At 61.6% G+C, this 54025-nt stretch carries 59 protein-coding genes (2 of these 59 only partly in view); 32 read left to right on the forward strand and 27 right to left on the reverse strand.

Going from position 1 to position 54025, the window contains the following annotated elements; translation table 11 throughout:
- Window positions 1-61, reverse strand: the 5' end (the start) of a protein-coding gene (locus tag V0U79_RS06195) for a M1 family aminopeptidase (protein ID WP_330198609.1). Its footprint begins 1178 nt before the window's first position; 61 of the gene's 1239 nt are visible here — the first part of the coding sequence; it begins with the start codon at window positions 59-61; the stop codon falls past the left edge of the window.
- A gap of 72 nt (window positions 62-133) precedes the next feature.
- The gene (locus tag V0U79_RS06200; RefSeq protein ID WP_330198610.1) at window positions 134-1897 is read right to left on the reverse strand and encodes an ABC transporter ATP-binding protein; all 1764 of its coding nucleotides are present in this window, start codon (window positions 1895-1897) and stop codon (window positions 134-136) included.
- A 309-nt stretch (window positions 1898-2206) separates the two neighbouring features.
- Between V0U79_RS06200 and thiD the strand changes: the two genes are divergently transcribed.
- Window positions 2207-3007 (forward strand): bifunctional hydroxymethylpyrimidine kinase/phosphomethylpyrimidine kinase, encoded by an 801-nt coding sequence (gene thiD, locus V0U79_RS06205; protein ID WP_330198611.1) that lies wholly within the window; start codon window positions 2207-2209, stop codon window positions 3005-3007.
- Here the strand turns inward: thiD and V0U79_RS06210 are convergent.
- On the reverse strand, window positions 2997-3884 hold the full coding sequence (locus V0U79_RS06210) for a DMT family transporter (RefSeq protein WP_330198612.1): 888 nt from the start codon (window positions 3882-3884) through the stop codon (window positions 2997-2999). The two genes, thiD and V0U79_RS06210, sit on opposite strands and share 11 nt — an antisense overlap.
- Window positions 3881-5020 carry an aminotransferase class V-fold PLP-dependent enzyme gene (locus V0U79_RS06215; protein WP_330198613.1) on the reverse strand — a complete coding sequence of 380 codons (1140 nt, stop codon included), beginning with the start codon at window positions 5018-5020 and terminating at the stop codon, window positions 3881-3883. Before V0U79_RS06215 ends, V0U79_RS06210 begins: the two co-directional genes overlap by 4 nt.
- A 125-nt stretch (window positions 5021-5145) precedes the next feature.
- Here V0U79_RS06215 and V0U79_RS06220 point away from each other — a divergent pair, with 125 nt between their 5' ends.
- Both V0U79_RS06220 and V0U79_RS06225 read left to right on the forward strand, forming a co-directional pair.
- A complete protein-coding gene (locus V0U79_RS06220) occupies window positions 5146-6315 on the forward strand; it encodes a phosphoserine transaminase (protein WP_330198614.1) in 1170 nt (389 codons plus the stop codon).
- A gap of 75 nt (window positions 6316-6390) precedes the next feature.
- Entirely contained in the window at window positions 6391-6969 is a 579-nt protein-coding gene (locus V0U79_RS06225) for a hypothetical protein (RefSeq protein WP_330198615.1), read from the forward strand.
- 103 nt (window positions 6970-7072) lie between these two features.
- Here the strand turns inward: V0U79_RS06225 and V0U79_RS06230 are convergent, their stop codons facing one another.
- Window positions 7073-7621 (reverse strand): hypothetical protein, encoded by a 549-nt coding sequence (locus V0U79_RS06230; protein WP_330198616.1) that lies wholly within the window; start codon window positions 7619-7621, stop codon window positions 7073-7075.
- A gap of 112 nt (window positions 7622-7733) precedes the next feature.
- On the opposite strand from V0U79_RS06230, the gene V0U79_RS06235 reads away from it, so the two are divergent.
- The 3 genes from V0U79_RS06235 to V0U79_RS06245 all read left to right on the forward strand — a co-directional run bounded on the left by V0U79_RS06235 (window position 7734) and on the right by V0U79_RS06245 (window position 11127).
- A complete protein-coding gene (locus tag V0U79_RS06235; protein WP_330198617.1) occupies window positions 7734-9023 on the forward strand; it encodes an adenylosuccinate synthase in 1290 nt (429 codons plus the stop codon).
- 68 nt (window positions 9024-9091) lie between these two features.
- Complete coding sequence (locus V0U79_RS06240) at window positions 9092-9706, forward strand: hypothetical protein (RefSeq protein ID WP_330198618.1); 615 nt, start codon at window positions 9092-9094, stop codon at window positions 9704-9706.
- Window positions 9707-9723: 17 nt separating this feature from the next.
- Window positions 9724-11127, forward strand: a complete 1404-nt coding sequence (locus V0U79_RS06245) for a radical SAM/SPASM domain-containing protein (protein WP_330198619.1) — start codon at window positions 9724-9726, stop codon at window positions 11125-11127.
- Here V0U79_RS06245 and V0U79_RS06250 read toward each other — a convergent pair.
- Window positions 11124-12539: a pyridoxal phosphate-dependent decarboxylase family protein gene (locus V0U79_RS06250; protein ID WP_330198620.1), complete on the reverse strand. Its 1416-nt coding sequence runs from the start codon at window positions 12537-12539 to the stop codon at window positions 11124-11126. The two genes, V0U79_RS06245 and V0U79_RS06250, sit on opposite strands and share 4 nt — an antisense overlap.
- A 276-nt stretch (window positions 12540-12815) precedes the next feature.
- On the opposite strand from V0U79_RS06250, the gene V0U79_RS06255 reads away from it, so the two are divergent.
- Window positions 12816-13196 (forward strand): MmcQ/YjbR family DNA-binding protein, encoded by a 381-nt coding sequence (locus tag V0U79_RS06255; protein ID WP_330198621.1) that lies wholly within the window; start codon window positions 12816-12818, stop codon window positions 13194-13196.
- The gene (gene thiC, locus V0U79_RS06260) at window positions 13193-15055 is read left to right on the forward strand and encodes a phosphomethylpyrimidine synthase ThiC (protein ID WP_330198622.1); all 1863 of its coding nucleotides are present in this window, start codon (window positions 13193-13195) and stop codon (window positions 15053-15055) included. The genes V0U79_RS06255 and thiC overlap by 4 nt, the downstream gene beginning before the upstream one ends.
- Before the next feature lie 184 nt (window positions 15056-15239).
- Here the strand turns inward: thiC and V0U79_RS06265 are convergent, their stop codons facing one another.
- A complete protein-coding gene (locus V0U79_RS06265; RefSeq protein WP_330198623.1) occupies window positions 15240-15566 on the reverse strand; it encodes a YkgJ family cysteine cluster protein in 327 nt (108 codons plus the stop codon).
- Between the two features lie 141 nt (window positions 15567-15707).
- Here V0U79_RS06265 and V0U79_RS06270 point away from each other — a divergent pair, with 141 nt between their 5' ends.
- Window positions 15708-16196 carry a GFA family protein gene (locus V0U79_RS06270; RefSeq protein WP_330198624.1) on the forward strand — a complete coding sequence of 163 codons (489 nt, stop codon included), beginning with the start codon at window positions 15708-15710 and terminating at the stop codon, window positions 16194-16196.
- Window positions 16197-16216: 20 nt separating this feature from the next.
- Here V0U79_RS06270 and V0U79_RS06275 read toward each other — a convergent pair whose 3' ends face one another.
- On the reverse strand, window positions 16217-16360 hold the full coding sequence (locus V0U79_RS06275; RefSeq protein ID WP_330198625.1) for a hypothetical protein: 144 nt from the start codon (window positions 16358-16360) through the stop codon (window positions 16217-16219).
- Between the two features lie 306 nt (window positions 16361-16666).
- Between V0U79_RS06275 and V0U79_RS06280 the strand changes: the two genes are divergently transcribed.
- Genes V0U79_RS06280 through V0U79_RS06295 form a run of 4 tightly spaced genes read left to right on the forward strand, consistent with a single transcriptional unit; the run spans window position 16667 to window position 19485 of the window.
- Window positions 16667-17548, forward strand: coding sequence for a thioredoxin family protein (locus V0U79_RS06280; protein ID WP_330198626.1), 882 nt, complete (start codon window positions 16667-16669; stop codon window positions 17546-17548).
- Window positions 17545-18150: a DUF1214 domain-containing protein gene (locus V0U79_RS06285; protein WP_330198627.1), complete on the forward strand. Its 606-nt coding sequence runs from the start codon at window positions 17545-17547 to the stop codon at window positions 18148-18150. Before V0U79_RS06280 ends, V0U79_RS06285 begins: the two co-directional genes overlap by 4 nt.
- The gene (locus tag V0U79_RS06290; RefSeq protein ID WP_330198628.1) at window positions 18147-18638 is read left to right on the forward strand and encodes a DUF1254 domain-containing protein; all 492 of its coding nucleotides are present in this window, start codon (window positions 18147-18149) and stop codon (window positions 18636-18638) included. Before V0U79_RS06285 ends, V0U79_RS06290 begins: the two co-directional genes overlap by 4 nt.
- A gap of 37 nt (window positions 18639-18675) precedes the next feature.
- On the forward strand, window positions 18676-19485 hold the full coding sequence (locus tag V0U79_RS06295) for a PhzF family phenazine biosynthesis protein (RefSeq protein ID WP_330198629.1): 810 nt from the start codon (window positions 18676-18678) through the stop codon (window positions 19483-19485).
- Here V0U79_RS06295 and V0U79_RS06300 read toward each other — a convergent pair.
- Window positions 19482-19937: a hypothetical protein gene (locus V0U79_RS06300; protein WP_330198630.1), complete on the reverse strand. Its 456-nt coding sequence runs from the start codon at window positions 19935-19937 to the stop codon at window positions 19482-19484. The genes V0U79_RS06295 and V0U79_RS06300 overlap by 4 nt on opposite strands.
- Window positions 19938-20133: 196 nt before the next feature.
- Between V0U79_RS06300 and V0U79_RS06305 the strand changes: the two genes are divergently transcribed.
- Entirely contained in the window at window positions 20134-21447 is a 1314-nt protein-coding gene (locus V0U79_RS06305) for a trypsin-like serine peptidase (protein WP_330198631.1), read from the forward strand.
- Entirely contained in the window at window positions 21447-22088 is a 642-nt protein-coding gene (locus V0U79_RS06310; protein ID WP_330198632.1) for a lysoplasmalogenase, read from the forward strand. The genes V0U79_RS06305 and V0U79_RS06310 overlap by 1 nt, the downstream gene beginning before the upstream one ends.
- Here the strand turns inward: V0U79_RS06310 and V0U79_RS06315 are convergent.
- Together V0U79_RS06315 and rpoH are read right to left on the reverse strand one after the other, a co-directional pair.
- Window positions 22085-23083 (reverse strand): DUF481 domain-containing protein, encoded by a 999-nt coding sequence (locus V0U79_RS06315; RefSeq protein ID WP_330198633.1) that lies wholly within the window; start codon window positions 23081-23083, stop codon window positions 22085-22087. The genes V0U79_RS06310 and V0U79_RS06315 overlap by 4 nt on opposite strands.
- 60 nt (window positions 23084-23143) lie before the next feature.
- Window positions 23144-24040, reverse strand: coding sequence for an RNA polymerase sigma factor RpoH (gene rpoH, locus V0U79_RS06320; RefSeq protein WP_330198634.1), 897 nt, complete (start codon window positions 24038-24040; stop codon window positions 23144-23146).
- Window positions 24041-24187: 147 nt separating this feature from the next.
- Between rpoH and V0U79_RS06325 the strand changes: the two genes are divergently transcribed.
- Together V0U79_RS06325 and V0U79_RS06330 are read left to right on the forward strand one after the other, a co-directional pair.
- On the forward strand, window positions 24188-24838 hold the full coding sequence (locus tag V0U79_RS06325) for a TetR/AcrR family transcriptional regulator (protein WP_330198635.1): 651 nt from the start codon (window positions 24188-24190) through the stop codon (window positions 24836-24838).
- Window positions 24839-24982: 144 nt separating this feature from the next.
- Window positions 24983-25744, forward strand: coding sequence for a cupin domain-containing protein (locus V0U79_RS06330; protein WP_330198636.1), 762 nt, complete (start codon window positions 24983-24985; stop codon window positions 25742-25744).
- Here V0U79_RS06330 and V0U79_RS06335 read toward each other — a convergent pair.
- Window positions 25741-26733 (reverse strand): RluA family pseudouridine synthase, encoded by a 993-nt coding sequence (locus V0U79_RS06335; protein ID WP_330198637.1) that lies wholly within the window; start codon window positions 26731-26733, stop codon window positions 25741-25743. The genes V0U79_RS06330 and V0U79_RS06335 overlap by 4 nt on opposite strands.
- 113 nt (window positions 26734-26846) lie before the next feature.
- Here V0U79_RS06335 and V0U79_RS06340 point away from each other — a divergent pair, with 113 nt between their 5' ends.
- Window positions 26847-27338 carry a hypothetical protein gene (locus tag V0U79_RS06340; protein ID WP_330198638.1) on the forward strand — a complete coding sequence of 164 codons (492 nt, stop codon included), beginning with the start codon at window positions 26847-26849 and terminating at the stop codon, window positions 27336-27338.
- A 39-nt stretch (window positions 27339-27377) separates the two neighbouring features.
- Here V0U79_RS06340 and folE read toward each other — a convergent pair whose 3' ends face one another.
- Window positions 27378-28004, reverse strand: coding sequence for a GTP cyclohydrolase I FolE (gene folE / locus V0U79_RS06345; RefSeq protein ID WP_330198639.1), 627 nt, complete (start codon window positions 28002-28004; stop codon window positions 27378-27380).
- Between the two features lie 212 nt (window positions 28005-28216).
- Here folE and cysS point away from each other — a divergent pair, with 212 nt between their 5' ends.
- The 6 genes from cysS to V0U79_RS06375 all read left to right on the forward strand — a co-directional run bounded on the left by cysS (window position 28217) and on the right by V0U79_RS06375 (window position 34674).
- A complete protein-coding gene (cysS, locus tag V0U79_RS06350; protein ID WP_330198640.1) occupies window positions 28217-29590 on the forward strand; it encodes a cysteine--tRNA ligase in 1374 nt (457 codons plus the stop codon).
- 169 nt (window positions 29591-29759) lie between these two features.
- Window positions 29760-30209 carry an iron-sulfur cluster assembly scaffold protein gene (locus V0U79_RS06355; RefSeq protein ID WP_330198641.1) on the forward strand — a complete coding sequence of 150 codons (450 nt, stop codon included), beginning with the start codon at window positions 29760-29762 and terminating at the stop codon, window positions 30207-30209.
- 113 nt (window positions 30210-30322) lie between these two features.
- Window positions 30323-30673 (forward strand): membrane protein insertion efficiency factor YidD, encoded by a 351-nt coding sequence (gene yidD, locus V0U79_RS06360; RefSeq protein WP_330198642.1) that lies wholly within the window; start codon window positions 30323-30325, stop codon window positions 30671-30673.
- Entirely contained in the window at window positions 30670-32601 is a 1932-nt protein-coding gene (gene thrS / locus V0U79_RS06365) for a threonine--tRNA ligase (protein ID WP_330198643.1), read from the forward strand. Before yidD ends, thrS begins: the two co-directional genes overlap by 4 nt.
- A gap of 7 nt (window positions 32602-32608) precedes the next feature.
- Window positions 32609-33832, forward strand: a complete 1224-nt coding sequence (locus V0U79_RS06370; RefSeq protein ID WP_330198644.1) for an O-antigen ligase family protein — start codon at window positions 32609-32611, stop codon at window positions 33830-33832.
- Entirely contained in the window at window positions 33829-34674 is an 846-nt protein-coding gene (locus V0U79_RS06375; RefSeq protein WP_330198645.1) for a glycosyltransferase, read from the forward strand. Before V0U79_RS06370 ends, V0U79_RS06375 begins: the two co-directional genes overlap by 4 nt.
- On the opposite strand, the gene V0U79_RS06380 is transcribed toward V0U79_RS06375, so the two are convergent.
- Both V0U79_RS06380 and V0U79_RS06385 read right to left on the reverse strand, forming a co-directional pair.
- The gene (locus V0U79_RS06380; RefSeq protein ID WP_330198646.1) at window positions 34671-35570 is read right to left on the reverse strand and encodes a hydroxymethylglutaryl-CoA lyase; all 900 of its coding nucleotides are present in this window, start codon (window positions 35568-35570) and stop codon (window positions 34671-34673) included. The genes V0U79_RS06375 and V0U79_RS06380 overlap by 4 nt on opposite strands.
- Window positions 35571-35577: 7 nt before the next feature.
- Window positions 35578-37227: an ArnT family glycosyltransferase gene (locus V0U79_RS06385; protein WP_330198647.1), complete on the reverse strand. Its 1650-nt coding sequence runs from the start codon at window positions 37225-37227 to the stop codon at window positions 35578-35580.
- Window positions 37228-37337: 110 nt separating this feature from the next.
- On the opposite strand from V0U79_RS06385, the gene V0U79_RS06390 reads away from it, so the two are divergent.
- Both V0U79_RS06390 and V0U79_RS06395 read left to right on the forward strand, forming a co-directional pair.
- Window positions 37338-38069 carry a glycosyltransferase family 2 protein gene (locus tag V0U79_RS06390; RefSeq protein WP_330198648.1) on the forward strand — a complete coding sequence of 244 codons (732 nt, stop codon included), beginning with the start codon at window positions 37338-37340 and terminating at the stop codon, window positions 38067-38069.
- 12 nt (window positions 38070-38081) lie between these two features.
- Window positions 38082-38585, forward strand: a complete 504-nt coding sequence (locus V0U79_RS06395) for a hypothetical protein (RefSeq protein WP_330198649.1) — start codon at window positions 38082-38084, stop codon at window positions 38583-38585.
- Window positions 38586-38664: 79 nt separating this feature from the next.
- On the opposite strand, the gene V0U79_RS06400 is transcribed toward V0U79_RS06395, so the two are convergent.
- Window positions 38665-38976, reverse strand: coding sequence for a hypothetical protein (locus tag V0U79_RS06400; protein WP_330198650.1), 312 nt, complete (start codon window positions 38974-38976; stop codon window positions 38665-38667).
- A 125-nt stretch (window positions 38977-39101) separates the two neighbouring features.
- A complete protein-coding gene (phaR, locus tag V0U79_RS06405) occupies window positions 39102-39689 on the reverse strand; it encodes a polyhydroxyalkanoate synthesis repressor PhaR (protein WP_330198651.1) in 588 nt (195 codons plus the stop codon).
- Between the two features lie 157 nt (window positions 39690-39846).
- Here phaR and phbB point away from each other — a divergent pair, with 157 nt between their 5' ends.
- Both phbB and V0U79_RS06415 read left to right on the forward strand, forming a co-directional pair.
- Window positions 39847-40575, forward strand: a complete 729-nt coding sequence (gene phbB, locus V0U79_RS06410) for an acetoacetyl-CoA reductase (RefSeq protein ID WP_330198652.1) — start codon at window positions 39847-39849, stop codon at window positions 40573-40575.
- Between the two features lie 46 nt (window positions 40576-40621).
- Window positions 40622-41362, forward strand: a complete 741-nt coding sequence (locus V0U79_RS06415; protein ID WP_330198653.1) for a DUF4908 domain-containing protein — start codon at window positions 40622-40624, stop codon at window positions 41360-41362.
- Here the strand turns inward: V0U79_RS06415 and V0U79_RS06420 are convergent.
- Together V0U79_RS06420 and gloB are read right to left on the reverse strand one after the other, a co-directional pair.
- Window positions 41344-41766 (reverse strand): cupin domain-containing protein, encoded by a 423-nt coding sequence (locus tag V0U79_RS06420; protein WP_330198654.1) that lies wholly within the window; start codon window positions 41764-41766, stop codon window positions 41344-41346. The two genes, V0U79_RS06415 and V0U79_RS06420, sit on opposite strands and share 19 nt — an antisense overlap.
- The gene (gene gloB, locus V0U79_RS06425) at window positions 41763-42533 is read right to left on the reverse strand and encodes a hydroxyacylglutathione hydrolase (protein WP_330198655.1); all 771 of its coding nucleotides are present in this window, start codon (window positions 42531-42533) and stop codon (window positions 41763-41765) included. Before gloB ends, V0U79_RS06420 begins: the two co-directional genes overlap by 4 nt.
- A gap of 82 nt (window positions 42534-42615) precedes the next feature.
- On the opposite strand from gloB, the gene V0U79_RS06430 reads away from it, so the two are divergent.
- Together V0U79_RS06430 and hisC are read left to right on the forward strand one after the other, a co-directional pair.
- Window positions 42616-43374 (forward strand): class I SAM-dependent methyltransferase, encoded by a 759-nt coding sequence (locus V0U79_RS06430; RefSeq protein ID WP_330198656.1) that lies wholly within the window; start codon window positions 42616-42618, stop codon window positions 43372-43374.
- Window position 43375: 1 nt separating this feature from the next.
- Window positions 43376-44461, forward strand: a complete 1086-nt coding sequence (gene hisC / locus V0U79_RS06435) for a histidinol-phosphate transaminase (protein WP_330198657.1) — start codon at window positions 43376-43378, stop codon at window positions 44459-44461.
- On the opposite strand, the gene V0U79_RS06440 is transcribed toward hisC, so the two are convergent.
- Genes V0U79_RS06440 through ftsE form a run of 5 tightly spaced genes read right to left on the reverse strand, consistent with a single transcriptional unit; the run spans window position 44458 to window position 48414 of the window.
- Window positions 44458-45459 (reverse strand): DUF2125 domain-containing protein, encoded by a 1002-nt coding sequence (locus tag V0U79_RS06440; protein ID WP_330198658.1) that lies wholly within the window; start codon window positions 45457-45459, stop codon window positions 44458-44460. The genes hisC and V0U79_RS06440 overlap by 4 nt on opposite strands.
- Before the next feature lie 24 nt (window positions 45460-45483).
- Window positions 45484-46215, reverse strand: a complete 732-nt coding sequence (locus tag V0U79_RS06445; RefSeq protein WP_330198659.1) for a lysophospholipid acyltransferase family protein — start codon at window positions 46213-46215, stop codon at window positions 45484-45486.
- A complete protein-coding gene (locus V0U79_RS06450; RefSeq protein ID WP_330198660.1) occupies window positions 46212-46814 on the reverse strand; it encodes a YdcF family protein in 603 nt (200 codons plus the stop codon). The genes V0U79_RS06445 and V0U79_RS06450 overlap by 4 nt, the downstream gene beginning before the upstream one ends.
- Window positions 46815-46834: 20 nt before the next feature.
- Window positions 46835-47749, reverse strand: a complete 915-nt coding sequence (locus V0U79_RS06455; RefSeq protein WP_330198661.1) for a cell division protein FtsX — start codon at window positions 47747-47749, stop codon at window positions 46835-46837.
- Window positions 47746-48414 (reverse strand): cell division ATP-binding protein FtsE, encoded by a 669-nt coding sequence (gene ftsE, locus V0U79_RS06460; RefSeq protein WP_373696451.1) that lies wholly within the window; start codon window positions 48412-48414, stop codon window positions 47746-47748. Before ftsE ends, V0U79_RS06455 begins: the two co-directional genes overlap by 4 nt.
- A 95-nt stretch (window positions 48415-48509) precedes the next feature.
- Here ftsE and V0U79_RS06465 point away from each other — a divergent pair, with 95 nt between their 5' ends.
- Window positions 48510-49271, forward strand: a complete 762-nt coding sequence (locus V0U79_RS06465) for an MJ0042-type zinc finger domain-containing protein (RefSeq protein WP_330198663.1) — start codon at window positions 48510-48512, stop codon at window positions 49269-49271.
- Between the two features lie 3 nt (window positions 49272-49274).
- On the opposite strand, the gene V0U79_RS06470 is transcribed toward V0U79_RS06465, so the two are convergent.
- From V0U79_RS06470 to argH, 3 genes are all read right to left on the reverse strand, one after another.
- A complete protein-coding gene (locus tag V0U79_RS06470) occupies window positions 49275-51815 on the reverse strand; it encodes a DUF4175 domain-containing protein (protein ID WP_330198664.1) in 2541 nt (846 codons plus the stop codon).
- Window positions 51816-51877: 62 nt separating this feature from the next.
- The gene (lptM, locus tag V0U79_RS06475; RefSeq protein WP_330198665.1) at window positions 51878-52006 is read right to left on the reverse strand and encodes an LPS translocon maturation chaperone LptM; all 129 of its coding nucleotides are present in this window, start codon (window positions 52004-52006) and stop codon (window positions 51878-51880) included.
- The gene (gene argH / locus V0U79_RS06480; RefSeq protein WP_330198666.1) at window positions 52003-53412 is read right to left on the reverse strand and encodes an argininosuccinate lyase; all 1410 of its coding nucleotides are present in this window, start codon (window positions 53410-53412) and stop codon (window positions 52003-52005) included. The genes lptM and argH overlap by 4 nt, the downstream gene beginning before the upstream one ends.
- Window positions 53413-53442: 30 nt before the next feature.
- On the opposite strand from argH, the gene V0U79_RS06485 reads away from it, so the two are divergent.
- Window positions 53443-54025, forward strand: the 5' portion of a protein-coding gene (locus V0U79_RS06485; RefSeq protein WP_330198667.1) for a TlpA family protein disulfide reductase. Its footprint extends 2 nt past the window's final position; only the first 583 of its 585 coding nucleotides appear in the window; the start codon lies at window positions 53443-53445; its stop codon straddles the right edge of the window (only 1 of its three bases is visible, at window position 54025).

The following is a 54025-nucleotide window of genomic DNA, read 5'->3' on the forward strand; positions in this document are numbered from 1 at the left end:
CGCTGGCAGTGGCGAGGGCGGAGCCCGCAATCCAGAGCAAGATTATTCCGGCAAAGCGCATGGTTTTCTCCCCTTGTTGGAAGAATGATGCGCGAGCCGCCGGGATCGGATGCGAATCCGGTCCCGGCGTTGATTACGCTGCGGCCAGAGCGGCCAGCCGCGCATACAGCCCGTCGCCTTGTGCGGCCAGCTCGTCATGCGTGCCCTGTTCGACGATCCTGCCCTGATCGAAGACCAGGATGCGGTCAGCATTCCGGATCGTCGACAGGCGGTGGGCGATGACGATGGTCGTCCGGCCTTTCGTCGCACTTTCCAGCGCTGCCTGGACGTCCCGCTCCGTCTCGTTGTCGAGGCTGGAAGTGGCTTCGTCAAAGATCAGGACCGGAGTGTCCGCCAGGATGGCCCGTGCAATGGCGACCCGCTGACGTTCACCGCCGGACAGCTTCACCCCGCGCTCGCCGACCAGCGTGTCATAGCCCTGCGGCAGACGCGCGATGAAATCATGCGCATTGGCCCGCCGGGCGGCCGCCTCGATGGCCTCGCGAGAGGCGCCGGGCTGACCATAGGCAATGTTCTCCGCAATCGAGCGGTGGAACAGGGCCGGGTCCTGCGGCACCAGGGCGATCGCCTGGCGCAGGCTGGCCTGTGCCACGTCGCGGACATCCTGCCCGTCGAGCCGCACCGCGCCGTCCTGTACGTCATAGAGACGCTGGACCAGCTTCACGAAGGTCGACTTGCCCGATCCGGTGGGGCCCACAAGGGCGACCTGCTCGCCCGGCGCGATGCGCAGCGAGAAATCGTCATAGAGGCGACCGGCCTGGTTTTCATAGGCAAACCCGACATGGTCGAAGACGATCTCGCCGTCACCCGGCCGGAAATCCGGCGCGCCATCGGCATCGGCGATTTGCGCCTCCAGCTCGTCATAGCCGGCAATGTCCTGGATCTCGTCGAGACCGCGCTGGACATTCTGCACCTCTTCACCGAAGCGGCGCATATAGCCGGCCATCATCAGGAAGGCCGTGATTGCAAAGACGACATCACCCGGACTGGCACGATCGGCCAGCCACATATTGACCAGCAGACCGGTCAGCCCGGCCTGCAGGCTCAATATGGCGATGATCTGGATCAGCCAGGTGTTGACGAAGCGCAGCCAGGTCTTCTTGGTCTCCGCCCGCCAGCGCCAGGCGAGCGAGGAAAACCGGTCATCTTCCCGCGTCTCGGCACCGAAGCTCTTCACCGTGGCGATGCCGCCAATCGTATCGGCGACGGCGCCGCCCAGCTCGGAATCCACCGCATTCGAGCGGATGTTCTGCGGGCGGATATAGCTGTTGGCGGCCCACACCGTTGCCGCAACAAACAACGTCGTGACCGTCAGCGAGAAGGCGCCGACCACCCACCACTGGGTCATCATGTAGATGCCGAGCCCGTACATGACGGCTATCGAGGGGATCAGGCCGAACCAGGTCGTCGCAGTGATGGTGTCATAGGCCCACATGCCGCGTGTCACCTTGCGCACGACCGAGCCGGCAAAGGTGTTGGCATGCCAGTCCAGCGAGAAGCGCTGGACCTTGGCAAAGGCGTCCGAGACCATCTCCGCCATGTTGGCCGAGGAAAAGCGGATCTCGAACCGCACTGCGATCTGGCGGAAAGTGTTCACCAGAACAGCCAGGCCGATAAACACTGCATAGGCCGGCCAGTGGCCGCCATTTCCGGTGTTCAGCGCGTCGATCAGACTGCCGGCCGCGATAGGGATGAACACGTCCGCAATCGTCGCCAGCAGGGTGAACCCCACCAACGCGGCGAAAAACAGCGGCCGCCGCCGCCACTGCCGGAACAGGAAGCGCACAACGGAAAGATTGGACAAAACGCTCGGAGCGTTGGAACGGGTCTGGGTCATCGGACTTACGGACAGTTTTCGTCCGCCTCATGGGGATTCACATTATAGAGGAAAATCGGGCCGGATCGCGGAGGTCGCCAGCGGGCCGCCTTGCGAGTCAAGGAGGCTGGGCCGGGATAAAGGCGATCGATCAGCCGCCTCTAAAGTCGAATCTTGTGCATGGGTCCGAAACGCGCTCCTATGAATTCAGGGAGCGGGCTGATACACGCGCAAACCGCACAGGGCCAGACAAATGTCGGGCCGGATATCGCCTTTAGGGCGAATGCGCGGCATCAATGTCACACACAGCGTGTGGTAACCGGGGGCAGAATGACCGAACAGAAGGGCCGCGTTCTGATCATCGCCGGGTCCGACAGCGGAGGCGGCGCCGGCATACAGGCCGACATCAAGACCGTGACCGCACTGGGCGGGTATGCGGCCACCGCGGTGACGGCCATTACGGTTCAGAACACGCTGGGCGTGACCGGCGTCCATCCGATCCCTGATGATACAGTGATCGCGCAGGCAAGGGCCGTACTCGACGATGTCGGGGCGGATGTCATCAAGACCGGCATGCTGGGCAGCGCCGCCCTGGTCGAGGCCGTTGCCGGCCTGTTGAACGAATATCCTGACATTCCCGTGGTCATCGATCCCGTCATGGTCGCCACCTCCGGCGATGCACTGGTGGCGGATGAGGCCGTGGAGGCGATCCGGTCCGAGCTTCTGCCCCTCGCGGCACTCGTTACGCCGAATGCGCCGGAAGCAGAAAAGCTGACAGGGCTGCCGGTCACCAATGCGCAGGAGCAGGCCGAGGCCGGCAAGGCGCTGGTTGCGGCGGGCGCCGCGGCAGCTCTGGTCAAGGGCGGGCATATCGGCTCAGACGTGATCAGCGATGTTCTGGTAACGGCCGACATGACCATGCTGTTCGAAAGCGAGCGGCAGGATACCACCAGCACGCATGGCACGGGTTGCACGCTGGCCTCAGGGATCGCTGCCGGTCTGGCACAGGGTCTGGCCTTGCCCGATGCCGTCGAGCGCGCGGGACGCTATCTCGCCGAAGCCATCCGCCGCGCGCCCGGTTTCGGCGGCGGCCATGGCCCGGTCGACCATGCCTGGGTGATCAGGCGCTAGTGCGCCGCGCCAGCGCGATCCCGGACAGGATCACGACCAGACCCAGATAGGCGTTCCAGCCGATCTGTTCGCCAAAGGCGAGGCCGGTGAACAGGGCCACGATGGGCACCAGATAATTCACAGTCGACATGAAGCCGGCACCCGCCCGCGCGATCAGCCCGACATAAAGCACGGTGGCCAGTGCGGTCGGGACCACGCTCAGCCAGATCATCGCGCCCCAGCCGCCGATTGTGGCCGGCAGATCATTGCTGGCCAGAAGCCAGAGACCGAAGGGCGCGCCAAGAATGGACGAGCAGATCAGCGCGCCCGAAGCCAGCACGACCGGGTCGGTCTTCGGCGTGCGCCGGGTGAGAATGACATTGATCGCGTAGGAAAACGCTGCGCCCAGAACGGCCAGCTGCGCCAGGAAGGTCGGTCCGCCGAGATCGGCCAGCGCGGCCGGGCCGACGAGAATGACCGCGCCGGCAAAACCGATAAGAAAGCCCCCGAGCTTCCAGCGCGTCATCTTTTCATGCGCAAAAAAGTGCGCCAGCGCGGCCGTCGACAGCGGCATCAGAGTCAGGAGGATGCCCGTCAGGGCAGACGAAAGCTGGGTCTGCGCCAGCGGGGTCAGGAAGAAGGGCAAGGCGTTTCCGAAAAAACCCAGCAGGCCGAAACTGATCCATCTTTTGTCCGACAGTGGCGGCAGGCGGTGACCGGTCGCATGGGCATAGGCCGTCACCAGTAACGCTGCGATCGTCAGCCGCGTGAAGGACAGTGCTGCAGGCGGCAGAATGGTCAGGCTCATCTCGATGAAGATGAAGGCCGTCCCCCAGATCGAGGCCAGGAACAGGAGAAGCGCCCAGTCGCGCCAGGTCGGGTGCTGGGCTTCGCTCATCCCAGCTCGGCCTTCATCGCGCGGGCAAAACGATCGATATCGGATTCGTTATTGTAGAGATGCGGCGTCACCCGCAGCCGGTCACCGCGTTGCGAGACGGAAACGCCATAATCGGCCAACCGGGCCGCCAGGTCTTTCGGCGCATGATCCGGCAGGGCGAGGCAGAGATAATGTCCCGCCCGGTCCGGCGTGTTGCAGAACGCTCCGATGGACCGGACCGATTCCTCGATCGCGGATGTCCGTTCGGCCAGCTGTCCGGCGAGTTCATCCATACCCAGCCCGTTCAGCCAGCGCAGCGATTCGGTCGCTGCCGGCACCAGCTGGAAACCCGAGCGCTCGCCCATGTCGAACCGCCGCGCACCGCCCGCATAGCCATCGGCATAATCCACCAGCCGGGCGAAATCCTCGGCACCCTCGCGCACGATCCAGCCTTCTTCCAGCGGCCGCCCGGACTGATGCTCTGGCGCAATGTAGAGATAGCCCATCGTGTAGGGGCCCAGCAGCCATTTGTATCCGGCGGCTACGGCGAAATCCGGACGGATTTCGTCCAGCGCGAAAGGCGAGGTGCCCAGTGATTGCGTCAGGTCCAGCACCAGCCGGCCGCCGGTCTTGTCGAGTTCTGCCCGGATCGCGGGCAGGTCGAGGCGCCCGCCATCGGCCCAGTGCACTTCCGGGATCGCGACAATCGCGGTCTGCGGTCCCAGCCCCTCCATCACGGCCTCGGTCCAGCTCTGATTGGCCGAGCGCGTGACGGTACGGACCTGGCCGCATTCTGCTTCGGCCTTTTCGCGCCAGACATAGACATTGGACGGAAACTGTTCGGCCAGCGTCAGGATTTCCTGTCCGGCCTCGAGCTTCAGATTGGCCGCCGCCGTAGCCAGCCCGTAGCTGGCCGCCGGCACCAGGGCGACATCACCAACCGACGCCGAAAACAGTTTTGCGGCTTGCGCGCGCAAAGCCTCCGGCTGATCGAAGAAATAATCCTGCACGCCCGGCTCCCAGGGCCGCTGGCGCTGGTCATAGGCGGACTTGCCGGCATCCGCCGCGCGCCTCGGCATCGGGCCCATATAGGCGCAGTTGAGATAGGTGATGCCGTCGGGAAAATCGAAAAGGATGCGGAAGTCGGTCTGGGTCATTCGCGTGATTTGGACCGGGGCAGGCTGGTCGTCAATTCACCTCTGCGGCATTGCTGAAACAGTTTGCGAATTGACCGCCGCGCACGGGCGGGGCTAGTCCGGAACAAACGCGCCGGAGCCTGTCCATGACCGAGATCGCCAAGCCACACCTTCGTCCCGCTGATCCGCGCTTTTCCTGCGGTCCGACCAAGAAACATCCCGGCTGGTCGCCGGAAAAGCTGGCCACCGCCCTCGTTGGCCGAAGCCACCGCACACCGGCCGCGGTCCAGCGCATGGTCGAGGCCTATGAACGCACAGCCGCCCTGCTGGAATGCCCGGCGGATTATAAAATCGCCATGGTGCCCGGATCGGATACCGGCGCGATGGAAGCCGCAATGTGGTCGCTGCTCGGGCCGCGCGGCGTGGATGTGTTTGCCTGGGACGCCTTTGGCGGCCGCTGGGCCAAGGATGCGGAAGGCCAGCTGAAGCTGGAGGATCTGCGCACCTTCATCGCCAGCGGCGGCGAGACGCCCGACTTCAGCCAGGCGAAACCGGATCGCGATCTGGTTTTCACCTGGAATGCCACGGCGGCGGGCGCGCGTATTCCGGATACCGACTGGATCAGCGACCAACGCGAAGGCCTGACCATTGTTGACGCCACCTCGGCAGCCTTTGCCATGGAACTCGACTGGTCAAAGATCGATGTCCTGACCTATTCCTGGCAGAAATCGCTGGGCGGCGAGGCCCAGCACGGCATGATCGTGCTCGGCCCGCGCGCCATCCAGCGCCTGGCCGAACACACACCGTCCTGGCCGGTGCCGCGCATTCTCCAGCTGCACAATGCCGACGGCACGGGCGTCATCGAGGAAATCTTCTCCGGCAAGACGCTGAACACGCCCTCGCTTCTGTGCTTCGAGGATTATCTGCTGTCGCTGAAATGGGCAGCGAAGGAGGGCGGACTGCCGGCGCTTCTGGCGCGTGTCGACCGCAATTTCGCGGCGCTGTCGGAATGGGTCGGCAAGACCGGCTGGATCGATTTCCTGTGCACGGACGCGGCCAGGCGCTCGCCGGTCTCGGTGACGCTGAAATTCGTCGAGCCGGAAATCGCCGGACTCGATCAGGACCGGCAATGGCAGCTGACGCGCAAGATGTGCGCCCTTCTCGAGCGCGAGAATGCCGCGCTGGACGTCAATCCACACCCGTCTGCGCCGGCCGGTCTGCGGATCTGGTGCGGGCCGACCATGGAGGCCGACGACATTGCCGCGCTGGGCCCGTGGCTCGACTGGGCCTATCAGAGTGCGAAATCGGAATTCTAGGCTTTGCGCTGACGACCGGCGCACAGTAGGCTTTGCGACATACGCTTCGTTTCAGCGCGATTGAGGGGATGCATCATGAAATCGAGTGTGCTTGCGGTTGCTGCCGCTGTCTTGCTGTCAGGGCCGGTACTGGCCGACGATCATGACTGGGAATTCCGGCTTGGCGTCACCGCGCATGACCTGTCCGACCATGTCGAGGACGGTCCCAACATCACCGTGGGTCTGGTCGGTCCGGAGATCGAGGCCTTCAGCCTGATCTGGACGCCACGCCCCTATCTCTATGGATCGTTCAACACCAACAGCCTGACGAATTTCGGCGGTGCGGGCCTCGAATGGGACTTCCCGCTTTCGGAGAACATCTCCTTCCAGCCGGCCTTTGGCCTGTCCTACAATGATGGTGTGCGAGATATCGACCGCAATGCGCCGCCGAATGATCCCAATCGAATCCGGTTGGCGACGACGCGCTCGCTGATGGGCGAACACATTCTCTTCCACACCACCTTCGCGTTGAACCTGGAAGTTTCCGAGAATGTCACCGTGGCGGCCTATTACGAGCATATCTCGCACGGCCAGATTCTCGGCTCCGGCCGCAACCAGGCGCTGGACAATGCCGGTATCCGCTTCGGCTATCGCTGGGGTGGCGGGCGTTACTAGGCCGGCATCAGTCTTGTCGTCCTGAAATGAAGAGCGCCGCCGATCCGGGGGTGGATCGGCGGCGCAACGCTTTCCGGGAGGACAGACAAAGGGACCGGGAGTCCTACTCCCCGGAAGGCGTGTTCGGATCGTTTTCCTGGCGCACATAGCGGCCGGTAAACCAGTCATTCCAGCGGTCATGTTCCGGATCGTACTGGGTGAAATGCTGGGTCACGCTACCGTCGTCATTCGGTGTCCAGAGCCCGCGGAACGGGAAGCGCGTACCATTCTGGTGGTAGTAGATTTCGCCTTCGAGGAACATCGCACCGTCCTCGTTCAGTCCGCCGGTATAATCGATATAGGCCCCCGAACTCATCCACACCTGCCGCCATTGACCGATCAGCGGGTCGTAGAAATTCATCGAGAAGCCGGACGTGCCGCCGGCACCTGACCAGTGCTCCTCGATCAGGCAGTCACCCTGTGACAGGCGAATCGAATTGTGGCCGGCAAGCTGGCCGTTCGGCGCATAGACATTCCATTCGCCAATCCAGAAATCAAAATCGGAACGATGATCCATGGTCTCACATGATGGTGGGGATGAGGCGTCCTGCGCAGCCGCCGGCAGACCGGTCAAACCGGCCACAAGCAGGCTGGCGGCAACGAGCTGTTTCATGCGTGGTCCCTCTTCCGCGATGAACACTTTCCGAACCCAGACTAGGCTGATAGACCGCGCTTGGCGTCTCACATTCCTGTGAGCCCCTACAATCCGTGTGGAGACTTGAAGAATGGCCAATGTGACCGTGATCGGCGCGCAATGGGGTGATGAAGGCAAGGGCAAGATTGTCGACTGGCTTTCGCACCGCGCAGACGTGGTGGCGCGTTTCCAGGGCGGACATAATGCCGGTCACACGCTGGTGGTTGGCAATACCACTTACAAGCTCTCGCTTTTCCCGTCGGGCGTGGTGCGCGGAAAGCTCTCGGTCATCGGCAATGGCGTTGTCGTGGATCCCTGGGCCTTCCGCGACGAGAAGAAACGCCTGGAAGACCAGGGTGTCGAACTCACCCCCGATCTGGTCAAGGTCTCCGAAACTGCCAGCCTGATCCTGCCGGTCCACCGCGAACTCGACGCCCTGCGCGAGAACCGCGATGACGGCATGGCCATCGGCACCACCCGCCGCGGCATTGGCCCGGCCTATGAAGACAAGGTCGGCCGGCGGTCGATCCGGGTCTGTGACCTGGCGGATCCGGACGGGCTGGAAGCCAAGGTTAAAGACCTGCTCCATCACCATAATTCCATCCGCCGCGGCCTCGGCCAGCCGGAAGCCAGCGCCGCAGATCTGGTCCGCGAGCTGAAAGAGATTGCGCCGGTTATCCTGCCCTATATGGCGCCGGTCTGGCGGGTTCTGGATGAGGCCATCCGCGCCGACCAGAAAGTCCTGTTCGAAGGGGCGCAGGGTGCCATGCTGGATGTTGATCACGGCACCTATCCTTATGTCACCTCGTCCAACACGGTGGCGGGCCAGGCAGCCGCAGGTACGGGCGTTGGCCCGAAAAGCGCCGGATACGGTCTCGGGATCGTCAAGGCCTACACCACGCGTGTCGGCGAAGGCCCGTTCCCGACCGAGCTGAAAGACGAGATTGGCAGAAAACTTGGCGAGCGCGGACATGAATTCGGTGTGGTCACCGGACGCCAGCGCCGTTGCGGCTGGTTTGATGCGGTTCTGGTCCGTCAGGCGGTGACGCTGGGAGGTATCGACGGTGTGGTGCTCACCAAGCTGGATGTGCTGGACGGTTTCGACGAGCTGAAAATATGTGTCGCCTACGAGATTGACGGCGAGCGCTATGACCGCCTGCCGCCGGAACGCGCGCTGCAGGCAAAGGCAAAACCGGTCTATGAGACAATCGAAGGCTGGTCCGATTCCACCTTCGGCGCCCGCGAATGGGGTCAGTTGCCGGCCGCCGCGGTGAAATATGTCCGCCGCGTCGAGGAGCTGATCGGTGTGCCCGTGGCGATGCTGTCGACCAGCCCGGAACGCGAGGATGTCATCCTCGTCACCGACCCGTTCCGGGGCTGAAGCCTTTCTATTCCATGGTCAAGAACCGGCTTCCCTGCTAGGCTGATCGCCAACAGGGGAGATTGCCCATGAGCGACAATGGCAAGAAGAACCGCCGCTTGTTCCTGAAATCGGCTGCCGCCATGGGGCTGGCAGGAGTCGGTGCAAAAGCGGCTGCCCAGGATATTCAGCGCATGCCGCGGCCAACCATTCGCGACCGTGTGGTGACACCGGTTCGCGGCACTGTCTCGCAGAATCGCAATCTCGGAATGGTGGGGCTCCGGCAGGGCATGACGGGCCTCAGCATAGAGGCAGAATCGCTGTTGCGGAATGACAGCCTGATCCCGGACAGTGAAGTGGAAGGCACGGTTTCCCTGGTCCGCGAAATGGTGGCCGGTCTTGATTCCAATTTCTCGGGGATGGTCCGCATTGATCTGGCCTTCGGCGTCAACGGTGATCCGCGGCTGTTCAATTGCGGCAACAATACCTGCGGAGGGCATACATGTGGCAGCCATACCTGCGGCACGAATAATTGCGGTTCACAAACCTGCGGCACCAATACCTGTTCTTCGAATGTCAGCATAACCAACGGGAATCTGAGCGAAATTCCGCGTTCCAGCCGTCGGCAATGGCAGGTCATGCAGCAGATGCATCGGGAAATGGATAACCGCTATATCGAACTCAATGTCATACAGGTCGAGTAGGCGGGATCGCGGCGGCCATGCCTGACGGACAGGCCTCCCGGGTTGGCGGTGATCAGCTGGTAGCTTCGCAATTCAATTGCTTTGTTCCGTCGGCCTTCGACAGCATCGTGCTGATGTACAATGCCGCCAGTGGCGCTTTTGCGGCCGTCAGCGTGGAAGAATTCGAAGATATCGCCGCACTGATGGCGGATCCGGGTTCGGCACCGGCCGAGGAGGTCAGCAAGCTCACCGGGGCCGGGTTTCTGGTACCGGCGTCACGGGATGAACGGGCGGATGTGCGATCAGCCTATTTCGAGGGCCGGGCGGCTGAAACCGGGCTGAACCTCACCATTGCCCCGACCGTCAGCTGCAATTTTGCCTGCTCCTATTGCTTTGAAGAACACCCCAAACGGCATTTCTCGGATGAGGATTTTCAGGCCGTCACCGCTTATGTCCGGGAAAATCTCGATGCCGGCGCCCCGCTCAGTGTGACCTGGTTCGGCGGGGAGCCGCTGGCGGCCTTCCGGCAGTTGAAGGCGCTGGACACGGCCTTGCAGGCCATCGCTGACGGGCGCGGATCAACCTACACCCAGTTCATGATCACCAACGGCTCGCTTTTGACAGAGGAGCGGATTGCCTATTTTGCTTCGCGGCCCGGCTTCACCGGGGCACAGGTCACAATCGACGGCCCGGCGGACATCCATGATGCCCGCCGTTTTACCAGTGCTGGTAAACCCAGTTTCGAAAAGATCATGCGGAATCTCAAAGCCATTGCTGGCCGGATGGCGATCAGCCTGCGCATCAATCTCGACCGGCAGAATGTCGACCGGATCCCCGAGCTGATCGATCTTATCATCGGGGAAGGAATTGCGGATTGGGTCAGCCCGTATTTCGGTCATGTTGTCGATTACACGGATGAATGCGGCGATCTCGCCAGCACCATGCTGACGCGCGAGGAATTCGCTGCCGCCGAGATCCGGCTTTTCAATCTGATGATCCGCAAGGGATTGCGGCCCGGGCTCGACCTGCCGCGCCCGCAGGCCGGCAGTCTGTGCGTGGGCGATGCGCCTGGCGGAGCGGTGATATCACCGGGCGGGCTGGTCTTCCGCTGCTGGAATGAGACCGCGTTGCCCGAAGGGGAAGCCTATGCCCGGATCGACGATCGGGGCGGGCTGGTGCGCAACGGCGTGAAGGAGGAGCGCGAGCGCTTCTGGAAGGCGTATGACCCTTTCACCCACGCCGAATGTGCCGATTGCACGGTCCAGCCCCTGTGCCGCGGCGGGTGCCCGTGGGAAGCGGACAAGCGCCCAACGGATGGTCCCGGCCATTGCACGCCGCTGCGCTATAACCTGCCGGACCTGCTGCGGCTGATCCATTTGCGCGACAGCATCGATGCGATCGAGCCGGGCGGGGAGCGGCCGCTTCCGCGCCAGACGGTCTAGGCGAGTTCCGCAGCTATCTCCCGGATCGCGGCCCAGCCGGACTCGACATGGTGTTGCTGTGTGTAGGTCTGGCCGATCACGAAGCGGATCACCACGCGGCCATCGAGCAATGTCTTTGTCAGGTAGAGCCGGCCGCTATCATTCATCGCCTGCACCAGGCGCGTGTTGAGCGCGTCCAGCGCGGCGTCATCCAGCCCGCCGGGATTATAGCGGAACACATTCAGCCCGAAGCGCCGCGGCGCCATGATCTCGAAATCCGGTGTGGCTGAAATCTCCGTTTCCAGCCATTTGGCCATGTCGATATGAGCGCGGACCATACCGCGCAGCCTGTCCGCGCCATAGCTGCGGATCACGAACCACAGCTTCAGCGCTCTGAAGCGCCGGCCCAGCGAAACCGTCCAGTCCCGGTATTCCGGCATCTGTTCGCCATCCGGCGATTGCAGATAGGCCGGCGAGATCGCCAGCGCGCTGATCAGCTCTGACGGATCGCGCATGAAAAAGGCCGAACAGTCGAAATTCGTGAACAGCCATTTGTGCGGGTTGAAGACATAGGAATCGGCCAGTTCGATACCGTCCATCCAGTGACGTTCTTCCGGCAGGATCATGGCCGACCCGGCCCAGGCTGCATCGATGTGAAAGAAGATGTTCTCGCGCCGGCAGACCTCGCCGATCGCCCGGATCGGATCGACCGAGCCCAGCCCGGTCGCGCCAAGGCAGGCGATGACACAGGCGGGCATGCGCCCGGCCTCCCGGTCTTCGCGTATGGCAGCCTCCAGCGCCGTCACATCCATCGCAAACGCGCCATCGGTCGGCATCTTGCGGACATTGTCCGAGCCGATCCCGGCGATCCGCGCCGCTTTTTCGACCGAGGAATGCGCTTCCGATGAGGCATAGACAATGGGCGTGGTTTCTCCCGCCAGCCCCTTGCGCGCAACGCGGCCCTCTGTGGCGCGTTCGAGCCCGGCGATCAGCGCACACAGATTGGCCGTCGAGGCGGAATCCTGGATCGTGCCGGCCCAGTTTTCCGGCAGGCCACTCATCTCGCGCAACCATTCCATCATCCGGGTTTCCAGCTCATTGGCCGCCGGAGAGGTTTCCCAGAGCATGCACTGGGCGGCCAGTGTCGCTGTCAGCATCTCCGCCAGTACCGAGGGCGGGCTCGAATTACCATTGAAATAGGCAAAGAAATTCGGGTGCTGCCAATGGGTGATGCCGGGCATCACTTTCTGTTCGAAATCGTTGAAGATTGCGGACATGTCTTCACCGGCATCCGGCGGCGAGGCCGGCAATTGCGCCAGCAGATCGCCGGGACGCGATTGCGAGCGGACAGGGCGGTCCTCCACTGTTTCCAGATAATCCGTCATCCAGTCGGAAAAACGGTGCGCATGGGCGCGGAAATCCTCGAAATCCATATCAGCTATTCCTGAAACCTGATCCCGTGAAACTGGGCGATGTGCCCGGGAACAGCAATCAGCGCGTGACAGTAGCCTGTAAAACGAGTGCGCCCGCACGGCGGGGCACGCTAGTTCGGGGCCGTTTCCACGACCGCCCGCACGGCTTGCACGGGCGCCGCGGGAATGTAAGTGTGCGTTCATCCAGGGGGTGTCCTGAGCACGAGGCGCAGGGCTGAGATCTTACCCTTAACAACCGGATCCGGGTCATGCCGGCGGCGGGATGGAAGAGGCGCGATGACGCGGGAAGACTTCGACGAATTTTGCGGCGGCCTGCCTCACACCACGCATGTGGTGCAATGGGGCGCGGTTTCGGTCTGGAAGATCGGCGGCAAGATGTTCGCGCTCGGCGATCGGGAAGAAAAGCTGGACGCATTCTGCATCTCCTTCAAGACCACGGAAATGTCGTTCGAGATCTTGCGCGAACAGCCCGGCTGCCGCCCGGCGCCCTATCTCGCTTCGCGCGGCGCGCCCTGGATCCAGCAACTGACAGATGAAACCCTCAACGATATCGACCTGCAGGCCTATATCACCCAGAGCTACAAGATCGTCGGGTCCGGCCTGCCGAAGAAGACGCAAAGAGACCTTGGCTTCCTGCCAGAGAAAGACAGCGAATGAACAAGCCCACCAGCCAGAACGCGTTCGAGACCCCCCAGGTGACCACCGGCCCGCTGCCGGGGTCGCGCCGGGTCTACACCTCGCCGGCAACGGCGCTGCACCTGAAAGTGCCGCATCGCGAGATCGATCTGCACCCGACCGCCAACGAGCCGCCCGTGCGCGTCTATGACACGTCCGGCCCCTATTCCGATCCGGATGCTGTGATCAATGTCGAGACCGGTCTGCCGCGCTGGCGCACCGCGCTGATCGAACAGCGCGGCGGCGTGGAAAGCTATGAGGGCCGCGAACCCACCCCGCTGGATAATGGCGGCGCGACGGGCAAATACCTGGCGCGGGAGTTTCCCGTGCGCCATCGCCCGCTGCGCGGCAATGGGACGGGTCCCGTTACCCAGTTCGAATTCGCCCGCGCCGGCATCATCACGGACGAGATGATCTACGCCGCCGAGCGCGAGAATCTGGGCCGCCGGCAGGCCCTGGAACAGGCCGCCGCCAACATCGCCGATGGCGAGAGCTTTGGCGCCGCCATCCCCGAGCATGTCACGCCGGAATTCGTGCGCGACGAGATCGCCCGTGGCCGGGCCATCATCCCGGCCAATATCAATCACCCGGAGCTGGAGCCGATGGTGATCGGCCGCAATTTCCTGGTGAAGATCAATGCCAATATCGGCAATTCCGCCGTCGCTTCCTCGGTCGAGGAAGAGGTGGAGAAAATGGTCTGGGCCATCCGCTGGGGCGGTGACACGGTGATGGACCTTTCCACCGGCAAGAACATCCACAACACGCGCGAATGGATCCTGCGCAACAGCCCCGTGCCCATCGGTACCGTGCCCATCTATCAGGCGCTGGAGAAAGTCGGCGGCATTGCCGAGGATCTCACCTTCGACATTTTCGCCGACACGCTGATCGAACAGGCCGAGCAGGGGGTGGATTACTTCACCATCCATGCCGGCGTGCGCCTGCCTTACGTGCCGCTGACCGCTAACCGGGTCACCGGCATCGTTTCGCGCGGCGGGTCCATCATGGCGAAATGGTGCCTTGCCCATCACAAGGAGAGCTTCCTTTACGAGCGCTTCGAGGAAATCTGCGAGATCATGCGCGCCTATGATGTCTCCTTCTCGCTGGGCGATGGCTTGCGCCCGGGCTCGACGGCAGATGCCAATGACCGCGCCCAGTTTGCCGAGCTCGAGACCCTCGGCGAGCTCACCAGGGTGGCCTGGGATCATGGCTGCCAGGTGATGATCGAAGGCCCGGGCCATGTCGCCATGCACAAGATCAAGGCGAACATGGACAAGCAGCTGGAAACCTGCGGCGAGGCGCCGTTTTACACACTCGGCCCGCTCACCACGGATATCGCGCCGGGCTATGACCACATCACCTCGGGGATAGGCGCGGCGATGATCGGCTGGTTCGGCTGTGCCATGCTCTGCTATGTCACGCCGAAGGAACATCTCGGCCTGCCCGACCGCGATGATGTGAAAGTGGGCGTGGTGACCTACAAGATCGCCGCCCATGCGGCCGATCTCGCCAAGGGCCATCCGGCGGCCAAGCTGCGCGATGATGCGTTGTCGCGCGCGCGCTTCGAATTCCGCTGGGAAGACCAGTTCAATCTGGGGCTCGATCCGGAAACCGCGCGCGATTTCCACGACCAGACCCTGCCGAAAGAGGCCCACAAGGTGGCGCATTTCTGCTCCATGTGCGGACCGAAATTCTGCTCGATGAAGATCACCCAGGAGATCCGGGACGAGTTCGGGTCTGCCAGGGCACCGAATTCGGTCGACGAGGCCGAAGCTGGCATGGCGGAAAAGGCCCGCGAATTTAACGCGAAGGGCGGGGAGATTTATCTGGAAACGAAGGACTAGGCTTTTATTCGTCATCCCCGCGAAAGCAGGGACCCAGTTGCGCCATCGAAACCGGCACACGCTGCGCCAACCAGCTGCTAGCTTCGCCTCCGCACAGATTGCGCGCATGAATTTGTCTCTTTACCGTGGCTCTGGGTCCCAAAGCCCGTTCCCGCGAAAGCGGGAATCGCAGGGATGACGACCATCAGGCGACTGCGGCTTCCCGCACCTTCTCCCCCATCACGCCATTGGCACGGATGGCTTTGAGGCATTCGAAACTGCCCGCGCGGAAGGCGCGGCAGGCTTCCGGGCGCTGATCATAGACACCGCAGATCGCCTGGCCGGTCTCCAGTTTCAGATGCGTGCAATGCCCGCAGGAAAAGTCGACGAAGGTGCGTCCGTCTTCCGCCTGAAACAGCGAGTCCGGTGGCAGGGCGCGGCCGGTATCTTCCGGCAACAGGACGAGATAGCGCGGATTGCGGCTGAAGCAGCACGCTCCGCAGGCAACGCAATCATACGCCGCATCGGACATGGGTGACACGCATCCACCGCCCGGACAGGACCTCTCCTGTCGGCCGGCGGCGGACGGGCAGATAGGGCCGGGCGCGGATTTCCGCAAGCGGAATTCGCGCAAGGGTGCTACACCCTTTGCACAAAGCCCGGGGGAGGCTGCATGTCCGATCAATCCGCCCATGCCGGCGGCTGCTTCTGCGGTGCCATCCGCTACAGGCTGACCGAAAGTCCGATGTTCGTACACGGCTGTCATTGCCGCGATTGCCAGGTGCAGACCGGCGGGCCGTTTGCCGTCAATGCGCTGATCGAGCGGTCCTGCGTCGAGCTGGTCTCGGGCAAGCCGGTCCGGGTGGAACTGCCGACCGACAGCGGCCAGCCGCACGACATCTACCGCTGTCCGGAGTGTCAGACAGCCGTGTGGAGCGATTATGGCCGCCGCGAAGTCCTCGTCTTCATCCGTGCCATGACGCTGGACGCGCCGGAAGCCTGCCCGCCGGATGTGCATATCTTCACGCGGTCGAAAATGCCGTTCATTGATCTGCCGAACGGCGCGAAGGCCTTCGAGGTGTTCTACGACATGCAAGCCGAATGGCCGGCGGCGTCACTGGCGCGCTACGACGCGCTCAAGACCCGCCGGCTCGGCGTCTGACGCGGCTGACCGCGGCGCGCTCAGCGCTTGTTGCGCAAATGCTCCAGCCCGCCGACCTGACCCGTTTTCTGGGACGGCTGAGAGGCATTGTGTTTCTTCTTGATATTCTTTTCCGCTTTCGGCTTTTTCGCCTCGCGGTTCGACCTGGATTGGCCCTTGGCCATGGGATGAACCCTTTCGCGGAGGGCCAAACGCCCCCCAATTCATGCCGGCATGAGGACGGCACCGGATGATCCTATCATGCGCCGCGGCCCGCGTATGCGGCTTTATCCGCGCGATGCCTTGCCGTGCGATAATGCGCGGAAAACCGCGCTTTTTGCCTGCGGCATACGGCTCATAGTCGTAGTAGTTGTAGTAGTCGTAGTAGTAGGAGACAAAACCGTCTCCGATAAAAAAATAGGCGGGTTTCCGGGCTTCAATCCGGACAATGCGCGCGCTAGCGTGCCGGAACCACTGCCGAGGACTGTTCGATGCGTTTTTTGCTTCTGCCGCTTATTCTTCTTCTGACCGGGCCGGCTTTTGCCGAGGGCGGTCATGCACAGCCCTTCTCCAGCGAGGCCGATGCCCGCGCCGAGGTCGAGGCGGCGATCGCCCGGGCAGAAGAGAACGGCACGCGGGCACTGCTCGTTTTCGGCGCAAACTGGTGCCATGACAGTATCGGGCTCTCCGATCATTTTGCGCAGGACGACATGCAGGAGATTCTCTTCGAAAACTTCGAACTGGTCCTCGTGGATGTCGGCTGGCGTGACCGGAATCTTGATATTGCAAGGGATTATGGCGCCTGGACCATCTATGGCACGCCGACCGTCCTGATTGTCGATCCTGAGCTGGGCCTCATCAATGCCGACACAATGCACACCTGGCACTGGGCCTATTCGCGCCCGCATGACGATGTTGTCCGTTATTTCCGGCAGATGGCCTTTGTCCGCCCCGGCGGCGGCGTGGTCGAAAATACCCGCACCTATGCCGGGCTGGAGAGTGAAATCGCCGCCTGGGAAGCCCGGGAAGGCGCGCGCCTGACCCGCGCCTATGCAACATTGCAGGAATGGCAGGCCAGTCTGGCCTGGGCATTCGAGGCGGCCGGAAATGACGAGGAAGCCACACGGCTGGTTGAACTTTACCATTCGGTCGAGGCCGATATCGACCATCACCGTGGCCGTATGCGCGAGGACCGCAACGCGCTTTATTCGCAAGCGCGCGAACTTGTCCGCGACGCCATTCTGGACCAGTCCGGCGCGCTGACGCCGGAGGCCGCAACGGCGCTGGATGCGGCTTCTCCCGAGCTCCATCTCGACTTCCCCGATTATGGCCCCGTGCTCTTTCCCTGGGAAGATGAGGGATGGTCGCTATGATCCGCTGGCTGATCACGCTGGTTCTGGCGGTCCTGACAGGCTTCGGTTCCGCCGTATGGCTGGGCGGCTGGACGCCGCTGGACCCGCCGGGCCTGTTCCGCTCGATCGAGATCAACGACTGGACCAGCGATCCAGCCATCGGTTCGGAAACCGCCGATCCCTATACCCGTGCTTATGTTGCCCGCCGGGGCCTGCTCGGCCTGCGCCGCGAGGAAGCCACCTATTACATCCGCGCTGTCGACGATGGGGGTGCGCCGCTGCGGGAAGATTGCGCCTATGTGATCGAGGGTGAGGTGCCCGATGTGCGCTGGTGGTCGGTGACACTCTATGCCGGCGATTATTTCCTCGCGCAGAATGGCGATGATGCGCATTCAATCGATGCCTCACGGGCTACCATTGGCGAGGACGGACGCTGGCGCGCCACCATTCAGGACACGGATCCGCAAGATGGCTCGGTCTGGATTTCCAGCCGCAATGCCGGGAATTTTGACCTGCTGCTGCGGCTCTACAATGCCAGCGAAGCCGTGCTGGAAACGCCGGAAACGGCCTTGACGGTGCCCGATGTCATCCGGCTGGGCTGCCGTGGGGAGGGCGCATCATGATCCGCCATATCCTCGCTTTCATCCTGCTGGCCGCGGGCGTTCATGCCGCCACCATCTGGTATCTGCCGCGGCTGGCCATGAATACGGCGATGTCGCGGCTGGAAGCGCAGGGTGCCGGTCTGAACACCTTTATCCATGTGCCACCGACCGACGAGACCAGCCGCCGGGTCGTGCGTCCGTCGCCTGACCTGCTCTACTCGGTCTGCCTGCTTGATCTGTCTGAAGGGCCGGTGCAGATCCATGTCGCCGGCTGGGGAGATTATGTCTCGCTCTCCCTGTTTGCCGGCAATACCGACAATGTTTTCGCGGTGAATGAATCCAGTGGCGAAGGCGATATTGCGGTGTCTGTAACCAATGGTGATGGCGCCGATGTTGATCTCGGCAGTGAGCGCGGTATTGCCATTGTCCGCCGCCTCGCACCGGACGCCGGCCGGATTGCTGCGGCCGACGCCGCACGCCGGTCTGGTGATCTCTGCGAACCTGAGTAGAAGCGATTGCCTGTCCCCCGAAATCGAGTGCCGAATAATGAAAATTCCCTATGCCGAAATCCATGCCTTCATTGATGGTGATACGCCGTTTACCGGAAATCCGGCCGGTGTCTGCCTGCTGAAGAAATATCCGTCCGACGAGATTCTCCAGGGTATCGCCCTGTCCAACAATCTGTCCGAGACGGCCTTTCTTGTGGAGGCCGGAACGGATCGCTGGCAGCTGCGCTGGTTCACCCCTTCGGTCGAGGTCGATCTGTGCGGGCATGCCACATTCGCATCGGGCGCTTTTCTGTTCGAGCGGGGCCTGGTCGATGGCGGTACCGCTGTGTTCGAGACGCGCTCCGGCGAGCTGAAAGTCAGCCGCGAGTCAGACGGAAGCTATGCCATGGACCTGCCAAAGGTGGACTTTTCGCCGGCCGAGCCCGATCCCATCGTGGTCGAGGCTCTGGGCGCGGGCGATCCGGTTGAGTGTCTCGACGTCAACCGCGTCCATGGTGCTGCCTATCAGATGATGGTGTTCGAGGATGAAGCCACGATCGCCGGTCTCAATCCTGATGAATCGCTGCTCACCAGCGCCTTCACCAATGTCATTGCAACGGCCAGGGGCAAATCGGCAGATTTCGTCTCGCGTTTTTTCGCACCGGCATCCGGCGTGGCAGAAGACCCGGTGACCGGTTCGGCGCACTGTACGCTCGCACCTTACTGGTCCCGAAAACTCGAACGCCCCCGGCTGTCAGCCCGTCAGATCGGGCCACGGCCAGGGGCGCTGGAGGTAGAGCCTTCAGGCGATCGCGTCAGCCTGTTCGGGCGCGCTGCCTGTTATCTCGAGGGGGAGATCAGGCTCTAGTACGGATGACGGCGGCCACGCGGACCATGTCCGCGGCCCCGGCCACGATACGGTCTGTCGTATCCGCCATGACGGCCATAGTGGATGACCACATCAATCGGGATCTGGCGGCCATGCCGTCCAATCCGGAAGAACTCGCCATAACGGTTGGTATAGACAATACCCGGCGTGCCCCGACGGGCGCCTGAGCCACGATAGGCACCATTGCGGCGCTCATAACGGCTGGCGACATAATTCCAGGACCGTGGCGGGCAATCGATGACGCGCCGGTCCCGCCGGTCTTCGCGGCGGTCCCAGCGGCCTTCATTGTACCGGCTGTCGCGGCGGTCTTCCCGCAGGTCCGGGCAGGACGCAGCATTCAGGTGCCAGGTGCCGGCATTGGCGGCCGGCGCAGCAAGAGCAGCAAGCGAGAGAAAACCCGCAGCGGAAATCAGTTTGGCAAAGTTTTTCATCTTCTAGCCTCGTGATGCGACGTCCCTTTCGCTTCGTCGGGTCTAGCGAATTGAAGCTGTATGACAGTTGAACGGCAGGTTCAGAAAAACGCAGGGGGTAGGTTTGCGCCGATGCGCCGGAGGCTTTGCCATGGACCCCTCAGGGGTCCGCCGCTAGGCTGCCAGTGCGAGGGACAGGGAATCGCCGGGGGAAGGTATGCGTATTCTAGCCAGTCTTGTTGCCGCCATCATGATGTCCTGGTCCGGGTTCGCCCAGGAGCGGGAAGAACGCCTCTCACTGGATGAGATTGAGAGCTGGATGCGCATCATCCAGGTCAAACCCGGCATGACCGGTGTCCCGCAAGGTCCGCAGGTGCCGGCCGAATTCCGCGGCGATGACAGCTGCCGCTGGGCCAATGACAATGAATGTGATGATCCGCGCTACGGGACCGGTGCCTGCCAGATCAATACCGACTATTCCGATTGCTGGCGCATTCTGTCGGGTGCCGAGGATGACAGCTGCCGCTGGGCCAATGACAATGAATGCGATGAGCCGGGTCTGGGAACGGGGGCCTGTGTTCAGGGAACAGATGCCACCGATTGCGGTGACCTGGTTTCACTTCGTTTCCAGCGTGACAGCTGTGAAACGGCGTTCGACGGGGTTTGCCAGGAGGCTGGGCAGGGTGGTGACGGCAGCTGTGCCCCGCGAACCGACCGGTCTGACTGTATCGGCCGCGAACGGCCGCTGACCATTTTTGATCACTATTTCGGATATGATGACCGCGTTTTCATGGACACGTCCGTCTTTCCCTGGGTCGTGGTGGGCCAGATCACGATGGATAGCGGCGGCGCCTGTACGGCCACGCTGATCGGTCCGGACGTTCTGGTGACCGCCGGTCACTGCATTGCCGGACAGAATGGCGTGAATTTCAGTGGCCGGTTCGAAACCGGTTATGATCTGCGCGGCGGGCCACGCACCGCCCGCATCATTGACTACTTCATGTCACCGCAATGGGATTATCAGCGCTATCGCACGACCGACGATATCGATGGCACTGACTGGGCTTTACTGCGGATCGATACTCCGCTCGGTGATGAACTTGGATTTGTGGGAATCCGCGCCCTTGTGACCGAGGAAGGCGAACAGGCCGCTCTGCGCGCTGATATCTACCAGGCTGGCTACAGCCATGACACGGGCGATCATCTGTCCGGCAATATCGCCTGTCAAATGGTGACCATCTATCCGGATAATACGATGGCGCACGAATGCGATACCACACGTGGCGATAGCGGATCCCCTTTCATGGTCCGCGAAGGCAACGAGTATTTCATTGTCGCGACGGATTCCAATTTCCGCCGCAATCCCAACGGGCCCTATTTCTATATCGCCGCACGTGCGGATGAATGGGTGCCCTATTATGAGGATTTCGTCTCCGGACAGCTGGGTCAGACTCGTCGACCGGCTGGAAGTGACGGCGTCAAGCCGGGCGGTGTGATCACCAATCCCTTTGCGCCTGCTCCGGTGAAATGATGACGACATCCCGTTCTGACAAGGTCCTGCTCGGGGCCGCTGCCGTACTCGCCTTCGGTTATCTGATGACAGGATTTGGCCTGCCGATCGGCTATCCAGCCATTGTGGGGCTGAAATCCTCCGGCATTCTGCTGCTGGCAGTCTACGCCCTCCGGTCGCGATCCATTCTGCTCGGACTGGCCTTGGTGGCGTCGGCCATCGGCGATGCCATGCTGGCCTTGCAACCGGCCCAGATGACGCTGGGCATGGCGGCATTTGGAATCGCCCACATCCTTTATGGCTGGCTGTTTTTCCAGATTATCCGGTCAGACGGTTTCCGCGGACCGCTGGGCGTTGTGCTCGCCTGTGTGCTCGGCGCCTTCGGTGGCGCCATGCTGGTCACGCTATTGCCGGGCATGGGCGAACTGACCGTGCCGGCCAGCATTTACAATGTGATTATCATGTTGATGGCCATCCTGGCGGCTGTCTCGAAAGCCCGCTGGCTGGCAGTCGCCGGCGCCATCCTGTTCGTGGCGTCTGACAGCCTGATCGCCATGGATCTGTTCATGGGCCAGAATCCGGCCTGGCGCGGCCCGACCGTCTGGGTCACCTATGTCGCTGCGCAGTTCTGCCTCGCGATCGGCCTGTTACGGAGGGCCTAGAACTCCCGGACGATCGAGATATCGAATCGGGAATCACCTTCCTCGAAACCGGGCAGGGGCTCAAACTCGTGGCGATAGCGCCAGGAGGCTTCCACCGCCCAGGCCTCGCTAAGCGCGGTGATGAAGGCGAATTTCTGTTCGGCGCGGGAGGATTCCGCGATCAACAATGTTGTTTCCGAAGCGAACCGGCTGGTCTCGGTGATCTGCCATTCATAGTCCGAGCCCAGATCAAGCGCCAACTGGCTCTCCGCCGATCCGGCCATGGGCGAGACATACCGCACACCGGGGCCGGCGCGTAGCACCCAGTCCATGTTTTCCGGCATGTCCGGGCGGTAGGCGGCGCCGGCGCTTATGAACGCCGTGAAATCATAACTGGACAGCTGGTCCTGATCGTATTCGCCACCCAGGAAGAGGCTCCAGTGTTCGCCCAGCTGCCGTTCGCCTCTCGCATCCAGCGATAATTGATCGCGGGACGTGGCCCCACCGGATTCCGAATAGGCATAATCAAGCCCGGCTTCAAAACCCCACTCGGCCAGATCGCGTTCGATTTCGAAGCCGAGGGAATAATCCTGTTGATCCGAATTGCCTGAGTCGACACGCAGACCGGCCGACAGTCGGCCCGACCAACCCGCCCAGGGACGTGTCAGGGCGAACCCGTCGTCCACCTCCGTCTCGGCGAGAACGGTTTCAGTTTCTGCCTCGACTTCCGGCGCAGGAAGCCTGGCCAGCTGGTCGACACCGATGTCCGCCGCGATGAACCGGTTTTCAGCCAGGGTCAGGCGTTCAGGCGCCAGCTCGGCCAGCGCGTCGAGCACAGCGGGAGCGCCGCCGGGCGCGACGCGGGCGACAAGATCCACGGTCTCGGCAAAGCCCTCATCGCTCTGGGTAGCAGCCGCTTCTGCAAGCAGCCGGCGATAATCGTCCGACAGGGATTGTCCGAAGGCCGGGCTGGAAGACAGGATAATGACGGCTAAGGCCAGAACGCGCAGATACATTGTCTCACTCCAATAATGGAGTCAGACCTAGATTGACCCTGCCGGCAAGTCGAGCCGCGCTCAGGCCTCTTCGGGGATAAGTCCCTGTTCGGCGGCAGCTTTTTTCATCGCCTGTTGCAGTTTTTCAAAAGCCCTGACCTCGATCTGGCGAATCCGCTCGCGGCTGACTCCGTAGACTTCAGCCAGTTCTTCCAGCGTCTTGGGTTCGTCGGTCAGCTTGCGTTCCTGGATGATATGCTGTTCGCGCTCGTTCAGGTCCTGCATGGCATTCTGGAGCAGCGTCATGCGCTGATCGAACTCGTCGGATTCCGCGAGCTCCTCTTCCTGGTTGCCGGCGTCCTCGTCTTCCAGCCAGTCCTGCCATTCGCTGTCACCCTCAGAGGCTTTCAGCGGCGCGTTCAGTGACGCGTCCGGACCGGACAGGCGGCGATTCATCGAGATGACGTCGTCATCCGTGACGCCCAGCTTGGTGGCAATCTCCTCAACCTGTTCAGGGCGCAGATCGCCTTCATCAAGCGCCTGCATCTTGGATTTCATGCGGCGCAGATTGAAGAAAAGCTTCTTCTGGGCGGCTGTGGTGCCCATCTTCACCAGAGACCAGGACCGCAGAATGTATTCCTGAATAGAGGCGCGGATCCACCACATGGCATAGGTGGCCAGACGGAAACCCTTATCCGGGTCGAACTTCTTGACCGCCTGCATCAGGCCGACATTGCCCTCGGAGATAACCTCGGCAATCGGCAGGCCATAGCCGCGATAGCCCATGGCGATCTTCGCCACGAGGCGCAGATGTGACGTCACGAGTTTCTCGGCAGCGCCGGTATCCTCGTGTTCACGCCAGCGCTTGGCCAGCATGAATTCCTCGTCCTTTTCGAGCATGGGGAATTTCCGGATCTCTGTGAGATACCGGTTCAGTCCGCCCTCGGGCGACAGTGACAGGGTCATCGCATTCGCCATTTACGTCCCCTTGTACTCCTTGGCTCGGGTCTAGTTAGGAAGTGACCAGGTGAAATGCTAGAGCATCACGGCCAAGTGATGGCAGAGGGATCATCACCGCTTGTTTCCCAGTCTTTCGGTGCAATCAAAACCGGTGCACAATAAACCATGGCTCGTAAAGCCCGCCAGATCCGGAATGCGGCAGCCTCCCGCGAAGCGTTGATGGAGGCTGGCGCGCGCCTGTTTGCCCGGAAAGGGTTTGCCGCGACATCGCTGGACGCCATTGCCGAGGACACCGGGCTGAACAAGGCCATGGTGGCCTATTATTTTGGCTCCAAGACCGGTTTGTATCAGGCTATCCTCGACCAGGGCGTGAGCCGGGTTCTCGAGCGCGTCGATGTGGAGGCACTGGAAGCAAGGCCGCCGGACCTGCGCCTGCCAGCCTTTGCCCGTGCCCTGGCAAGAGGTTTCGAAGCCGCCCCCTATCTGCCAGGCATGCTGGTTCAGGACTATCTGTCCGGCGAACAGCAGATGCGGCCGGAAGCCGCCGCCAGCCTGGCCCGCAATTTCGAGGTAACCCGCGCCATCATTGAACGCGGCACGATGGCAGGCGTTTTCCGGGCCGTGGACCCACACCAGGTGCATCTGGTCCTGATCGGAGCGCTGGTTTTCTTCCGGATCACAAAACCGTTCCGGGATAAAATGCAGTCGGCAGGGCGCCTGCCTTATTCGAACCCGGATCCGGAAGATTTTGCTGAATTTATTGGTGAAATGATCGCCCGCGGTTTGAAGAGCGATAGCACGCCAGAACCTCATTAGATGCAACTCGATCTGCATTCGGATGCAGGTTTGAAATTTATTTTTCTATTTGAAAATAAGCACTTGCAATCCATCTAAGTTTGTAACTAAACACATGGTTAGTTGGCGCTTGGGGGCGCTAGAAACCTGAAAGGAGGACCAGCCATGGTCTCCACGAAACACATTCTGACCGCTGCCGTGCTCGGCAGCATTCTGTCCACGGGCGCTCTGGCGCAATCAGTGGATACGCAATCCATCCTAGAACGATATGCAGCCGATTATGTCGTCAATGACGTGACCTTTACCGCGGACGAGGAGTTCGGTGTCGAGGTCAATGGCGAGATGTGGACGGTCACGCTGACCCATGCCGATCGCAGCTACAGCGTAACGGCGGGTACACCTTCCACACCCACCTTCTACTATACGGCCACCGGCGATATCCTCGAACGGATCGATCGCGGCGAAATCAGTGCCTACACGTCCATGGCCAAGGCCTTCTCGACGGACGTCACGCCGATGGACATTGAGCTGATGGATGGTGCGGACTTCGATCCGTCGATTCTGACTCACGTCTTCCATTTCTGGACGCGCGGCTTTCCGGAAGTTGTGAATTACGATCAGCAGGACCTCCGCTTCGTTCATGGTGGCAATGCCGGCATCATTTACTATCAGCCGGGCTTCCGCTCGGGCTTCGGGGCGGTCTCGCCAGGCCAGCATGTCAATGAAGATCCGCGCAGCCGTACGAATCCTTTCCCGACGCTGATCATTTGCGTGGAAGGCCAGATGACGGCGCGGATCAATGGCCAGGACACGGAATTTTCCGAAGGTCAGTTCATGATCATCCCGGCCGAGGTTAGCCACGAATTCCTCAACCCGTATGACGAGGATGCGCACTTCTTCCTCTTCATGTTCGGCGAGGGCGCCTAGAGCGTCTCGAGGAACTTTTCCAGACGCTGCATGTCCTTGGGAAGAGGCGCTTCGAAATGGAGCGCCTCTTTCGTTATCGGGTGGATGAAGCCCAGCTCATAGGCATGCAGGGCTTGCCGCCGGAAATCCTTGAAGGCCCGGCCATCATCCAGCTCTTTCAGCTTCTGCGAGCGCCCGCGGCCATAGACCGGATCACCCAGAAGCGGTGCCGAAATATGCGCCATGTGCACGCGGATCTGGTGCGTGCGGCCAGTCTCGAGCCGACATTCCACCTTGGCCGCCAGGGCTCGGCCCAGCATGGCTCCGCCTTCGCGGCCATAGCTGGCCAAAGTGCGGTAATTCGTGATCGCCAGCTTGCCGGCCAGGCTGTGCGGATCATTCACCACGGCCATTTTCTTGCGGTCGGTATCCGAGCGTGCAATCCGCGTCTCGATGCGGCCCGCGCGCGGTTCGGGCGATGAGCGCGTAAAGGCGATATAGGCGCGCTTCACCGAGTGTTCAGCGAATTGCTCGGCCAGCCCGTTATGGGTGAGATCATCCTTGGCCGCGACCAGCAGGCCGGACGTGTCCTTGTCGAGCCGGTGCACAATGCCCGGCCGCTCCACCCCGCCAATCCCCGACAGGGAGCCCGCACAATGGTGCAGCAGGGCATGGACCAGCGTTCCGGACCAGTTGCCCGCGGCCGGGTGAACTGCCATGGCGTGCGGCTTGTTGACGATGATCAGGTGATCATCCTCATAAACCACATCCAGCGGAATATCCTCGGGCGTCGGATCTGCGGCGACAGGGGCCGGCACGGTCAGCACATATTCCGCGCCCAGGATTGTCTTGTGCGCCGGATTGCTCATCACCTCGCCATTGCAGGTGAGGTTCTCTTCCTCGATCAGGGCTTTCAGGCGCGAGCGCGAATACTCGTCGATCTCGTCCGCCAGCCAGCGGTCGAGCCGAAGGCCCTTCTGTTCGGCAATGAGGGTGATGGGAGCGGTCATGCCAGCGGGTTAGCCGAACTTGTCCGCCCCGTCACGTGCCGGACGCCGGGCAATTGACTTTTGTGAGCGACAGGCTGCGAAATACGGTTATCGGGGAAGCCGGGGGATTGGCCATGACGAAGTTCAAGGGACAAATCGAGACGATTGCCGCGATTGCACAAATCGTGGCGTCGGCGGGCGTCATCCTGTCGGTCATCTATCTCGCGACCGAGGTCCGTGCGACGACGACGGCGCTCAATGCGCAAACCCACTTCAACGCGCTCACCTTGTTCAACGATCACCTGATGTCGATCGTCGAGGACGAGCAGCTCGCTGACATCATGCATCGTGGCGATACCGATCCCGATTTGCTCTCTGAAACCGAATGGCGCCGATATTCAGAACTGATGCTGGTCGCCATGAATACTTGGGAATACGCCTACTACCTTCATGAGCAGAACGCTGTTCCCGATCAGCTCTGGGAAGGCGGAGACGCCGCTTACCGCGATCTCGCCGCGAATTCACGCGGCGCGCAGCGGTTCTGGCGCGAAAGCCGTGGCTTTTTCGCGGAACCGTTCGGCAGCTATGCCAATCAGTTTTTCCCGGAAGACAGGACGGACGAATAGCCGCCGGACGGACCGGCGGCTTCGTCAGTTGCAGTCTGATTAGGCCCGCTCGACCAGGCGCATAAAGCGGCCACGCAGCTCGTCGTCGGACTTGAACTCGCCGGCGAACGTCGTGGTGATGGTCGAGACATTCGGATGATGCACACCGCGCGTCGTCATGCACTGGTGCTTGGCGTCGATGAGAACCGCCACGCCACGCGCATCCATCGCTTCCATGATGATGTCGGCGATCTGTGCCGTCATGGTTTCCTGGGTCTGCATGCGCTTGGAGAAGATTTCCACCACACGGGCGATCTTGGAAATACCGACCACATTCTTGCGCGGCAGATAGGCGACATGTGCCACGCCCATGATCGGGGCGAGGTGGTGTTCGCAATGGCTCTCGACGTCGATATTGGTGAGCATCACCATGTCGTCATAGCCCTGCACATCCTCGAAGGTGCGCGAGAGTTCCTTGGCAGGATCAGCCTCATAGCCCGAGAACCATTCCTCATAGGCTTTGACCACGCGCTTGGGCGTGTCGAGCAGGCCTTCGCGGTTCGGATTATCACCGGCCCAGGCAATCAGCGTGCGCACGGCCTCTTCGGCCTGCTCGCGGCTGGGGCGGGTTTGAGCCAGCGTTTCAGGGCGCAGCTCGGCGGGTGTCTTGGCGTCCATGTCGTCCATGATCCTTCCGTTGTCGGGTCCCGGATACATACGCATCCGGTGTAGTGCCGGTTTCCGGACCGAAGTACTGGACGCTGGATTTAAGCAGCCGCCCGATGTTCTTCCGGTTTCGCAACTCTTGCGAGACCGCTATGTAGTGCGTGAATTCGCGCCGTCCATAGGGATGGAACAAGTTTATACCCATTGTGGGGAAAACGATAGGACAGTTTGTCATGGGCAGTTTGCATTTTCACGATACGCTGACGGGCCGGAAACGGGAATTCATTCCCGGTGATCCCAAGCGGGTGACGATGTATGTCTGTGGCCCGACAGTCTATTCCTACGCCCATATCGGAAATGCGCGGCCCGCCGTCGTGTTCGACGTTCTGTATCACTTGTTGAAGCGTACCTATGGCGAAGACCATGTCGTCTATGCGCGCAACATCACCGATGTCGAGGACAAGATCATTGCCGCGATGAAGGCGACCGGCGCGTCGATGAAGGAGATCACCGGCAAGTATGCCGATATCTACAATGCCGATATGGGAGCGGTGGGTGCGGCGCCACCAACGATCGAGCCGTATGCCACGGACCATATCGGTGACATCATCGCGATGATCGAGAAACTGGCCGCAGACGGCCATGCCTATGCGGCTGAAGGCCATGTCCTGTTTTCGGTCAGGAGCTATGCCGATTATGGCAAGCTCTCCAAGCGCGACATGGACGACATGATCGCCGGCGCCCGCGTGGAAGTGGCGCCCTACAAGAAAGACCCGGCAGATTTCGTCCTCTGGAAACCGGCCAAAGATGACGAGCCGGGCTGGGACAGCCCATGGGGGCGCGGCCGTCCGGGCTGGCATATCGAATGCTCGGCCATGTGCGAGAAGCATCTCGGCGAGACGATCGACATTCATGGCGGCGGAAACGACCTCACCTTCCCCCACCATGAAAACGAGATTGCCCAGTCGGTTTGCGCACATGGGGGCACGCCGATGGCCCGTTACTGGCTGCATAATGGCATGCTGGCCATGACGGATGAAAAGATGTCCAAATCGCTGGGCAATGTGAAACTGGTCCACGAACTGATCGAGCACTGGCCCGGCGAAGTGTTGCGTTATGCCCTGCTGACCGCCCACTATCGCGCGCCGCTCGACTGGACCGATGCCTTGCTGGAGCGTTCCCAGAAATCGCTTGACCGGCTTTATGGTGTTCTGCGCCGGATCAAGGCCGAACCAGGCGACGTGCCGGAAACGGTGGAAGCCGCCCTCGCTGATGATCTCAACACACCCAAGGCGCTGGCCGCGCTGTTCGCGCTTGCGGGTGAGGCCAACCGGGCCGAGGACGAAGCTGAACAGATGGCCGCTGCTGCGGCTCTTCTGGCGGGGGGGCAGGCGCTGGGCCTGCTCAATGGCTCGCCGGATGCCTGGTTCGGGATCGACAGCCTGTCCGAGGCCGAGCGCGCAGAGATCGACCAGCTGATTGCGGACCGGACCACCGCGCGGAAGGCCAGGGATTTCGCCAAGGCGGATGCCCTGCGTGACGAGCTCATCGCCCGCAAGATCAAGGTCGAGGACGGTCCGGAAGGGTCAACCTGGCGGATGGGATAGGGCGTGGTTCGAGGCCCGGCTACGCCGGGCACCTCACCATGAGGCGGTTTGGTGGGATTGCTTTTCACTCACCTCATCCTGAGGTGCGAGCGCATGAGAGTCTCGAAGGAGGATTCCAGATCACAGCGCCTAGCACTTCCGCCACAATTCGCTTATATCCTCCGCCGTCATGAACGACGCGCTCTATTCCAGCGAGATCCTGCGTCTCGCGGCGGAGATTCCGCATATCGGCCGGCTCGACCGTGCCGATGGATGTGCGCGCCGTGTGTCCCGCCTTTGCGGCTCGTCTGTTGAAGTCGAAGTCCGGCTGGAGGGGGATCGCATCGCCGATATCGGTCTGGAAGTGAAGGCCTGTGCGCTTGGACAGGCCTCGGCCTCCGTGCTGGGCGCCAACGCCATCGGTGCTTCGGTTCGCGAGATCGAAGAGGCGCGCGATGCGCTCGGCGCCATGCTGAAAGGCGCGCCCGCACTGCAAGGCCGGTTTGCGGGCCTGTCGGCGTTGGAAAGCGCCCGCGATTACCCGGCGCGCCATGCCTCTATCCGGTTGGCTTTCGAGGCCGCCGCCGAGGCCTGCGCCAATGCGCTGAACACCACCACCCTGACCACCGCAACCGGCTAGGGCCGGTGGCGTCTGCCATGCCAGCAGACATTGCCCGCCGGTCCGGAATTCCCAAGCAAGACAATCTTTTATAGACAACCGGTTGGAAGCACCCGGTGATCAGGACCAAACCGATGAACGAAGCCTCGTTCAGACCCTTCAGCGCGATATTGATCGCGGCCGTGCGCGTCTATCAATGGACGCTCTCGCCGGTTTTCTATGCGCTGGGCGTGCGTTGCCGCCATGAGCCGACCTGTTCGGAATATGGCGCTGATTGCGTACGCAAGCAGGGCGCCTGGAGAGGCATCTGGCTGACGCTGGGACGCATCGCGCGATGCCGCCCCGGAGGCAGTCACGGCTATGATCCTGCACCGGAGAAACTGAAAGATGTGCCTTGGTGGGCGCTTCACCGCTTTCGCCTTCCGCGTGAAGCGGCTAGGAACCCATCAAACAGCCGGTCCGAACAACAGGACGAAGACAAATGATCAACGTAACGCTGCCTGATGGCGCAGTCCGGGAACTTCCCGAGGGCGCAAGCCCCATGGACCTCGCCGAGGGCATTTCAAAATCCCTCGCCAAGAAATCGATCATCGCAAGGGTCGATGGCCAGGAATGGGATCTCACGCGCCCGCTGGAGGGCGATTCAAAGGTCGAGCTCATCACGCGCGATATGCCTGAAGCGCTGGAAGTGATCCGCCATGATGCGGCGCACATCCTTGCCCAGGCCGTGCAGGAGCTGTTCCCGGGAACGCAGGTCACGATTGGACCGGCTATCGAGGACGGTTTTTATTACGACTTTGCCCGCGACGAGCCGTTTTCGACGGAGGATTTCGACGCGATCGAGAAACGCATGGCCGAGATCGTCGATCGCGACCTGCCTTTCGTGCGCGAGGTCTGGGACCGCAATGACGCCATCGCGCATTTCGAGAAGATCGGCGAAGCCTACAAGGCCGAGCTGATCCGCGACCTGCCCGAGAACGAGGCCATCACGATCTACCGCCAGGGCGACTGGATCGATCTCTGCCGCGGACCGCACCTGCCGTCCACGGGCAAGATCGGCAAGGCCTTCAAGCTGATGAAGGTTGCCGGGGCCTATTGGCGTGGCGATCACCGCAACGCCATGCTGCAGCGCATCTACGGCACGGCCTGGGCGGACGATAAACAGCTGAAAGAGCATCTCCTGCGCATCGAGGAGGCGGAAAAGCGCGACCACCGCAAGGTCGGCCGGGCTATGGATCTGTTCCACATGCAGGAAGAGGCCCGCGGCCAGGTTTTCTGGCACGACAAGGGGTGGACGCTCTACCGCACGCTGGAATCCTATATGCGCCGCCGTCTCGAGGAGGCCGGTTATGAAGAGGTCAAGACGCCGACGCTGATTGACCGCAAGCTGTGGGAAGAATCCGGACACTGGGACAAGTTCCGCGAGAACATGTTCACGGCCCAGACGGAGGATGGCGAAGTCCTGGCGCTCAAGCCGATGAACTGTCCGGCGCACGTCCAGATCTTCCGCTCCGGTCAGAAATCATACCGCGATTTGCCGCTGCGCATGGCCGAATTCGGCTCCTGTGCCCGTTATGAACCCTCGGGCGCATTGCACGGCCTGATGCGGGTGCGCGGTTTTGTTCAGGACGATGCGCATATTTTCTGTCTGGAGAACCAGATCGAGAGCGAGACGGCAGCCTTCATCGAGTTGCTGAACTCGGTCTACGAGGATCTCGGTTTCACGGACTTCATCGTGAAATTTTCGGATCGGCCGGAAACGCGGGCGGGATCGGACGAGACGTGGGACAAGGCGGAAAAGGCCCTGAAGGACGCTACGGAAGCGGCCGGTGTCGAGATGATCCTCAATCCGGGCGAAGGCGCCTTCTATGGTCCGAAGCTGGAATTTGTCCTGCGTGATGCGATCGGCCGTGACTGGCAATGCGGCACGTTGCAGGTCGACTTCGTCCTGCCCGACCGGCTCGATGCCGAGTTCGTCGGCGAGGATAATGACCGGCACCGTCCGGTCATGCTCCACCGTGCCATTCTCGGCTCGTTCGAGCGCTTCATCGGCATTCTCATCGAGAACTATGCCGGCAAGTTTCCGCTCTGGCTGGCGCCATTGCAGGTCGTGGTCGCAACGATCACGTCTGACGCCGATGGCTATGCAGAAGAGGTTGCCGGGACGCTGCGCAAGGCCGGTCTCCGGGTGAAGACGGACCTGCGCAACGAGAAAATCAACTACAAGGTCCGTGAGCACTCGGTGGGCAAGGTGCCGGTGATTGCGGTTGTCGGCATGAAGGAAGCAGAAAACCGCAAGGTCGCTTTGCGCTTCCTGGGTGAAGGCAACAAGCAGCAGGAAATCATCGGCCTCGACGAAGCCGCGGACATGCTGATAGCGGAAGCCATGCCTCCTGATCTGAAGCGGGGCTAAAGACAGAATGACGGCTGCCCTTTCCGATAAGGACTATGTCCGGGCCGGAATAGCGGCGGTCGTCATCCTGTTTTTCACCGGGGCCGCGGCGGGCGCGGGCGGTTTGCCTCTGCCGCCCTTTGTCGCGCTGGGCGGGATCATCGCCTTTCCCTGGAAAGACGTTCTGAAGCTGCACAAGGACCCGCCATGGGAGGCCATGCTGGGAGCCTTGTTCATTGCCTGGGCAGCGCTGAGCTGGACCTGGTCGCCCTATGATAATCCGGAACAGGCGATCAAGCTTCTCGTAGGCGTGCCGCTCTACGCAGCCTTCGCTTTCGCCATTTTCCGGCTGGAAGGCAAATGGCGGGCACGAGCCGAAGCGGCCTTCCTCTTCATGGCCTTTTTTGGTGCGCTCTACCTGTTCGCCGAATTCGTGAATGGCGGCGCGTTGACCATGTCCTACAAGCTGGATGTCGAAGGTCTGGAGGCCGGTGACCCGGTCGCCCGTTTCGAGGTCGACCGGAGCCTGGGCCACGGGGTCTTGCTGATTGTCCTGTTCGCTGGACCCGCCGCGGCCCTGGCCTGGCGGGAAGGCGGGCCTTTGATCGGATTGCTGCTTTTGGCCCTTACCGGCGTGACGACATTCGGTTTCCATATACAGGTCAATATATTGGCGTTTTTCGCTGCGCTCGGTGCCGCCATTGTCGCCTATTACTCGCCCAGAGGCGCGCTCTCCGGCATTTTCGGCCTGATCGCCGGAGCGTTCGTCGTAACGCCATTGATATTACCGTCCCTGGCTTCCCTGCTGCCCGACAGCATCATGGCCTATCTGCCCTTTTCGTGGGAAACGCGGATAGCGATCTGGGAGTTTGCCGGCGAACAGATTGTGCAACGCCCCTGGCTCGGCTGGGGTCTGGATGCGTCCCGTTCGATCGACTCCGTTGAGGTCATGCGCGGACTGGAACATCAGCTTCTGCCGCTTCATCCGCACAATGCACCGATACAGGTCTGGCTGGAGACCGGTGCTTTCGGGTCCATTCTTCTGGCCTTCACCCTGGTGATGCTGGGCGGACGTATCGCGGGCGCGCGCTATCTCTCGCGACTGCAGGCCGCGGCGATTTCCTGGGTCGCCATGTCCTATTTCTGCTTCATCTTCTTCAGCTATGGAGCCTGGCAGGAGTGGCATATGGCGGCGCTGGCCGTGGCCATCGCCGGAACCAGCTTCCTGTCAGCCCGGCCAAGGCCCGCATGACCGCCGTTTCCATCTCTGCTGTCATGGTCAGCTGGCGAACCGGGCCGGCACTGCTGGATGCGATCGAGGCTGTTCTCGCCGATACAGCCATCACCGAGCTGATTCTGATCGATCATGAAAACCCCGCTGATCTGCGCCGGCAGGTGGAGACACTCGCAGCCGGGAACAGCCGCCTGAAGATTGTCCGGACGGATGAAAATCTCGGCTTTGGCCGGGGCTGCAATCTCGGCGCCGCTAAGGCCAGTGGCGACCAGTTGCTCTTCCTCAACCCCGATACCCGGATCGAGGCAGGGACCGCCTCACGGCTAGCCGATGTGCTTTCGGGTCAGCCGGTCACCGCGCTGGCCGGTGCCCGCATTCTGGGGTCCGGCGGGGCTGAGCAAAGCGGTTCGCGGCGGCGGGAACTGACGCTTTGGCGGGCGCTGGCCACCTTTACAGGCCTGTCGCGGTTGGGTCTGGCACAATCGTTCGGAATGGAATCCGAACCGGTCCCCGCTGAACCGCAGGAAGTCGCGGCGGTTTCCGGCGCTGCTTTCATGATGTCGCGGCAGGGCTTCGAGACGCTGGGCGGTTTCGATGAAACCTATTTCCTGCATGTCGAGGATATCGATCTTTGCCGCCGGGCGGGCCCAGTGTTTTTTGTTCCGGATGCCATCGTCCATCATATTGGCGGCACCAGCGAGGCCAGCCCGCTCGCGGTTGAATGGCATAAGGCGAAAAGCTTTTTCCGGTATTTCTGGAAATTCGGCAGTTTGCCGGGGCGCTTGGCCCTGTTGCTGGCGGCGCCACTGATGTTTGCGGCGATTCTGCTGCGCGGTCTGTGGCGGCAGATCACGCGCTAGGACGGAAATCCCCCGGCCTTTGACAGCATCGATTCCACCGGGTGCTTGAGCCCCTCGCTTTCCAGCCATTTCGCGGTCTCGATCAACTTGTCCAGATCCAGACCGGTGTCGAACCCGCCGCGCTCCAGCATATAGACCACGTCCTCTGTCGCCACATTGCCCGTCGCCGCTGGTGCAAACGGGCAGCCGCCAATGCCACCGACCGAGGCGTCGATGACATCGACGCCCGCTTCTACAGCCGCAAAGACATTTGCGAGGGCTGTATTGCGGGTGTTGTGGAAATGCATACGCAGGCGGGCATCCGGTGCCGCATCGCGCACAGCATCGATCCGCTGGCGGACGTCCCAGGGATTGGCGACGCCGATCGTGTCGCCCAGAGCAATTTCCATGGCGCCAGCATTTGCCGCCCGTCCGGCCAGCATGGCAACGGTGTCGACCGGTACCTCGCCGTCGAACGGATCGCCGAAGGCGACCGAAATGGTGACGGATACCGGGACCTTGTCGTCATGCGCCAGCACAGCAATGCGGTCGAACAGATCGGCCGTCTCCTCAGGCGTGGCGTTCTGGTTGCGCTTGCCGAAACCTTCGGACGCGACCATGACAAAATTCACCTCGTCGCAGCCGCTATCCAGCGCTCGGCGCATTCCGCGTTCGTTAAGCGCCAGGCCGATGTATCTGACGCCGTCCACGCGGGGTACGCGGGCCATGACGTCATCGGAATCGGCCATGGCCGGCACCAGTTTGGGGTGTACGAAGCTGGCTGCTTCCATGCGCTTAACGCCTGCTGCGATGAGGCGTTCGACGAACTCGATCTTCAGCTCCGTCGGCATCAGCACCGGATCGTTCTGAAGTCCGTCTCGTGGCCCGACTTCAACAATTTCGATCGAACGGGTCATGGTTTTACTATCCTTGCTCGCAATTGTGCAGACGCACGATCAAGACCGTCTCTTCGCCGCGCGAATAATTATAGCCCGGCACTTCGCGGCGCTCGCAAACCCCCGTCTCGATCTGTTCCAGGGTCGCCATGTCATCGCCGGACCGTGCCGTATCCTCAATCGATACGAAGGCACCGCTTTGCGCGATAACGGCATCACCCATTTCGTCGAACGCGACCAGCCGCGTTTCCGTCCCCAGAGCAAACACCAGGCTGGGTTCATTGTAGGATGAAATCACACTCACCGCATCCCGCCCGGATTGACCGGTCATGTCCGCCACGGTTTGTGCTGCCCGTTCGGACAGGTTCAGATCCTGGGCCAGAGGCACGGCCACCATCCGCATCTGAACATGCCAGGACAGGCCTGCGAATATGGCCAGCATGAGAGCGGCGGTTCCTTGCTTGCGCATGATGGCGATGATCACAGCCAGAATTGCCATCACACAGATGGCAGCCGCAATGCCGGCGAGGACCGGCGATCCGCCATAAACGATTGAGGCGGCCAGGATCAGGGCGATCAGGACCACACTGCCCAGAAGGCCCAACGTTATCGAGGTCAGGCGTGTCCACAGAGGCGTGGCGGAAAAGGCCTGCCATCCCAGTCCTGCGATCAGGGCCAGCGCGGCATAAACCGGCAATGGATAATGCGGCAGCTTGGTCGGCATCAGTTCAAACACGATCCAGCTGGGAATGATCCAGGCCAGAAGAAAGCGGATGGCCTTCGCCTGATCGCTATTTGTGTCTCTCAGGCCGGGTAAGGCGGCCCGGAACCCGGGGACAAGGAAGAAGATGAACGGGAAGGACAAAACAGACAGCGTCAGGAGGTGATAGCCGGGCATCCCGCCATGGGTTTCCAGTCCTGATGTCAGCCGGGGCGCAAGATCAACGCCGATCGCTTCGCGCAGGAATTCACCATCTGTCGCCAGTTGTACGGCGATCAGCCAGGGTAAAACGATCAGCGCTGCCAGAATCGGGCCCGGCCAGAACAATAGTGGTCTCAGCCAGCCAGGTTTCCGTTCCCAAACCAGCAAAGCCAGTATGGCGAGGCCTGCCACCATGGGCGTGACGGGCCCTTTCACAAGGACGCCCAATCCCAACATGACCCAGAAAACCAGCGCGTCCCTGCGGCCGCCGCCATGGCGCAATGCCAGCAAGGCCGCCATCGCCAGCGTCGTTGCACCTGACAACATCGCATCGGTTTTTGCGATACCGCCTTCAGATGCCAGAAGAATGGAAACCGCAAACAGGCTGGCCGCTGCAAAGGCCGCCTCCCGGCTCATGAAACGCGTCCCGGCCCAGAAACAGCCCAGTGCCGCCATTATGGCCCCCAGGACAGACGGAAGACGATAGGCCCAGACCGGCCGCTCCGCGTCGCTGGTCAGCAATCCGGCGGTAACCGCCTGCAACCAGTATATGCCGACCGGCTTCTTGTTCCGCGCCTCGTCCTGGAACCTGATCTCGACGAAATCGCCGGTCTCCAGCATCTGGGTTGTGGCTTGCACATAACGGGATTCATCGCGGTCCAGCGGCTGAATGGTGAAAACGCCGGTCAGAGCGGCCAGCGCTGCCAAAGCGCCGATAATCCACCATGCCCTTTGTCCGGAAATCAGATCCGCCATTGCGTGTATCCGCTGCCGGGTGGAGAAACGCCTCGCACCTCACTGGAAATCAGGTATGTAACGGGTCGGGGCCGGTCCGCAAGCTGGGCGCCGCCGAAACAGGGCTTTTGATGACTGACACGCCTGACATCTCTGTCGTTGTGCCTGCGCACAATGAAGCTGGCAATGTTACCGGCCTTGCCGAAGAAATCGCGGTAGCGCTCAAAGGCTATAGCTACGAGATGATCTTCGTCGATGACTGTTCGACCGACGCGACGCTCTACGAGCTTATTGCCGCCAAGGCGCGGTTTCCCGAGTTACGGGTCATTTCTCACCGGAAGAATGCCGGTCAGTCACGCTCGGTTCGCACGGGCATAATGGCTGCGCGCGGCCGGATTATCGGGACCATGGATGGTGATGGCCAGAATCCGCCTGCTGATTTGCCGCTTCTGATCGATACGCTGACGCGCGGCGATGCGCCGGCAAATCTCGCCGTAGTGGGCGGACGCCGTGCCAAACGGCAGGATTCAGCCTGGAAAAAGCTGGCTTCCCGGGTTGGTAATGGTGTTCGCAAGGCACTGCTTCGTGATGATGCCGATGATACGGGATGCGGACTTAAAGCCTTCTATCGCAAGGAATATCTCGAGCTTCCTTTTTTCGATCACCAGCACCGTTTCCTCTACGCCTTGTTCAAACGCGAGGGTTATGTTGCGGAGTTTCGCGATGTGGGCCACAGGCCACGGGGCGCGGGAAAATCGAAATATACGAACTTCGGTCGGCTTTTCGCCTCATTGTCAGACATGCTAGGGATAATGTGGCTGAACTCGCGGGCGCGGAATCCCGAGGGATCAGACGAGCATTAAAAGGAGTGTGTCATGGCCAACGGTGGTGATCAGGGGTTCTTCCTCGGGATGACGGCCAGCCGACGCGCGCGCGAACGCCGTGCGTCTGGCGGAAATGGTCAGCAAAGAGGGGGTGGAACCTTGTTCAATATCTTTCCGAAAATGGTGATCCCGGTCATCATCTATGCAGTCGTGGCCTTTATGGCTGGCCCGGGGGCCATGACGTCCGAACTGTTCAGCGTGCGTATGGTGTCCGGTGCAGACTGGGTGCTGACGACGGGTGATCTTCTGCTGATCCTCGGTCTTCTGGTCTTCTTCATCGAAATGGTGAAGGCCGCCGGTTCCGGTACAGCGACGATCCTCAATCATGGCCTGTCGATGCTGGTCTTTGTCATCGCGCTGGCCCTGTTTCTTCTGATGGAACAGTTCGCCACATCGACCTTCTTCATTCTGATGGTGATGGCGTTGATCGACACGCTGGCCGGCTTCGTTGTCACGATTGTGGCCGCTCGCCGCGACCTGGCGGTCGCCGACTAGGCCAGAAGGAACAGCAGCCCACTGGCGATCAGCACATCCAGCGAGATCGCCAGACGGCTCTGTATTTTCAGAGCCTTGATCATGCACGCCGCTCCCAGGCCGGGGGCGGCGTTTGCATATGCGCCGGGCGCGCATAGGCATGATGGAAACGTGCGCGTTCGGACGCGTCGGCTTTCAGCCCCCGGCGACGGGGCTGGGCGGAAAGCTCGTAGGCGGCTGCCGCGGTAATCAGCGTCTCGTTGGTGTGGCGCGTCTCTGTCGGGACAACAGAGAGAGACGGGAGATCCTGCCGCGGCGGCCGGTCCTGCGAATCCGGGGACGAGCTGACCGGCGCAACACGGGAGGCATTGCGGGTCGGGACATAGGTCAGAAGGCCACGGATCGGTGTCATGACCACCTATCCGCAAGCCCGATGCCAGAGTTTAAGGCCTGATTAACCCTGTTTCAGGCGCAAAACAGGCCAATCCGGCGCCTCCGGGGCACCGCCGTTAAGATTTGCGTAACGAATTGGAACAGTCAGTTGCCGGACATCTTGTCGATCTTGGCACGCATGGCATCCAGTTCCGCGCGCATGGCTTTCAGCTCGTCGCTTTCCTCGTGACTGGCTGAAGCGTCCTCATCACCGGAGGCGGCACCGCCACCGATGTAAGGATTGAACATCTGCACTGCCTGACCAAACATTTCCATATTGCGGCGGGTTTGTTCCTGGAAGGCATCCATCATGGCCTGCGGCGAATGCATGGAGCCAGCGAACCGTTCGCGCATGGCCTCCTGCTGCTGAGCGAAGGCCTCCATCGTTGCCTGCAGATAACTCGGCACGACCGATTGCAGGCTGTCGTCATAATACTGGATCAGCTGACGCAGGAAGGGCAGGGGCAACAGGTTCTCACCGCGCGCCTCTTCTTCGAAGATGATCTGGCTGAGAACGCTGTGAGTCAGGTCCTCGCCGGATTTTGCATCAACGACCGTAAAGTCAGCCCCTTCCTTCACCAGCTTGCGAACATAATCGAGCGTCACATACTGGCTTGTGGACGTGTCATAGAGCCGCCGGTTCGCATACTTCTTGATGACGATCGCGTCGGAAGCATTATCTTTCTTGCCCATGACCGGCGTACTCCTTTTAAAGCACCAAATGCACTGCTATACGCCCCTTGGGTGAACGGGCCGGGGCAGGCGCGGGGATAATTGCGTCCCTTGACGAATGCTGCAAGCGCGTTTCGCAAGCGCAGGATAACACAGCCTGAAATGAAAGGGTGGCGAAATGGGACGCAGAGCTTTGGTTACGGGTGGCACGCGCGGCATAGGCGCGGCGATTTCCGTCAAGTTGAAAGAGGCCGGCTATGATGTAGCCGCCAATTATGCAGGCAATGACGCAGCAGCACAGGCGTTCAGCAATGACACCGGCATACCGGTCTTCAAATGGGATGTGGGCGATTACGACGCTTGCGCCGCGGGTCTGGCAGAGGTGGCCGAAGCCCAGGGCGGATCTCTTGAAGTTCTGATCAATAATGCCGGCATCACCCGTGATGGCATGTTTCACAAGATGACGCCCGAGCAGTGGAATGATGTGATCCGCGTCGATCTCACATCTCTGTTCAACATGACCCGCCCGGTCATCGACGGTATGCGGGAGGCCGGATTTGGCCGCGTGGTGAACATCTCTTCCATCAACGGCCAGAAGGGTCAGATGGGTCAGGTCAATTATTCCGCCGCCAAAGCGGGCGTCATCGGTTTCACCAAGGCGCTGGCTCAGGAAACCGCGCGCAAGGGCATCACCGTCAATTGTGTGGCGCCTGGCTATATCGATACCGACATGGTCGCTGCGGTGCCGGAAAATGTCCTGCAGAGCATTATTGGCGGCATTCCCGTCAACCGTCTTGGCAAGGCTGAAGAGATTGGTGCGGCGGTCGTCTATCTTTGTAGCGACGATGCCGGATTTGTCACCGGAGCGACACTGGCAGCCAATGGCGGTCAATACGTCTCCGGTTAATCCGGGCGCCCTAATTTCGCCCTTCTAGGCGGGCAATGAGGGGCCGATGATATCGCGCCGTTTTCTCCTAGCGGCCATGCTTTCGGGTGTGGCCTCGGGCATCCCTGCTGCATGGGCCGGGGTGGACAATCCGTTGCGTCAACGCCGCTCCCGCCGGGAAGAAGTGCCCGATGTCGCGGAATTCCATCGCCAGGACGGGCGACGGGGATTTGTACTCGACCGCACAGATGACATCTGGCTCCTGCAGCCCCTGGATGAGGAAGAGGTGCTGGCCCTGTTCCCGCAGCGTGCGCCGAATGGCGGCACCAGCTTCAACACTGACTGGGGCGATGAAATTGTCCGTATATCGTCGATCGGCGCGGTGACCTATTATCCCGACGACCAGCCCAATGGCGTGATCGCCGAAATGTGGGAGCCGGCACGGTCGATACAGCTGCCCGATGCCAGTGTAGACGATTTGCGGGAGGCATCGGCCCAATCTGCCCTGCAATTGGCGAGCATTATGGGCCGGCCGGTACAGGTCGAGTATGGTGCAGCCCCCCGCGAAGGCCTCGGACTTATGGTCGACGCCATGCGCCTTGCCGTTACCGGTATTGAACGCGCCCGGACTATGGGCGCCGAACTGGATTTCCTGCAAAGGCTGAAGATCGCGCCCGGCGAGATGGCAGAGCTCGGCATTGTCGATGATCTTTTCACGGTGCGCGTCAATCTGCAGGCCGGGTTTGCCGGACGCCCGTCCTCAACCCGGATATCACGCTATCTGACGGCTTACGAAACACCGTCCTGAGGCGCCCAGCCCGGCGGTGCCAGTTCGAATCCGTCAAAGTCGAAGCCCGGTGCCACCGTGCAGCCGACCAGCGTCCACTCGCCCAGACTCCGGGCACTTTGCCATGCATGAGCCGGCACGACAGCCTGGGGGCGATGGCCGGCCTTAAGTTCGGCGCCCAGCGTGTGAGATGTGCTTTCCCCGTCTTCGTGAATATCCAGCCGCAACGGCGCGCCGGCATACCAGTGCCAGACCTCGGCTGCATCGACCCGGTGCCAGTGCGACAGCTGCCCTTCGGTCAGCAGGAAATAGATGGCGGTCGAATGCGCCCGGCCTTCGGCTTCATCGCGGAAAACTTCCCGGAACCAGCCGCCTTCCGGGTGCGGCTCCAGATCCAGTTCGCGGATGATGTCGTCTGCGGTCAAAATTGATCCTTCCGGCGGCGCACTTCTGCAAACACCTCGACCGGATCGGCGCCCGCCATCCCGACGGCGGCAGCCAGAGCCGGATCATCCGGACGCAGGAAAGGATTGGCCGCTTTCTCTTTTCCGATCGTTGTTGGCACTGTCGGTCGGCCGCGGCTGCGCCGTTCGGCGACATCGCTGGCGTAAGCCTTGAGGTCCGGATTGCCGGAATCGACGCTCAGGGCAAAGGCAGCATTCGCCTCGGTATATTCATGGGCGCAATAGATGACGGTGTTGTCCGGCCAGGCCCGCAGTTTTGACAGGCTGGTCCACATATCGGATGGCGACCCTTCAAACAGGCGCCCGCAGCCCAGCGCGAACAGCGTATCGCCGACAAAGGCAAGCCTGTCTTTTGCAAAATGATAGACCACATGCCCCATCGTGTGGCCGGGCGTGTAGACTATATCTGCGGTATGTGTACCGAGTTGCAGCCGGTCGCCGTCCGTGACCCATTGATCGGCCGCATCGATCCGCTGACGGTCATACTCCGGCGCAATGACCCTGGCGCCCGTGGCCGCTTTCAGAGCGGCATTGCCGCCAGCATGGTCAAAGTGATGATGCGTGTTCCAGATCTGGGTGATGAACCAGCCGGCATCTGCCGCGGCCGCCAGGTAGGCGTCGGCGTCCGGTGTATCGATGGCCGCGGTCTCGCCGCTTGCCGGGTCATGCACAAGGAAACCGTAATTATCGGACAGGCAGGGAAATTGCCTGATCTCAAGCTCGCTCATCAATCCGTACCTTTGTCCCAACGCGCTGTTAGCCTATGACAGACAGACTGGCATGGCTGAGCTCTGATTGGAAACCGCTTCAATGCGCACGGATGCGCTACAGATCGAACAATTCTATCGCACCGAACAGGGCCGCGCGGCCCGCGCCATGATGGTGCGGCGCCTGCGGGCGCTATGGACCGGCCTGGATGGGCTGGACGTGTTGTCGATCGGCTATGGCCCGCCGCTTCTTGAGTCGATCGAAGGCCAACCGCGCCGGCGCATCGCGTTCATGCCGGCCGAGCAGGGCGCGGTACGGTGGCCCGGCGATGCTCCGTCCCGAACCGTGCTGGGCGAAGAAAGCCATCTTCCGTTCCAGGATGCCATGTTTGACCGTGTTATCCTTGTGCATGCCCTGGAAGAATCCCAATCGCCCGCACATTTGCTGCGCGAGCTTTGGCGGATCACAGCGCCTCAGGGCCGGATCGTGTTGATTGCACCCAACCGGGCCGGTCTCTGGGCACGTGTCGAAACCACGCCTTTTGGCCATGGGCGCCCGTTTTCGCGGGGCCAGCTCTCGCAACTGCTCGGTGATGCCGCGTTCACGCCCACTGCGTGGTCCCGGGCTCTGCATGCTCCGCCCTGGGCCTGGGCCTGCAAGGATGATCGCGCTTTGGGATGGGAGACATTTGGCGAGAAACTGATGCCGCATCTCGGTGGTCTGATTCTGGCCGAAGCGGTGAAAAACACCGGTGCTTTGACGCCGCGCAGAGTCAGGCCTGTACGCGTTCGGCTCCCGGGTCTTGAAGGTAGCCCCACCCCCGCGCTATCTCCTCGCCGGACCCGTCAGGAGGACTCGTGACATGACGCTTCAACCCCGCCCCGGCATTCTTGATATCAAACCGTACAAGCCGGGCGCTGCTGATGCGCCGGGTATCGCCAATCCGGTCAAGCTCTCATCGAATGAAAACCCGATGGGATGTTCGCCGCTGGCCCGTTCGGCTTTCGAGGCGTCCTCGAAAAATCTGAACCTCTATCCGGATGGCGGCGCGACGCGGCTTCGGGCGGCGATTGGCAAGGCCTATAATCTTGATCCCGCCCGCATTGTCTGCGGGACAGGCTCGGATGAATTGCTTCAGCTGCTCGGCCGCGCCTATCTGGCGCCCGGCGACAAGGTGGTCCAGTCGCAATATGGCTTCCTCGTCTACCGGCTTGTTGCCATGCAGTCGGGCGCTGAACTTGTCAGTGCGCCGGAAACAAATTTCACGACTGACGTGGATGCGGTTTTGCAGGTCGCAGGTGAGGATGCGCGGATTGTCTTCATTGCCAATCCGAACAATCCCACGGGGACCTATATTTCCCACGACGAGATCCGCCGTCTGCGCGAGGGTTTGCCGGAAAACACGCTGCTGGTCGTCGATGAGGCCTATGCCGAATATGTCGACAGACCGGATTACGAAACGGCTTTCGACCTTGCGCGGGAATACGACAATGTTGTCGTCACTCGTACCTTCTCCAAGATTCACGGTCTTGCCGCGCTGCGCCTCGGCTGGGCCTATGCCGACGGCTCCATCATCGACGTTCTCAATCGGGTCCGTGGACCATTCAATGTGAATCTGCCGGCGATCGAAGCGGGCATCGCCGCGATTGAGGATACCGATTTCCAGCAACGTTCGGCCGAGCACAATCGGCAGGGCCTGGCCTACATGCACCAGCAACTGGGTGGACTCGGACTGGATGTGACGCCGAGCGTTGGAAATTTTGTTCTGGTGCACTTCCCTGAAACGAAGGGGAAGACGGCTGCGGAAGCCGATGCCTTCCTCACACGGAAAGGGCTGATTGTGCGGCCGGTTGCGCCCTATGGTCTGCCGAATTCGCTACGGATCACGATCGGGCTGGATGCGGATAATCACAAGATTGTCGAGGCATTGACCGAGTTCATGGCCTAGCGGAGAACCGGGCCGACTTCGCCGAGGCGGACCGGACCGAAGAAAACACCGCCATTCCGGAACGAAAGCGGGATTGATGTTCCGGTATCGGAACGCGGCGCAGACTGCGCGACCAGACGCAATGCGCCGGCGCTTTCCTCTGAAACCGATCCGGATTCAACGATGGCATCCACCACAGCTTCAGGATCCAGAAGGTTGAGGCTCAGCCGCCCCGACGGGCGTAACTGGGAATCCAGTGTCATTTGACCCTCGGCCGCCATATCGAGCCGGCCCCAGTCAATCTCGAAGCCCCGAAGTGTGGATTGTCCGGAAGCCTGTGCCCAGACGGCCAGATCAGCGGAACGCGCCAGTTCAGGCCATTCGGTCAGGATGAAATCCGCCCGCAAAACCGTAACCGAAGTCCCAAATGAATTGACCAGAATGGGGTCGACCGAGCCGGGGGCCAGTTCGACATTGTCCAGCTGGACCTGAACCAGCATTTCGCCCGTGTCACGCGTGGCCGCCGACAGGCCGATATTCCCCGCAGAAGTTATGGCCGGCCGGGCATCGCCAATGCCCGCAATGCTTAGTCCTTCGATACTGACCCCGATCCGGTTGGTCACATTGGCTTCGCCGGCAATGCTGAAACGCGCCGAGCGCGCCGTAAACGCCATGCCATCGCCATTCTGTTCCAGACTGAATTGCTCACCGAGAGAGACGACCCAATGGGAGAAGTCATAGGGCAAGGCGTTCGCCTCGAAACTGTCCAGCGCCAGAATCCATCCTCCCTCCGTTTCCGGAGCGCGGATTACGACATCATTCGATGCCACGGAAAACCGGTAGGGATAGCCGCCGATCCGGATATCTGCGTGTTCGATCTGGTAGCCGGCCGCCAGCTGTTCGGCTTGCCAGTTTTCGACATAGGCTTCGATTTCGCTGCGGGCATAAACCCAATAGGCCGAATACAGCGCAAACACGACCAGGACGGCCAGAATGGGGAACGCAAAACGCTTGGGCATGACGCTTCCTGACAGGGGCGGGCCTCAGGCCCGGTTGGCGCGCAGCGCGCGCGTTCCGTCCTGAATACGCGATTGAAGCGTTTTCATGAAGTCATCACGTGACAATCCCGGTGCGATTGGCTCAAGGAACTGGATAACCGCTTTACCCGGACGACGGATAATCCCGCGCCCGGACCAGTAATCACCGCTATCCAGTGCCACCGGCACGCAAGGCACTTCCATGGCATTGTAGAGACCGGCGACCCCGGGCTTGAGATCATCAAACTGCCCGGGCTTCATGCGTGTGCCTTCCGGGAAAATAAGGATCTGACGGCCTTCGGCGGCGCGATCGCGGGCGTCGCGCAGCATCTTGCGGAGGGCTTTCGCCGCAGCGCCCCGATCAACGACAATATTGCCCAGCTTCATGGCAAACCAGCCAAATACAGGCAGCCAGGCGAGCTCCTTTTTCAGGATGATCGCAGGATCCTCGAGGATTTGCCAGAAGGCCTGGGTTTCCATCATGCTCTCATGGCGAGAGGCAATCAGTGCGCCGCCTTCGGGCAGGTTTTCCTGCCCGCGCACTTCATAGGTCTGGCCACAAATATACTTCAGACCGCCAAAAATCAGTCCCAGCCAGAACCGGAAAACGGCCCGCGACCAGCTGCGCGGGAAAAGCAGAAGCCAGATAACGGCAAAACCGATGATCATCATCGTGCCGTACATCCAAATCACGAACAGTAGTGAGCGAAGGATTGTCAGCGGGCCGGCAGGTTTCATTCTTGATTATCCGATAGAGAACCGCGCGCCAGTTCGCGCACGAAAACCGCAGAAAATTTCAGATATTCCAGCGCCCAGCGGCGGGCCGCTGTCGCGTTTTCCCAGGGACGCGGCGAAGCGACCGGATAGGCGATCAGCTCGCGCTCCGGCATCAGCGCCCGCAATTCCAGGATAGAGCGGGGAATATGGTAGTCGGACGTCACAATGATCAGCCGGTCAAAACCGTGCTCTTCGGCCCAGGCAACAGCCTCGCGCGCATTGCCGACCGTGTCGGTGGCCTCCCGGCCCAGATCGATACAGCAATCAAAGAGGTCCCGGTCTATACTCGCGGAATTCCGCAGGGCCTCTCCGGAAACCGATGGATTGACGCCGGAAACGAGCAGGCGGTCACCCGCCCCGTCTTCCAACAATTGCACCGCCCGCTGAAGCCGGCCTTCGCCTCCGGTCAGGACGATGATCCCGTCCGCCCTTAATCCCGCGGGCGTTTCCAGCGCCGACACGTGCCCGGCATATCCGGCAAACCCGGCCATCAATCCGAACACGATGAGGAAGGCTAACCCCCTCAGCCATTGCCCGTTATTTGCCCGCTCACGCGCCATGGATTTCCGCTCTCCTCGTCCTACCAACGCTTGCGCAATTCTTCCTCCACCGCCAGTCGCGCAGACAGTGCAGCCACGAGGCCAGCGATGAGAGGGGCAGCCAGAAGGGCGGCAATCTCGAAAGGCGCAAAAATCAGCTCTGGCAGGAAGTACAGCGCATCGGCATTGCTGCCGCCCACTGCTACCAGAATCGCGATCAGTGCGGCAAACCCTGCACCGGCAAGGCCGGCTTTCAGGCCGAGGCTGAAAAAGCGCCGTTCAAACAGGCCGGCGATATAGCCGTCGGTTGCTCCGACAATGTGCAATGCATCGGCCACGTCCTGCCGCGCGGCCAGAGAGGCCCGGGCCGCAAAGGCGATAACCGCAGCGGCGGCTCCCAGAATCAATGCCAGCAATCCGAGCGCCAATAATCGTGCCAGCTGGCTGGCGCGGGCAACGGCACTGGCCCAGCGGCCATGATCATCGACATCAGCCATAATGCCGGCATTGTCGAGCGCAGATGCAATCGCGGCCGTGTCGACAAGTTCCGGTTCGGCCAGCTGCACATCAATCAGCAGAGGCACCGGCAGGTCAGCCGGAAGGCCGGAGGTCCCGAACCAGGGTTCCAGCAGCGCCTCCGAAGCTGCCCGGTCGCGCGGCGTGGCACTGGCAATCCCCGGCAAGTCCTGGATCAGCTCTGCAGCCAGCCGGGCATCATCCTCGGCGCTGCGGCCGTCGACCGGCCGGACCTGAACGGTCAACGAGCCTTCCAGATCCGACATCCAGCGCTCGCTCGATGTCCAGGCGCCGCGTGCGCCCAACGCAGCCAGGCAGGCCAGGAAAACCAGGATCGCCGCGACCGCGAACAGCGGCCGGTCCCGCCCTGAATCCGGTGGCAGGAGCGGCGAATTCCCGCCCGGCGGCGGTTGCGGTATATCTGGTGTTTCGTCACTCATGCAGCCCGCTCCCGATAGGTCAGGCGGCCATCGGCCAGCGACATGACCGGGGCATCCAGTGCACGCACCAGTGTCAGATCGTGGGTAGCAATGAGAACGGTGGTGCCTAGACGATTCAGTTCGACGAACAGCCTCAACAGCCGCCGCGCCATATCCGGGTCAACATTGCCGGTCGGCTCGTCCGCAATCAGCAATTCCGGCTGGTTGACGACAGCCCGTGCGATGGCCACCCGCTGCTGCTCGCCGCCAGACAATGTCGCAGGCAGCGAATCCATGTGGTGGGCCAGCCCGACCCAGTTCACCAGTTCGGCGACATCCTCTGCATAATCGGACCGTTTCTGGCCGGCGACCCGCAAGGGCAGGGCAATATTCTCGAAGACGCTGAGATGGTTCAGCATCCGGAAATCCTGGAACACAACACCGACGCGGCGGCGCAGATCCGGCAATTCCTTGCGGTGAAGGGCGGCCGTGTCGTGTCCGAAATGCTCGATGACGCCGCGCGAGGCCTTGTGAGCCATGTGGATGAGGCGCAGCAACGAGGTTTTCCCCGCACCAGAGGGCCCGGTCAGGAAGGTGAAACTGCCCCGATCCAGCTGAAAGGACACGTCCTTCAGGATTTCCGGGCCGCGCCCATAACGCATGCCAACAGACTCGAAGCGGACAATCACTTCGGATTCACTTTGTGGAAAGGGGTTCACGCCAGTTTCTGTCAAAGGAATTCCTGCAGCTTCGGCTGCCTTGTGAGGTGAATCGGTAGCCCATGATACTGAGCTGTCCGAGTTGTGAAACGCGTTATCGCGCAAATCCGTCGGCCATTGGCATGAATGGACGGCGCGTGAAATGTGCTGCCTGTGGTCATATCTGGACTGCACGCAACGAGGAAGAGCCGGTTCTCGAGCCGATTGACCCGATCCCGCCAAAGCCCGAGCCCGAACCGGTTGCCGAAGAGCCCGTCCGCAAGGCGCCGCACCGCGCTTTCCGCGAACGCGCTGAACAGCGCCGCCAGGAACAGATCCGCAAGGCGGCCGCGGGCGCCTGGGGTGGTCTCGCGGTGGCGATTGCTGGCGTTTTCGCCGTTGGGTTTCTGTTCCGCGCCGATATCGTCAGTGCCTGGCCGCAAGCTTCCAGTGCCTACGCCGCCGTTGGCATCGAAGCCAATGCCTATGGCGTGATGATCGAATCCCTGGAAATCGAGCGCGGCGAGGAACATGGCATCCCTACCGTGGTCCTGACTGGCGAAATCCGCAATATCGACCGTCAGGCCCGGATGGCGCCTGCGCTTCAGGGCCGTCTGCTGTCGCAAAGCGGGCAACCGGTCCTCGAATGGACGGTTGTGGTTGATGGTGACATCATGGCACCCGGCGAACGCCGTGCCTTCCGCTCGGTTGTGACTGATCCACCCGAAAATGCCAGCGAAGCCGAAGTCTCGCTGGCCGGGCTCGATGTGAGTTATGAGCGCGGCGAACCGGCGTTGGATGAGTCGCACGAGGAAATCGCTGCTACCAGCGACGCACATCACTAGGCGTCAGGATCCGAACCGGTCCAGCAGGCGCTCGATATAATCCAGCTCATCCTGATCCAGACCCTGTTCGGCGGCACGCTCACGTAATTCCTCGAGAATTTCTCGCGCTCGCAGCCGCTCGGCCTCGTCGGGAATTTCAACACCCGCGCCATCAGAGAAGCCGCCGGAATCACGCGGGCGGCCCAGCGGGTCGGTCTCGCCCTCATTGCCGGCCTGTTGCGCATCCTGCGCTCGCTCCAGAAGATTCTGCGCGAGTTGTTCCGCACCATCACGCAGCGACTGAAGCGCTTGCTCCTGCTGCCCGACCGCGCCCTGTGCATCGCCGTTTTCCAGCGCTTCCTGGGCCCGGCGCATGGCCTCGGCCGCATCGCCAAAGCTTTCCCCGCTTTCACCTGGCAACGCCTGAGCGAGCGATTCCAGCCGGCTGGCGAGATCACCTTGCGCATCGGCCAGCGCCCGCGTGCCCGGCGTATTGGCGCCCGGCTGCGAATTCTGGTTCGGGCTGGTGCCCATCTGTGAACCTTCCTGCCCGCCGGGCTGTCCCGGTTGACCGGGTTGCCCCTGGCCCTGCTGGCCGCCTTCAGCCTGGTCGAAGGTTTCATCCTGCAACTGGCGCTGTTCGCCGATCACATCGCCCAGCTCCTCCAGCGCTTCGCGCATGGCTTCACTGATAGCATCGGACTGTTCGCTATCGCCTTCACCAGTTTGCAGGGTGAGTTCCAGATTGCGCAGCATTTCGCCGAGAGACTGCAGGGCTTCGCGCGCATTGGCGGTATCGCCGAGCTCGGCAGCATCGCGCAGCGCATCCAGCAATTCCTGAAGTCCCTGCGTATTCAATTGACCGCCCTGGCCCTGACCTTCAGCGACCCGGCCTTCTTCGGCGGCTTCGCGGGCGAGCGCCGCCAGATAATTGTCCATGGCTTGCTGATAGGCCTCAAACAGCGGTGCCAGTTCGGTTTCATCAGCGCCGCGGGCGAGCGCTTCCATCAGCGCCCGTTCGGCGGCACGCAGTGCGCGTTCGGCATCGGCCAGCGATCCCAGCTCTGCGCGCAGCGCGATCTGCCAGAGATTATCTTCGATCGGTCCGATCTCGTCGAAAGAACGAGCCCGGCGCAATCGGTGCAATTCGTTGCGCAGGCCCAGATAGACCATGCGGTCTTCAAAGAAGTATTCCGGCGCATCGGTCATCGCATCCAGCGCCAGTGCAACACGCTGCAAGTCATCAGATGCCCGCTCGATCCGCCGCTCCGGTTCCTCGCCCTGGAAGGGCGGCAGAGCCTGCACGTCATCCATGTAAAGCGGCTCACGTTCGGGCAGCGGGGCATAGTCATGCGACGAGGCAATCACGATGCGGCGTTGCTCCGACACTGCCCGCGCCAGCGGATCAAGGAAAACCCGTTCCGGCAGGGTGAGCGCGATGCTCGGAGAACGACCGGTATTTCCTCCACCATCTTGCGCTGCTATCCGCAGATCGACGCGCGACCCCGCAAGCTCATGTTGTGCCGTTGAGACGGTCGCTACGAAGCCTGACTCGCCCCGGGTCAAATCGTTGGGATCAATCTCGATCGAGAACCATTCAGCGTCGGTATCGCCTTCCGGACGGAATTCGACCTGAAAGCCCGTCGCCCCGTAATCGTCGTCGACTTCGAATTCGAGGATGAGCTCGCCTTCGACATTCGCATCCGGCGCGGCGGCGATCCGAATGTCCGGTGGTGTGTCGGCAATGGCGGTGATCCGGTAGGCAGCGCGTTCGCGGCCGGCGCGGAGCGTCACCACAGCATCAGCTCCGATCGTCATATGGCTTTGCCAGACGCCATCTCCGATCTGACGGTTTTCGGCGCGATCGCGGCCATTGCGGACATTCGGTGCCCGTCGGACGCCGGCGGTACGCACAACCAGTTCCGAGCCGGCAGGCGTCCGGGCCTCGGTCTGTCCGTCCTGAAAGAAGATCGGCGCCAGGCCTGTGTAGGCCGGCGGGTTCAGCCAGATGTCGACCTGGGCGGTTTCCACGCCACGATACACCGGCGCAAATCCGAAGCTTTCAAAAAGGCGTCCGCGGGCCAGATCACCGGCGACAATCCAGCCGGCCGCAATCAGCACTATGACCGCGCCGCGCAATCCCCAGCTGTCAGCCTTGGCCCAGGCCGCGTGCGGACGCCGCGCGTGCGCGCCTTTCAGGCGCTCGGCCATGCGTTTCTGGTGAGCCGCCCATACGGCATCGTCTTCGGGCGTTGAGCGGGCAGGCCGGTCAATCAGCGCTTCGTGCGGGCGGGCGGAAATTCCCGAATCGTCCTCGACCCGGCGCGCCGCGTCCTCACCGTCAGGCCATTCAATTGTGCGCAGCCGTTTCCAGCCCAGCCAGAATGAGAAGCCAACGGCCGCCAGATAGGCAATGGCTCGCCAGGGGTCGCCCAGCTGGTCCCACAGTCCGAATATCGAGACAGACGCGTAAAGGCCCATGAGAAGCGCGGCCGGCCAGAGAACCGGAGCCAGCGTCTCCCAGTACAGCGCAAGACGCGCCTGGATCAGGGGCCAGACTTTCATGACAAGGAAACTAGCATCTCACGGTCAAACGCCTAGCAGCGCCTGCATTACATCTTGGTGAGCTAGGAGGCGTCCTGTGCCTGCTCCGGTCCGCCCCACGCCGGTGGCGGACGCTCGAGATCGCCCCGCAACCCGCAGCCTGCCACGGTCAGGCCACCAATGATGACGATCAGGGTCACGAGCTTTTTCATTGGGCCTGCCTTTCCTTCAGCCGCTCTTGCCAGAGCTTTACCTGTTCTTTTACGCGGACCGGTGAGGTTCCGCCATAGCTGGTCCGGCTTTCCATTGAAGCCCGCGCGGAAAGGACGGAGAAGACCTTGTCGGTCAGGCCCGGCTCTACCGATTGCATGTCCGTCAGGGTGAGGTTTGCGAGCGGCACATCCTTGCCTTCGGCGAGTTTCACCAGACTGCCAGCGATATGGTGGGCTTCACGGAAGGGTTTGCCCAGTTCGCGCACGACGAAGTCGGCCAGATCGGTGGCGTCGGAATAGGCTTCCCCGGCCGCGGCTTCCATCACGGCGGTGTTGAAGCTGAGATCACCCGCCATGCCGGTCATTGCCAGCAGCGCCAGTTCCAGATCGTCGAACGCCTGGAAGACCGGTGCCTTGTCCTCCTGCAGATCCTTGGAATAGGCGAGCGGCAACCCCTTGACGACTATGATCAGTGTCTGCAGCGCGCCGGCGATCCGTCCAGGCTTGGCCCGAACGAGCTCGGCAGCGTCCGGGTTACGCTTTTGCGGCATGATCGACGAACCGGTCGAGAAGGCATCCGTCAGCTGCGCAAAGCCGAAGCGCTTGGAGGTCCACAGGACAATTTCTTCAGCGAAGCGTGACAAATTCACCGCGCAGATCGTGGCCGCCGACAGGGCTTCCAGCGCGAAATCGCGGCTGGACACACCATCCAGCGAGTTCGCCATCGGCCGGTCGAAGCCCAATCCTTCAGCGGTTATTTCGCGGTCGATCGGGAAAGCCGTGCCGGCGAGGGCGGCACAGCCCAGCGGCGATTCATTCATGCGCTTAGAGGCATCGGCAAAGCGCCCGCGATCCCGCTCGGCGGCTTCCACCCAGCACAGGAGATGGTGGCCAAGGCTGACCGGCTGGGCGGTCTGCAAATGGGTAAAGCCGGGCATGACGGTGTCGGCGTGCTCTGCGGCCCGTGCGACCAGTGCGGTCTGATAAGCCTCCAGCAGAATCTGCATGCGCTCACAGGCCTGACGCAGCCAGAGCCGGAAATCGGTTGCCACCTGGTCATTCCGGGACCGCGCCGTGTGCAGGCGGCCCGCCGGTTCACCGATGATTTCCTTCAGACGCGCTTCGATATTCATGTGAACATCTTCCAGCGCAGTCGACCATTGCATCTTGCCTGAAAGGACCTCTCCACGGATCTGTTCGAGACCGCGCTGGATTGCCGCGCCATCTTCGCTTGAAATGATACCGGTCGCGGCCAACATTCCCGCATGCGACATGGAACCGGCAATGTCTTCCAGCGCGAGTCGTTGATCGACCCCGATGGAAGCATTGATGGCTTCCATGATTTCAGAGGGCTTGCCGGAGAAGCGGCCGCCCCAGAGTGCATTACTTGTCTTTCCGTCCGTCATGGCCGGGTCCAGTCGTGAAAGGGTTCAGCGATGCAGGCATCGCATATCAAGATCGGTATTATCACTTGCACGGTCATTTTGCTGGCGGCAATCGTCTATGTGCTGTTTTCCGGTATGGGCCGGCCTGCGGCATCTGGGCTGGAAACCTATGCGCGGGGTGAAATGTCGGGATTCCGGACGCTCGATGACGCCCCGCCCCGGCCGTCGCATACCTTCATTGATCCTGAAGGCGTCGAGCGCACGCTGGCCGATTTCGAGGGACAGGTCATTCTGGTGAATTACTGGGCAACCTGGTGCGCCCCCTGCATTGTCGAGATGCCCGCTCTGGATGAATTGCAGGCGCGCTATGGCGGCGACGACTTCCAGGTAGTCACCATCAGTGCCGATCGCCGGATTGAATTGGCGGAGCAGTTCTTCCAGGAAAACGGTCTGGAGAATCTGCCTGTCTACCATGACAATTCCTTTGCGGGCCCGACATCCGTTGGTGCACGAGGGCTGCCAATATCCATCCTTTACAGCCGCCGCGGCGTCGAGATGGGCCGCATGCCGCGTGATGCTGAATGGAATTCCGAGGATGCCCATGCCCTGATCGAGGCGGCCATTCGCACCGGCT

Source organism: Hyphobacterium lacteum, from assembly GCF_036330345.1.
Taxonomy (GTDB): domain Bacteria; phylum Pseudomonadota; class Alphaproteobacteria; order Caulobacterales; family Maricaulaceae; genus Hyphobacterium; species Hyphobacterium lacteum.

Coding starts and splice junctions, on each gene's coding strand:
- V0U79_RS06200 (WP_330198610.1), bottom strand. CDS start 1,897: ATGACCCAGACCCGTTCCAACGCTCCGAGCGTTTTGTCCAATCTTTCC.
- thiD (WP_330198611.1), top strand. CDS start 2,207: ATGACCGAACAGAAGGGCCGCGTTCTGATCATCGCCGGGTCCGACAGC.
- V0U79_RS06210 (WP_330198612.1), bottom strand. CDS start 3,884: ATGAGCGAAGCCCAGCACCCGACCTGGCGCGACTGGGCGCTTCTCCTG.
- V0U79_RS06215 (WP_330198613.1), bottom strand. CDS start 5,020: ATGACCCAGACCGACTTCCGCATCCTTTTCGATTTTCCCGACGGCATC.
- V0U79_RS06220 (WP_330198614.1), top strand. CDS start 5,146: ATGACCGAGATCGCCAAGCCACACCTTCGTCCCGCTGATCCGCGCTTT.
- V0U79_RS06225 (WP_330198615.1), top strand. CDS start 6,391: ATGAAATCGAGTGTGCTTGCGGTTGCTGCCGCTGTCTTGCTGTCAGGG.
- V0U79_RS06230 (WP_330198616.1), bottom strand. CDS start 7,621: ATGAAACAGCTCGTTGCCGCCAGCCTGCTTGTGGCCGGTTTGACCGGT.
- V0U79_RS06235 (WP_330198617.1), top strand. CDS start 7,734: ATGGCCAATGTGACCGTGATCGGCGCGCAATGGGGTGATGAAGGCAAG.
- V0U79_RS06240 (WP_330198618.1), top strand. CDS start 9,092: ATGAGCGACAATGGCAAGAAGAACCGCCGCTTGTTCCTGAAATCGGCT.
- V0U79_RS06245 (WP_330198619.1), top strand. CDS start 9,724: ATGCCTGACGGACAGGCCTCCCGGGTTGGCGGTGATCAGCTGGTAGCT.
- V0U79_RS06250 (WP_330198620.1), bottom strand. CDS start 12,539: ATGGATTTCGAGGATTTCCGCGCCCATGCGCACCGTTTTTCCGACTGG.
- V0U79_RS06255 (WP_330198621.1), top strand. CDS start 12,816: ATGACGCGGGAAGACTTCGACGAATTTTGCGGCGGCCTGCCTCACACC.
- thiC (WP_330198622.1), top strand. CDS start 13,193: ATGAACAAGCCCACCAGCCAGAACGCGTTCGAGACCCCCCAGGTGACC.
- V0U79_RS06265 (WP_330198623.1), bottom strand. CDS start 15,566: ATGTCCGATGCGGCGTATGATTGCGTTGCCTGCGGAGCGTGCTGCTTC.
- V0U79_RS06270 (WP_330198624.1), top strand. CDS start 15,708: ATGTCCGATCAATCCGCCCATGCCGGCGGCTGCTTCTGCGGTGCCATC.
- V0U79_RS06275 (WP_330198625.1), bottom strand. CDS start 16,360: ATGGCCAAGGGCCAATCCAGGTCGAACCGCGAGGCGAAAAAGCCGAAA.
- V0U79_RS06280 (WP_330198626.1), top strand. CDS start 16,667: ATGCGTTTTTTGCTTCTGCCGCTTATTCTTCTTCTGACCGGGCCGGCT.
- V0U79_RS06285 (WP_330198627.1), top strand. CDS start 17,545: ATGATCCGCTGGCTGATCACGCTGGTTCTGGCGGTCCTGACAGGCTTC.
- V0U79_RS06290 (WP_330198628.1), top strand. CDS start 18,147: ATGATCCGCCATATCCTCGCTTTCATCCTGCTGGCCGCGGGCGTTCAT.
- V0U79_RS06295 (WP_330198629.1), top strand. CDS start 18,676: ATGAAAATTCCCTATGCCGAAATCCATGCCTTCATTGATGGTGATACG.
- V0U79_RS06300 (WP_330198630.1), bottom strand. CDS start 19,937: ATGAAAAACTTTGCCAAACTGATTTCCGCTGCGGGTTTTCTCTCGCTT.
- V0U79_RS06305 (WP_330198631.1), top strand. CDS start 20,134: ATGCGTATTCTAGCCAGTCTTGTTGCCGCCATCATGATGTCCTGGTCC.
- V0U79_RS06310 (WP_330198632.1), top strand. CDS start 21,447: ATGACGACATCCCGTTCTGACAAGGTCCTGCTCGGGGCCGCTGCCGTA.
- V0U79_RS06315 (WP_330198633.1), bottom strand. CDS start 23,083: ATGTATCTGCGCGTTCTGGCCTTAGCCGTCATTATCCTGTCTTCCAGC.
- rpoH (WP_330198634.1), bottom strand. CDS start 24,040: ATGGCGAATGCGATGACCCTGTCACTGTCGCCCGAGGGCGGACTGAAC.
- V0U79_RS06325 (WP_330198635.1), top strand. CDS start 24,188: ATGGCTCGTAAAGCCCGCCAGATCCGGAATGCGGCAGCCTCCCGCGAA.
- V0U79_RS06330 (WP_330198636.1), top strand. CDS start 24,983: ATGGTCTCCACGAAACACATTCTGACCGCTGCCGTGCTCGGCAGCATT.
- V0U79_RS06335 (WP_330198637.1), bottom strand. CDS start 26,733: ATGACCGCTCCCATCACCCTCATTGCCGAACAGAAGGGCCTTCGGCTC.
- V0U79_RS06340 (WP_330198638.1), top strand. CDS start 26,847: ATGACGAAGTTCAAGGGACAAATCGAGACGATTGCCGCGATTGCACAA.
- folE (WP_330198639.1), bottom strand. CDS start 28,004: ATGGACGACATGGACGCCAAGACACCCGCCGAGCTGCGCCCTGAAACG.
- cysS (WP_330198640.1), top strand. CDS start 28,217: ATGGGCAGTTTGCATTTTCACGATACGCTGACGGGCCGGAAACGGGAA.
- V0U79_RS06355 (WP_330198641.1), top strand. CDS start 29,760: ATGAACGACGCGCTCTATTCCAGCGAGATCCTGCGTCTCGCGGCGGAG.
- yidD (WP_330198642.1), top strand. CDS start 30,323: ATGAACGAAGCCTCGTTCAGACCCTTCAGCGCGATATTGATCGCGGCC.
- thrS (WP_330198643.1), top strand. CDS start 30,670: ATGATCAACGTAACGCTGCCTGATGGCGCAGTCCGGGAACTTCCCGAG.
- V0U79_RS06370 (WP_330198644.1), top strand. CDS start 32,609: ATGACGGCTGCCCTTTCCGATAAGGACTATGTCCGGGCCGGAATAGCG.
- V0U79_RS06375 (WP_330198645.1), top strand. CDS start 33,829: ATGACCGCCGTTTCCATCTCTGCTGTCATGGTCAGCTGGCGAACCGGG.
- V0U79_RS06380 (WP_330198646.1), bottom strand. CDS start 35,570: ATGACCCGTTCGATCGAAATTGTTGAAGTCGGGCCACGAGACGGACTT.
- V0U79_RS06385 (WP_330198647.1), bottom strand. CDS start 37,227: ATGGCGGATCTGATTTCCGGACAAAGGGCATGGTGGATTATCGGCGCT.
- V0U79_RS06390 (WP_330198648.1), top strand. CDS start 37,338: ATGACTGACACGCCTGACATCTCTGTCGTTGTGCCTGCGCACAATGAA.
- V0U79_RS06395 (WP_330198649.1), top strand. CDS start 38,082: ATGGCCAACGGTGGTGATCAGGGGTTCTTCCTCGGGATGACGGCCAGC.
- V0U79_RS06400 (WP_330198650.1), bottom strand. CDS start 38,976: ATGACACCGATCCGTGGCCTTCTGACCTATGTCCCGACCCGCAATGCC.
- phaR (WP_330198651.1), bottom strand. CDS start 39,689: ATGGGCAAGAAAGATAATGCTTCCGACGCGATCGTCATCAAGAAGTAT.
- phbB (WP_330198652.1), top strand. CDS start 39,847: ATGGGACGCAGAGCTTTGGTTACGGGTGGCACGCGCGGCATAGGCGCG.
- V0U79_RS06415 (WP_330198653.1), top strand. CDS start 40,622: ATGATATCGCGCCGTTTTCTCCTAGCGGCCATGCTTTCGGGTGTGGCC.
- gloB (WP_330198655.1), bottom strand. CDS start 42,533: ATGAGCGAGCTTGAGATCAGGCAATTTCCCTGCCTGTCCGATAATTAC.
- V0U79_RS06430 (WP_330198656.1), top strand. CDS start 42,616: ATGCGCACGGATGCGCTACAGATCGAACAATTCTATCGCACCGAACAG.
- hisC (WP_330198657.1), top strand. CDS start 43,376: ATGACGCTTCAACCCCGCCCCGGCATTCTTGATATCAAACCGTACAAG.
- V0U79_RS06440 (WP_330198658.1), bottom strand. CDS start 45,459: ATGCCCAAGCGTTTTGCGTTCCCCATTCTGGCCGTCCTGGTCGTGTTT.
- V0U79_RS06445 (WP_330198659.1), bottom strand. CDS start 46,215: ATGAAACCTGCCGGCCCGCTGACAATCCTTCGCTCACTACTGTTCGTG.
- V0U79_RS06450 (WP_330198660.1), bottom strand. CDS start 46,814: ATGGCGCGTGAGCGGGCAAATAACGGGCAATGGCTGAGGGGGTTAGCC.
- V0U79_RS06455 (WP_330198661.1), bottom strand. CDS start 47,749: ATGAGTGACGAAACACCAGATATACCGCAACCGCCGCCGGGCGGGAAT.
- V0U79_RS06465 (WP_330198663.1), top strand. CDS start 48,510: ATGATACTGAGCTGTCCGAGTTGTGAAACGCGTTATCGCGCAAATCCG.
- V0U79_RS06470 (WP_330198664.1), bottom strand. CDS start 51,815: ATGAAAGTCTGGCCCCTGATCCAGGCGCGTCTTGCGCTGTACTGGGAG.
- lptM (WP_330198665.1), bottom strand. CDS start 52,006: ATGAAAAAGCTCGTGACCCTGATCGTCATCATTGGTGGCCTGACCGTG.
- argH (WP_330198666.1), bottom strand. CDS start 53,412: ATGACGGACGGAAAGACAAGTAATGCACTCTGGGGCGGCCGCTTCTCC.